The sequence below is a fragment of the Mesorhizobium sp. M0701 genome, from assembly GCF_040320365.1.
Taxonomy (GTDB): domain Bacteria; phylum Pseudomonadota; class Alphaproteobacteria; order Rhizobiales; family Rhizobiaceae; genus Mesorhizobium.
This window is the reverse complement of sequence record NZ_JAMYPO010000001.1, coordinates 227,955-283,288: the sequence shown is the minus strand read 5'-3', so window position 1 is coordinate 283,288 and position 55,334 is coordinate 227,955. Positions and strand designations below refer to the sequence as shown.

The following is a 55,334-nucleotide window of genomic DNA, read 5'->3' as shown; positions in this document are numbered from 1 at the left end:
ACCTCTCCGTCTTTTTAGCATTTTCGACGCGGCCGGTTTCGCCGCGCGGGTTGGGGAGATGCATCTCCTTTGGGATTCCGGCCGGAATTCCGGCCGTGGGCGCCGTCAACCAGCGGATACCCTTTCCCCGCACCCGAGCCGTCAAAGCAACAGGCGCGGGGCTCATCTAGTCGATCCGGTGCCGAATGCCAAGACATAACGGCAGTCTATTCGCTTTGCCGGATACGGATGCTCAGCCCATGTTATCGGAGCACCCGTTGGGAGCCTATCGAAAGGAGCGGCGGAGGTGTGCTTGCCGTCCCCGGCGCGCCGACGGTTTCGGCGAACCCGGCTGCCGTAGGTTCAACTTCGCGTGTCGCGATTGCGGATAAAGCACGCAGATCCTATTTAACAGTCCACACGACATTCTGATAAACTCCTGGGGAGGAAGGGTCCGGATGTTCCGCTTTATCTTCCGTCTTGCCGCAATGATTGCGCTTTCGGTTTCGGTCATCATGGCCGTGCTCGATGCGACCCGCTCGGTGGCGGCTTCGGCGCTGGTGATGACCCCGCTCAACACCAGCTGGCTCGCTGTCTCGCCGGATACGCGCAGCGCCTTCGAAAGCTTCGTCCGCGATAAGATCAACCCGCTGCTGTGGGACGGTGCCATCGCCTGGGTGCTCAGCCAGCCCGGCTTTGCCGTGTTCGCGGTGCTGGCGTTCATTCTTTATGCCATCGGTTACAGGCGGCAGCGCCCCAGCGGGCGGTTCGCCGCAACCTGACATTTCCAGCCTGACCCGGTGTTCCCGTACCAGGAAGGCTCAACCAAGAAGAAAAGGAAGCCACACATGTTTCTCAGCGACATGCTGAACAAGAAGCTCAACCTGCCGAAACCCTCCGAGGCGTTGCCCGGCCGCGACCGGCCGATCCCGACCGCATCGAAGCACTTTGTCTCGAACAGGCCGCTCAAGGGTCCTTATCCCGAAGGGATGGAAACGGCGATGTTCGGCCTGGGCTGCTTCTGGGGCGCCGAGCGCCTGTTCTGGCAAGTCGAGGGCGTCTGGGTCACGGCGGCCGGCTATGCCGGCGGCGTCACGCCCAACCCGACCTATCAGGAAACCTGCACGGGGCTCACCGGCCATGCCGAAGTCGTGCTCGTCGTCTACGACCCCAAGATCGTGTCTTATGCCGAGCTCTTGAAGCTGTTCTGGGAAAGCCACGACCCGACGCAAGGCATGCGCCAGGGCAATGATGTCGGCACCACTTACCGCTCGGCGATCTATACATTCAACGACGCTCAACACCAGGCTGCGATCGCCTCGCGCGACGCCTACGAGGCTTCGCTGCGCGGCGCCGGACGCGGCAAGATCACCACGGAGATCGCGCCGGCGCCGGAATTCTACTTCGCCGAGGAAGACCACCAGCAATATCTGGCGAAGAACCCCTACGGCTATTGCGGCCTGCAGGGAACCGGCGTCTCCTGCGCCATTCCGGCCGCCGTCTCCGCCTGATTTTATGCCCCTGACGCAAGGAATATGCTGTGGCGCCGCGATGCGGCGCCATGCTTTTCCAAAAGGTCAAAATTCCACGTGAATTTTGTTTCGGGCCGTGCCAGATTGACCCGAAGCGGGAGGAAGACACTCCTGCCCGACACCGCACGCCTGCCGGAGAACCGGGCCGGCATGCGATGCATAATGGACAAATAACCGACAGGGGTGTGGATCACATGAAACGTATCGTTCTCGGCCTCATGGCCGCAGCTGCAATGGTTCTTCCGGCCTTCGCCGCGGACATTCAACCCGCGATCCTCTATGATCTCGGCGGCAAGTTCGACAAGTCGTTCAACGAGGCGTCCTTCCACGGCGCTGAAAAGTTCAAGACCGAGACCGGCATCCCCTATGTGGAATTCGAGGTCAGCAACGCCACCCAGCGCGAGCAGGCGCTGCGCCGTTTCGCCGAGGACGGCCGCAACCCGATCGTCATGGCGGGCTTCTCGTGGGCTGACGCGCTTGACAAGATCGCCACCGAGTTCCCCGACACCAAATTCGCCATCATCGACATGGTCGTCGACAAGCCCAATGTCCGCTCGCTGGTCTATAAGGAGCAGGAAGGCTCCTACCTCGTCGGCGTGATGGCGGCGATGGCTTCCAAGACCAAGAAGGTCGGCTTCGTCGGCGGCATGGACATTCCGCTGATCCGCAGGTTTGGCTGCGGCTATGTCGGCGGCGCCAAGGCGGCCGGCGCCACCGACGTCATCCAGAACATGACCGGCGATACGCCAGCGGCCTGGAACGATCCGGCCAAGGGCGGCGAGATCGCCAAGACGCAGATCGACCAGGGCGCCGACGTGGTCTACGCGGCGGCAGGCGGCACCGGTGTCGGCGTGCTGCAGGCAGCGGCCGACGCCGGCAAGCTCGGCATCGGCGTCGATTCCAACCAGAACGGCCTGCAGCCCGGCAAAGTGCTGACCTCCATGGTCAAGCGCGTCGACGTTGCCGTCTACAACACCTTCATGGATGCCAAGGACGGCAAGTTCACGGCCGGCGTTAACGATCTCGGCCTCAAGGAAGGCGGCGTCGACTACGCAATGGACGACAACAACAAGGCGCTTGTCGACGATGCAATGAAGGCGGCGGTCGAAAAGGCCAAGGCCGACATCATAGCCGGCACCATCAAGGTGCACGACTACATGTCGGACAATGCCTGCCCGTATTGATCGATTGCTGTTATTGATCGACTGGCACTGCTGAACTGACGAGCCGCCGGGTGAAAGCCCGGCGGTTTTGTCTTGTCGGCCCGCTCACCAGTGCGGCGGCTTGGTCACCGGCACGTCGGGTGCGGCCTGTTCTTCCAGTGCCAGGAAGCGCTCGGCCAGCGCGTCGAGCTTGCGCTGCATGCGCTCGATCACCTTCCACTGCTCGGCGATCTGGCCGGACAGTTCCTCGATGGTCTTCTCCTGCTCGGCGGCGCGGATTTGCAGCGTCGTCAGCCGGTCGTCGGGCATGGTCATTTGAAATCCTCGATCAGGCGATTGTGCAGGCTGCGGCCACGTTGGAAATTGACAAGCATGGCGGGATTTGTCGAGAGTGAACCCTGCTCCAGCCAATTGGCACAGACCCAATTGGCACAGACTGGGCGTCATGCTAGGCGTTTGACCAAGCGGTAAAAAAATAACAGTGGGAACAGGCTGCATGGCGCAAGCCGCAATCGAGCTGATCGGCATCGACAAGAGCTTTGGCGCCGTGCGCGCCAACCGCGACATCAATCTGGAGATTATGCGCGGCACTATCCATGGCATCGTCGGCGAAAACGGCGCCGGCAAGTCGACGCTGATGTCGATCCTCTACGGTTTCTACCAGGCCGATTCCGGCGAAATCCGTGTCGGCGGCCAGCCGGCATCGATCAAGACACCGAATGATGCGATCGCGCTCGGCATCGGCATGGTGCATCAGCATTTCATGCTGGTCGACAATTTCTCGGTGCTGGAAAACGTCATTCTCGGCGCCGAAAGCGATGCGCTGCTGAAGAAGAGCATCGCCAAGGCGCGTTCCGAGCTGGAGCGGCTCGAGCGCGAATACGGGCTCGAAGTCGATCCCGACGCCATCATCGAGGAGTTGCCGGTCGGCCTGCAGCAACGCGTCGAAATCCTCAAGGCGCTCTATCGCGGCGCCGAGATCCTGATCCTCGATGAGCCGACAGGCGTGCTGACGCCGGCCGAGGCCGACCACCTGTTCCGCATCCTCAGGCAGCTGAAGGAGCAGGGCAAGACGATCGTGCTGATCACCCACAAGCTGCGCGAGATCATGGCGATCACCGACACGGTGTCGGTGATGCGCCAGGGCACGATGGTGGCGACACGCGAAACCAGGAAGACCACGGTCGAGGAGCTGGCCGAGCTGATGGTCGGCCGGCGCGTGCTGCTGCGCGTCGAAAAGGGCGAGGCGAAGGCCGGCGGCGTCAAGCTTGCGGTCAAGAACCTGACGGTCAAGGATTCCCGCGGCGTCACCATGGTCGACGACGTCTCCTTCGACGTCCATGCCGGCGAGATCGTCGGCATTGCCGGCGTCGCCGGCAACGGGCAGTCCGAATTGCTCGAGGCGATTTCCGGCATCAGGCATGCCGTTTCGGGCTCGGTCATGCTCGACGGCAAGCCGATCGACCTCACCGGCGCCGCCGACCCTGGCGAGTTGCGCGAGCGCGGCCTTGCCCATGTGCCGGAGAACCGCCATCATGTCGGGCTCGTGCTGGCCTTCGAGGAGAACGAGAATTCGATCCTCGGTTATCAGGACGACGCGCGCTATCTGAAGGGGCCGTTCCTCGACATCGATGCCATCCGTAACGATGCCAGGGACAAGATCGTCAAATATGACATCCGCCCGGCGGACTGCCGCCTCAAGACCGCCAATTTCTCCGGCGGCAACCAGCAGAAAATCGTGCTGGCGCGGGAAATGGAACAAGATCCCGGCGTGTTGATCGTCGGCCAGCCGACACGCGGCGTCGATGTCGGCGCCATCGAATTCATCCACAAGCGCCTCATAGCCATGCGCGACCAGGGCAAGGCGGTGCTGGTGGTTTCGGTCGAGCTCGACGAGATCCGCTCGCTGTCCGACCGCATCCTGGTGATGTTTGCCGGCCGCGTCGTCGGCGAACGCGGCCCCGACGCGACCGAGGGCGAGCTCGGCCTGCTGATGGCCGGCGTCGAGCACCGGGAGGCCGCCGAGTGAGCACCCCCTATGCCAAGCTGCCGGCCTGGGCCGATTACGTGCTGATCCCGCTGATCAATCTGTTCGTCGCATTCGTCGTCGCCGGCTTCGTCGTCATATTGGTCGGCGAGAACCCGCTGCGTGCAGCCGTCATCCTGGTCGAGGGTGCCTTCGGCCGCGGCCAAGGCATCGCGTTCACGCTTTTCTATGCCACCACCTTCATCTTCAGTGGGCTTTCGGTGGCGGTTGCGGCGCATTGCGGCCTGTTCAACATCGGTGGCGAGGGCCAGGGCTATATCGCCGGTCTCGGCATCGGCATTGTTTGCCTGGCCTTCGACAGCGTGCTGCCCTGGTGGCTGACCTTCCCGATCGCCATTATCGCCGCCGCGGCGATGGGCGCGCTGTGGGCGCTGATCCCGGCCTATCTGCAGGCCAAGCGCGGCTCGCACATCGTCATCACCACAATCATGTTTAATTTCATCGCCGCCAGCGTCATGGTCTATGCGCTGGTGGGGATGCTGAAGCCGCCCGGCTCGATGGCGCCGCAGACGCGCACCTTCCTCGAAGGCGCGCAATTGCCGAAGCTCAACTGGGTCATCGAATTGTTCGGCGCCAAAATCCGTTCGGCGCCATTCAACGTCAGTTCCCTGCTGGCGCTAGCCATGGCCTTTCTGGTGTGGGTGCTGATCTGGCGCACGAAGCTCGGCTACGAGATGCGCACCTATGGCCACAGCCCGAAAGCGGCGCGTTATGCCGGCATTTCGGAGATCCGCATCATCATCATTGCGATGATGATCTCGGGCGCGTTGGCCGGCATGATGGCGCTCAACCCGACGATGGGCGACCAGCACAATGTCGCGCTCGAATTCGTTTCGGGCGCCGGTTTCGTCGGCATCGCGGTGGCACTGATGGGACGCCTGCACCCGGTCGGCATCGTGCTGGCGGCGGTCCTGTTCGGCATGCTCTACCAGGGCGGCGCCGAGCTCGCCTTCGAGATGCCGGCGATCAGCCGCGACATGATCGTCATCATCCAGGGCCTTGTGATCCTGTTCGCCGGCGCGCTCGAGCATATGTTCCGGCCCTATGTCCAGGCGCTGTTCGCCTCGCTCAGCCCGAGATCAGTCGGCATGGAAGCGGTCAAGGGGAAGGGCGCCTGAGATGGATTTCTTCAACGCTATCGTGCAGGTCCTGGACTCGACCATCCGCCTTTCGGTCCCCTTGCTGCTCGCCTGCCTCGCCGGCCTCTATTCGGAGCGGGCCGGCGTCTTCGACATCGGGCTCGAGGGCAAGATGCTTGTCGGAGCCTTCGCTGGTGCGGCCGCCGCCTCGGTCTTCCACTCGGCCTATCTCGGCCTCGGCATGGCCATCCTCATCTCGGTCGCCTTCGCGCTGATCCACGGCTTTGCCTCGATCACCCATCGCGGCAACCAGATCGTCTCCGGCGTCGCGATCAATTTCATTGCCGCCGGATCGACGATCATGCTCGGCCAGGCCTGGTTCCAGCAAGGCGGGCGCACGCCGGCGCTGGCCGCCGGCGAGCGCTTCGAGGCAATCATCTGGCCGGGCGCAGAGGCGCTCAGGAGCGTTCCGATTCTCGGGCCGATCTATTCGGAACTTATCTCCGGCCATTCCGTGCTGGTCTATCTCGCCTTCCTGGCCGTGCCGTTCACCTGGTGGGTGCTGTTTCGCACCCGCTTCGGCTTGCGCCTGCGCGCCGTCGGCGAGAACCCGGCCGCGGTCGACACCGCCGGCATATCAGTCGCCTGGCTGCGCTATCGGGCGCTGATCTGCACCGGCGTGCTCACCGGCATTGCCGGAGCCTATCTGTCGATGGTGCAGAATGGCGGCTTCGTGAAGGACATGACCGCTGGCAAGGGCTACATCGCGCTGGCCGCGCTGATCTTCGCCAAATGGAAACCGGTCAACGCCATGTTCGCCTGCCTGCTGTTCGGCTTCCTCGACGCCGCGTCGATCCGCCTGCAAGGCACGCCGCTGCCGCTGATCGGCAAGGTGCCGGTGCAATTCATGCAGGCGCTGCCCTATGTGCTGACCGTCATCCTGCTTGCCGGCTTCATCGGCAAGGCAATCCCGCCGCGCGCCGGCGGCGTGCCTTATGTCAAGGAACGCTGATCTATCATGGCTCATGATCTGTTCGAAGCGGCGAAAGCCGCCATGGCCAAGGCCTATGCGCCCTATTCGAAATTTCCGGTCGGCGCGGCGTTGCGCACCGAGGACGGCCGTGTCTTCACCGGCGCCAATGTCGAGATCGCGTCCTATCCGGAGGGCTGGTGCGCCGAAACCACCGCGCTCGGCCACTACGTCATGGGCGGCGGCGGCAAGATCACGGAAATCGCCGTGATCGCCGAACGCGTGGCAAAATGCTCGCCCTGCGGCGGCTGCCGGCAGCGGCTGGCGGAATTCTGCCGGCCGGAGACGAAGTTCTATCTGTGCGATGATAGCGGCGTGGTCGAGACCGTGACCATGGGCGAGTTGCTGCCATACGGGTTTGAAGGCGATGTGCTGAAATGAAGGAAGCGCTCGATCACCTCGTCGAAAGGCTGGACGGGCTGGCGCCGACTACCGCCTTGGTGCTGGGGTCAGGGCTTGGCGGGCTTGTCGACCAGGTCGAGGATGCGGTGCGCATCTCCTACGCCGACTTGCCGGGGTTTCCCCGAAGCGGAGTCAGCGGCCATGCGGGCGAGGTGGTGGCGGGGCTCTTTGCCGGCACGCCGGTGCTGATGCTGTCCGGCCGGGCGCATTATTACGAGCACGGCAACGCGGCGGCGATGCGGCCGGCACTCGAGGTGCTCGCCGGCCTCGGCATCTCCAGGCTGATCCTCACCAACGCCGCCGGTTCGGTCGATCCCGGGATGGGCCCGGGCTCGGTGATGCTGATCACCGATCACATCAATTTCTCGGGCTCCAACCCGCTGATCGGCGAACCGAGCGACCGCCGTTTCGTCGGCCTGACCGAAGCCTACGACGCCGGTCTCCGCTCCGCCATCGAGCAGGCGGCGAAGGCCACCGGTACCACGCTGCACAAGGGCGTCTATATGTGGTTCTCCGGCCCATGCTTCGAGACGCCCGCCGAGATACGCATGGCGCGCGTCATGGGCGCCAACGCGGTCGGCATGTCGACGGTGCCGGAGGTCATTCTCGCCCGCTTCCTTGGGCTGCGCGTCGCCGCGTGTTCGGTCGTGACCAACCTTGCCGCCGGCATGACCGGAGCCGAGCTGTCGCACCAGGAGACCAAGGACATGGCGCCGGTCGGCGGTGCGCGGCTGGCGACCATCCTGCAGCGTGTTTTTCAGGACGGGCTTCCGGAGCACAGGGTCGACGCCTGATGCTTCCCCAGGAAATCATCCGCCGCAAGCGCGACGGCCAGAAGCTCTCGGCTGAGGAGACAGCGTTCTTTATCGGAGGTCTGACCGCCGGCACAGTCACCGACGCGCAGGTCGGCGCCTTTGCCATGGCGGTGTTCTTCAACGGCATGAGCCGCGACGAGGCGGTGGCGCTGACTATGGCGATGCGCGATTCCGGCGATGTGCTCGACTGGTCGGATCTGCCCGGCCCGGTCACCGACAAGCATTCGACGGGCGGCGTCGGCGACAATGTCTCCTTGATGCTGGCGCCGATCGTCGCTGCCTGTGGCGCCTATGTGCCGATGATTTCCGGCAGGGGTCTCGGCCATACCGGCGGCACGCTGGACAAGATGGATGCCATCCCCGGCTATATCAGCCAGCCGGATGTTGCGCGGTTCCGCAAGACCGTGCTCGAAACCGGCTGCGCCATCATCGGCCAGACCGCCGATCTCGCACCCGCCGACGCCAGGCTCTACGCGATCCGCGATGTGACAGGAACGGTGGAATCGGTGCCGCTGATCACCGCCTCGATCCTGTCGAAGAAGCTGGCGGCCGGCCTTGGTTCGCTGGTGCTCGATGTCAAGGTCGGCAACGGCGCCTTCATGGAGAAATCGCGCGACGCAACCGCACTGGCCAACAGCCTGGTCGACGTCGCCAATGGCGCCGGCCTTAAGGCCTCGGCGCTGGTCACCGGCATGAACGAGCCGCTGGCGTCCGCCGCCGGCAATGCGGTCGAGGTGCGCAACGCCGTCGATTTTCTCACCGGCCGCTTTCGCGACCGGCGGCTGGAGGACGTGACGCTGGCGCTGGCCGCCGAGATGCTACAATCGGCAGGCCTGGTATCGTCCAACCAGGACGGCCTGCGCCGCGCCGCCGAAACGCTGGCCGGCGGCCGCGCCGCTTCCATCTTCGCGCGCATGGTGGCGGCACTGGGTGGTCCCGTCGACTTTGTCGACAATCCGGAAAAATATCTGCCGAAAGCGGCAACGGAATTCGCGGTCAAGGCGAGCGCGAACGGCTTTGTCACCGGCATCGCGACCCGCGAGATCGGGCTTGCCGTGGTCGGGCTTGGCGGCGGGCGGACGCGGCCCGACGACAGGATCGATCACGTCGTCGGCATCACCAGGCTGTTGCCGGTCGGCGCTGAAGTGCGGGCCGGCGAAGCGCTGGCGCTGGTCCATGCCCGCAATAGCGAGGATGCCGAAGCGGCCGCGGCCGCCGTGCTTTCGGCCTATACCATCGGCACTTCCAAACCGGCCACGGAGAAAACCGTCATCCGGCGGATCCTGCCGCGCGGGTAGAGCCATTCCGATGGTATCGGATGGGCTCTATCTTTCTTTGGACCACGATCTTGTCCGAAAACCGGTCCCCACTTTTCGCTGGCGCGGACCTGCGGTTCGGGATCACGTTCTACTGAACCAGCAGCAGCTTGCCGTCTTCGACCTGATATTTTTCGAGCCGCTGCAGAAAGCTCATGCCGATCAGGTTGGTGTGCAGCGCCCTGTCGTCGAGCACGACGGCCTCGACGCCCTCGACGGTGATCCTGCCGATCTGCAGGCGGTCGATCATGACCAATGCTGCCTTGATCGCCCCGTTGGCGGTGTTGACCTGATGGCTGAAGTCCGTCGAATTGAGCGAGATGCCGATCCTGCGCGCAGTCGAGGTGTTGATGGCGACGAGCGTGGCACCGGTATCGATCATGCCGTCGATCTGCCGGCCGTTCAACTTGAAGACCGACATGAAATGCCCGCGCGAGTCCGCGGCGACGACGACCTTGCGGCCGAGCGGCTGCGGCGTTGTGGGCCTGTCCCGGACGGCGGCGAGATTCAGGTCGGTTTGTGTGTCCGCCGGCCTGGCTCCGATGGCGGATTTCAACAGCCGCTCGATTACCTGTGAATTGGACTGATACACGATCGGCAGCGATGCCGACGTTCCGGCAAACACGCCAAGGATGAGGAGCTTGCGCAGCATGGACCGGCCTTTGTGGTTGCCGATCCTTAGTCCGACATGGTGATTGCCGCTTTAACGAGTGCGGAAACCAGCCGTTTGCGTAAACAATCGGTAAACGGATCTATTTGGTGCCGTACATGCGGTCGCCGGCATCGCCGAGACCCGGCATGATGTAGCCCTTTTCGTTGAGCTGGCGGTCGATGGAAGCGGTGAAGACCGGAACATCGGGATGTGCCTGGGTAAACCGCTCGAGGCCCTCTGGTGCCGCCAACAGGCAGAGGAAGCGGATGTTGGTGGCACCGCGGCCTTTCAGCTTGTCGATCGCCGCGATCGCCGAATTGGCGGTCGCCAGCATCGGATCGACGACGATCACCAGCCGGTCGGCGAGGTCGCCCGGCGCCTTGAAGAAATACTCGACCGCTTCCAGCGTCTCATGGTCGCGATAGAGGCCGATATGGGCGACACGCGCCGCCGGCACGAGATCGAGCAGGCCTTCGAGCAAGCCGTTGCCGGCGCGCAGCACCGAGGCGAAGACCAGTTTTTTGCCCTCCAGCGTCGGCGCCTCCATCGTTTCGATCGGCGTCTCGATGGTCGTCGTCGTCAGTTCCAGGTTGCGGGTGACCTCGTAGCCGAGCAGCAGCGAGATCTCGCGCAGCAGCCGCCGGAAGCCGGCCGTCGAAGTCTCTTTCTTGCGCATGATGGTCAGCTTGTGTTGGACAAGCGGATGGTCGACGACGGTAACGCCCTTCATGGTGTTCTCCAACTGCGCAGGTGAATAGTGGATGGTGAATGGTGAATAGTGAATAGTGAACTGGTTTGCGAGTCCTTGGTTGCGCGGAAAAACTCGCGGTTGACGAACCGAAGCGCCGGTTTCACCATTCACCATTCACCTGCCCTTGGCGCCGAGCCTGCCCAGCAGCACCGCCCTGGTCTTCCTGTCGACGAAGGCTGCCTCGATGGCCGTCCTGGTGACGGCGGTGAGCGCCTTGTCGTCCATCGCAAAATGCTCGGCAGCGATGTCGTATTCGCGTTTCAGCGAGGTCCAGAAATAGGGCGGGTCATCGGAGTTGAGCGTCACCTTGCAGCCCGCTGCCCGCAAGGCGGGGAAGGGATGGTCGGCGAAGCTGTCGAAGATTTTCAGGGCGATGTTGGAGCCAGGGCAGCATTCGAGCACGACGCCTTCGTCGGCGATGCGCCGCATAAGCTCGGGGTTCTCGATGGCGCGCACGCCATGGCCGATGCGAGACGGGCGGATGTGGTCGAGTGCCGCCTCGACGCTCTCCCAGCCCATCAATTCGCCGGCATGGACGGTGATGCCGAGGCCGGCCTCGCGGGCGATCTCGAAGGCCCTGACATAATCTTCCAGGTCGCCTATCCGCTCGTCGCCGGCGACGCCGAAACCGGTGACCAGCGGATGCCCGCAGCGCGCGGCGAAACGCGCCGCCCGCTCGATCGATTCGACACCGAAATTGCGCACGCCGGTGACGATCATGCGGCCTTCGATGCCGGTCTTCGCCTTGGCGCGGGCCATGCCTTCGCCGAGCGCGTCGGTATAGGCCTTCGGCGACAGCCCGGCCTTGCTGGCATGGTCGGGCGAGGTGAAAACCTCGGAATAGATGGCGCCGTCGCGGGCGAGGCTGGTCAGGTAATGGTCGGCCAGCCGCGCATAGTCTTCTTCGGTGCGGAACAGATCCGACGAGAAGTCGTAGGCGGCGAGGAAAGAGGTGAAGTCGCGCCAGACGAAGGAGCCGTCCTGGATGTAGCGCGAGGCTTCCTTGCCGTATTTCTCAGCCTGGCGGAGGACGAGTTCAGGCGCCGCTGCCCCTTCGATGTGGCAGTGCAGTTCTGCTTTCAAAGGCATTCAATTATCCCGTCAGGCTTTTTCTTATGACACAAGTTCCTGTCGGAAAACCGTGTGACACTTTTCCGGAACCCGCTTCGAAGCGCGGCCGAACACCGCGCCTTAAACAATAGCGCCCGCACCATCGATCGGCTATGGTCCCGCCGATTTTATGGCGGATCAAAACGATGTCGGTTGAAAGAACCACTGCTGCGGGCGGCATGGAAACCTCCTATGGTTTCAAGCGGGTAGGGCCAGGCGACAAGCAGTCCCTGGTCAATGATGTTTTCCACAAGGTGGCGAACCGCTACGACCTGATGAACGACCTGATGTCGGCCGGCTTGCATCGATTGTGGAAGGACGCCATGGTCGCCTGGCTCAATCCACCGAAGCGGCCGGGCTGGAGCGTTCTCGACGTTGCCGGCGGCACCGGCGATGTCGCCTTCCGCATCGTCGAGGCGAGCGGCAGGCACGCTCATGCAACGGTTCTCGATATCAACGGCTCGATGCTCGCCGTCGGCCGCGACCGGGCCGAGAAAAAAGGCCTGTCGGCAAATACCGATTTCGTCGAAGCCAATGCCGAGGAACTGCCTTTTGCCGACGCTACTTTCGACGCCTACACCATCGCTTTCGGCATCCGCAACGTGCCGCGCATCGATGTGGCGCTTGCCGAAGCCTATCGCGTGCTGAAGCCTGGCGGGCGCTTTCTCTGCCTTGAATTCTCCGAGGTCGAGATGCCGCTGCTCGACAAGGTCTATGAAGCATGGTCGTTCAACGCCATTCCGCGGATCGGCAAGGTGGTGACCGGCGATGACGAGCCCTATTCCTATCTGGTCGAATCGATCCGCAAGTTTCCCAATCAGCAGAATTTCGCGGCGATGATTTCGCGCGCAGGCTTCGAGCGCGCCTCATTCCGCGATTATTCCGGCGGCATCGCCGCGCTTCATTCGGGCTGGAAGCTTTGAGGCTGGCCCGCATTTTCCGACGTGCCTTGCGCCAGTTCAGGAAACCGGCAGGGCAAAGCCAGCCATGAGCAGCATCGGCGCTGGTTTCAGGCTCGTGCGGGCCGGCTGGGTGCTTGTGCGCGAGGGTGTCATCGCGGCTTTGCCCGGTGACGAGCTCTTCGGCTTGCCGAAATTCGGCTGGCGTATGGCCCGGCTGTTCACCCGCCGTCGGGCGCTTGCCTATGAGCGCGGCGACAGGCTGGCCAAGGCGGTCGTGCGGCTCGGCCCGTCCTACGTCAAGCTCGGCCAGTTCCTGGCGACACGGCCGGATGTCGTCGGCAACGATATCGCGCTTGATCTTGCCATGCTGCAGGACAAGATGCAGACGTTTCCCAAGGCCGAGGCTGTCGCCGCGATAGAGGCCTCGCTCGGACGCAGGGTCGACGAGCTCTATGTCAGTTTTGGCGAGGCCGTCGCCGCCGCCTCGATCGCCCAGGTCCATACCGCCGAAACGCTGCAGGACGGCGTCGTTAGGCGAGTGGCGGTGAAGGTCATCCGGCCGGGCGTGCGCCGCCGCTTCTTTCGCGATCTCGAAAGCTATTTCCTCGCCGCCCGGCTGCAGGAAAAGTACATCCCGTCGTCGCGCCGGCTGCGGCCGGTCGAGGTGACGGAGACGCTGGCCCAGACTACCAAGATCGAAATGGATTTGAGGCTGGAGGCAGCGGCTTTTTCGGAGCTCGGCGAGAATACCAAGGACGATCCCGGCTTCCGTGTGCCGTCGGTCGACTGGGAGCGCACCGGTCGTGACGTGCTGACCATGGAATGGGTCGACGGCATCAAGATGAACGATATTGCCGGCCTGACCGCCGCCGGCCACGACCTGAAGGCGATTGCCGCCAACCTCGTTCAGTCGTTTCTGCGCCATACGCTGCGTGACGGTTTCTTCCACGCCGACATGCACCCGGGCAACCTGTTTATAGAAGCCGATGGCACCATCGTCGCCGTCGATCTCGGCATTGCCGGCCGGCTCGGCAAAAAGGAGCGCCGCTTCCTCGCCGAAATCCTCTACGGGTTCATCACGCGCGATTACCAGCGCGTCGCCGAGGTGCATTTCGAGGCCGGCTACGTGCCGCGCCAGCACAATGTCGCGGCCTTCGCCCAGGCGATCCGGGCGATCGGCGAACCGATCCACGGCCAGCCTGCCGAGACCATCTCGATGGCCAAGCTGCTGACGCTGCTGTTCGAAGTGACCGACCTCTTCGACATGGCGACGCGGTCCGAGCTGGTGCTGCTGCAGAAGACCATGGTCGTCGTCGAAGGCGTCGCCCGCACGCTCGACCCGGCCTTCAACATGTGGAAGACGTCGGAGCCGGTGGTGAGCGGCTGGATTGCCCGCAACCTCGGCCCGCGCGCCCTGCTGGCCGATGCGCGCGACGGTGCCAACGCGCTGCTGGCGCTGGCCCGCCAGGCACCGGACCTCGCCGCCCGTACCGAGCGGCTGTCGCGTGAGATCGACCTGATGGCCGAACACGGCCTGCGCTTCGACGAAAGGACCGCACGCGCGATCAGCAAGGCCGAGGCGCGCTACACCCGCTCCGGCCGGCTGGCGCTGTGGGTGATTGCATTGACGCTGGTGTATATCGCCTGGCGTATTTTCTAGCGCTTGTTGCAAAGTGATTGCATTGCTATCATTGCACTCAGCAATTCCCGGCAAGGTGCAATCAGATGGCCAGCATCACGATCCGCAACCTTGATGACGAGGTCAAGGACCTGCTGCGCCGACTGGCGGCGGAGAATGGCCGGTCGATGGAAGACCAGGCGCGGGTGATGATCCGCGCAGCGGTCGAAGGTCAGTTCGGTTCGGCCGGTCGCATCGACCAGATCGAGAAAACACTGCGCGAACTGACGAGTTCGCAGAGTCCAGCAGCGCCGGTGGTCGCCGTCTCCAGCCCGCGAGGCATCCTCTCCGGCAAGCGCATCCTGCTGATCATCGGCGGCGGCATCGCCGCCTACAAGGCGCTCGACCTGATCCGCCGGCTGCGCGAGCGCGGTGCGGCAGTGCGGGTGGTGATGACCGCGGCGGCGCAGGAGTTCGTCACTACGCTGTCGGCCGGGGCGCTGTCGGCCGACCATGTTTTCACCGAATTGTTCGACCGGCAGGACGAGCACGACATCGGCCATATCAGGCTGTCGCGCGAGGCCGACCTTTTGGTCGTGGCGCCGGCCACCGCCGACCTGATGGCAAAGCTCGCCAATGGCCATGCCAACGACCTTGCCTCGACCGTGCTCATCGCCACCGACAAGCGCGTCTTGGTGGCGCCGGCGATGAACCCGAAAATGTGGGCGCATCCGGCGGTCCGCCGCAACCGTGCGACGCTGAGCAAGGACGGCGTCGCATTCGTCGGCCCGGCGAAGGGCGAGATGGCCGAGAGCAACGAGGTGGGCGAGGGCCGCATGGCCGAGCCGCTGGAGATCGTCGCCGCGATCGAGGCGCTGCTCGACAGCCGGCCAAAGCCGCTGGCGGGCAGGAAGATCATCGTCACCTCCGGGCCGACGCATGAACCGATCGACCCGGTCCGCTACATCGCCAACCGGTCGTCGGGCAAACAGGGCCACGCCATCGCGGCGGCGCTGGCCAGGCTCGGCGCCGACGTGCGTCTCGTCTCCGGCCCGGTCGGCATTGCCGATCCGGCCGGCGTCGCCACGCTGCACGTCGAAACGGCCGTCGAGATGAAGGACGCCGTCGAGCAGCTGCTGCCGGCCGACGCGGCAGTGTTCGTCGCGGCTGTCGCCGACTGGCGCACTCAAAGTTCGGCCGGGGAAAAGATCAAGAAGATGGCGGGCGAGGGGCCGCCGGCGCTGCAGATGGTGGAAAATCCCGATATTCTTGCCGGCGTCGGGCACCACAAAAAGCGGCCGATGCTGGTGGTCGGTTTCGCCGCGGAGACGCAGGACCTGGTCAGGAATGCCCAGGCCAAGCTTGCAAAAAAGGGTGCCGATCTTATCGTCGCCAATGATGTCTCGCATGAAGATGGTTCCCCGGGCGTGATGGGCGGCGACCGCAACAAGGTGCGGATCGTCTCGAAGGCCGGCGTCGAGGACTGGCCGGAGATGAGCAAAGACGAGGTGGCGACGCGGCTCGCGGCACTGATCGCCGAGCGGCTGAAGACGGTATTCGTCTAGTCAATCTCCCCCACGAGGGGGGAGATTGGCAGCTTCGCTGGCGGCGCCCCCGAAATCCGCAAAGCGGCAAGGCATCCCAGGATTCCGAGCGGGATAAACGCCAGGAACAGCCAGGCGGCGACATTCGCCGCGGCCTCGCTGTTCAGGCCTTCGGAAAAGCCGCTGGCGTTGGCGACGATGCCGGTCAGTGCCGCACCCACGGCATAGCCGATGCGCTGCATGGTCGGCACGGCGGCCGAGGCGATCGTCTGCTCGCCTTCCTTGGCCGATGCCACGATGACACGCGTGACGAACGGCCAGGCTATGCCGAAGCCGCCGCCTTGCAACAAAGCACAAAACAGGATCAGCGGGATCGAGCCGGCCGGCACCGTATAGGCGAAACCGGCGACGCCCGTGGCGATCATCAGCGCCCCGCCGACGATGATCAGCCGCTCGCGCTCCGGTGGCGCATTGGCGACGAGGATCGACAGGATCGACCAGGCGATCGATTCGGCGGCGATGATGTAGCCGGTGGTCAGGATCGGAATGCCGTGCAGGCTGGTCAGAAGCAGTGGTCCGTAGACCGCGAACGAGCAGGTCGCTACCGAAAACGCCGCGACCATAGTCATGCCCGCGCCGACCGGCGAGCGCCATGAGAACAGCCGCGACGGGAACAGGCGCGAGCGCGGCTTCAGTGCGTCGATATAGATAAACAGCGCCAGGCCGATCAGGCCGAGGGTGAGCAGCAGCGACGAGCGCAACAGGGCGATGTCGACGCCGGCAGTGGCAATCAGCACGACGCTGCCGGCGAGGCAGCCAAGTGCCGCAAAGGGGAAGGGCGGCGCCGAGCCGCCCTTCGCCTGCGGCCTCGTTGCTTCAGGCGTATCGAGCACGAGGAAGCTTGCCAGCGCCATGGCCGTGCCGCCGAGGGTGAAGACGCCGAAGGCCCAGCGCCAGGACGAGAATTCGGTCATGACCGCGCCGAGCACCGGCCCGCTGAAGGCGGCGACACCCCAGATCGCCGACATGACGCCGAAAAGCTGCGGCCAGATCGCGCGGGCAAACAGCCGCTCGACCGAGACGAAGGCCAGCGACACCAGCGCGCCGCCACCGAGCCCTTCGATCAGGCGGCCGCAGAGGAACAGCGGCATCGAAGGCGCGGTGGCGCAGACCAGCGCGCCGGCGGCATAGAGCATTGCGGCGACCATCATGTTGGTACGCAGCGCGACATAGCTCACCAGCCGTCCGGCGGCCGCACCGGCAACGATGGCGCCGAGCTCGTAGATCGCCAGCGACCAGCCGACCAGTTGCACGCCGGCAAGTTCGCCGACCATGGCCGGCATGACCGTTGCTACCATGGTTTCGTTGGTGGCGTGCAGCAGAATGCCGAGGCTGATGAAGCAGAAGCGCGCCAGATCGCCGCACGCCCACAGCGCGCGCCAATCGACCCCGTTTGTGCTTGTTTTGGTCATTCAGTCCCCCGAGCTTCCCTAGACGCTGGTCTAAAATATTGGAGCGCTCTTCACGTCCAAATGAGTACATGCCGCAGTATGGGAGGACTTCTAGAACCTCAACCATAGTTGAGATCAAGCGGTTTTGATCGCCGTTGACGTGGCGGATTTCAAAATTGTGCGATGGGGGACGATCACGAGGCGTTGAGATTCTGGTCAGACCGAAGACAAGCAATATTGGATCGCCGCAATCTTCGGTCACGGTAACGGCATGAACACAGTTGCCATGCCGTGATCTTCGAGCGCCGCAACTTTGAACATCAGGGCGGCCCATCCTCTGCGGAGTGGGCCGGCCGGAATCTATGAGCCTTCGGCAGCTATTCGCAGGCCGACACCTACGCTCCCCGCCGCTCGGGAGCCAAGCTGCGCCGCTATTTGAACGAATGGATCAGGTCCAGCGACGTGACGGCGACCGCCAGGTTGACGCCGGTCTGTGCCTGGACACTGAGCGGCTGCAGCGAAAAGGCGCTGTCGAGGCCGCCGACCAGGAGATTGGCGCCGCCACCGGTGACCACGCTGGCCTCGGCGTTCACGCCATAATAGCTGCCGGCAAGGTCGCCTTCATCGTGGTTGCGGGTCGCCGCCAGAACCGCCCATACCAGCTGGCCCTGATGCGTCCGGCCGACATCGACGCCGAGCTTGGAAATCACCCCGGTATAGACTTCGGAGGGGCCGCCACGATGCGGACGAAAGACACAGGAAACACCCTTGTTGGAGGTGACGAGATAGGCCGTGCCGCCGTCGATGGTGCAGTCGAGCACGCCGAGCTGGAGCTTGCTGGCGCTGGCGGGAGCGGCAACGACGGTCGTGGCGAGAGCAGCGGCACAAGCGAGTTTCTTGATCATGGCGGGGTCCTTTCGAAATTGCCTTGTACAAACGGCTGAGCACGCCGAGCGTTCCGCCGAAAACTTGGCGCCAGCAAGGCGAAGCTAAACGCAGGGTTGTCGGAGTGCGGAAACGGAGGCCCGATTAACCGGCCGCTCAGCCGGCACTGGTGCGGGCCAGGCCGTCCTTGGCCGGCTGGTAGGTCGGATTGAGGTGCACGGCTTCGCGGTAGGATTTCGCGGCCCTGACCTTGTCGCCGCGCCGCTCGTAGATCAGCGCCTGGTTGGACCAGGCCTCGGCGTTCTTGCCGTCGAGCTTGATGGCCATGTTGAAGTCGGCGAAGGCATTGTCCTCGTCGTTCATGGCAAGGTAGGAGAGGCCGCGTCCATTGTAGGGCTCGGAGGCGTCCGGCGCCAGCGAAATGGCGGTCGAGAAATCCTCGATGGCAAAGGCGTGCTGGCCCTGACTCTGGTAGATCAGGCCGCGATTGTGATAGGCGCGCGCATCGGTCGTGTCGAGCTGGATGGCCTTCTGGAAATCGTTGAAGGCTTCCTGGACCCGGCCCGCCCTGCGGTAGAGATTGCCGCGGCCGATATAGGCGGCGTCATAGTTGGAATTGATCTGCATCGAGCGGTTGTAGTCGGCGAGCGCGCTCGCCTGATCGCCGAGGAAGCGCTGGATGAGCGCCCGGTTCGAATAGGCCTGGTAAAAATTCGGATTGAGCTGGATGGCGGTGTTGAAGTCCTTCAGCGCCGCCTGGTATTGGCCGCCGCGGCCATAGGCCGAGCCGCGCACATTGTAGGCTTCCGGATCCTGGGGGTTGCGCTGGATCACCGCCGACAGCGAGGAGATGTTCTCGCTCGAGGCTTGCGCCTTGTCGATGTTGTTGAACTCGCCGGTCGGAACGCTCTGGCAGCTGGCAAGCGCCATCCCGGAAAGCAGGGCTGCCGTCAGGGCGAGGCCACGCCACGCGGTTCTGCGCTCTACGGTAATTGCGTCCATGTCTGCCCTGTCCTTACTGCGCCGTCTGGTCCGTTCCCCCTCCGAACCGGCATCTCTCCCAACCGGTCCTCTCGGACCGGGTCGAACTCACAACAAAAAGGTGGCGGCGATTCCGCATCGCGCCACCTTGGGTATCCTTGGAAAAGGACGAAAAATTGACGTCAGAACCGCGGCGGACGCGGAGCACCGGCACCGGCAGCACCGGCCGCGACCGGACGCGGCGTCATCGGCAGCAGGCCTTCGCGCTGGGCGCGCTTGCGGGCCAGCTTGCGGGCGCGGCGCACGGCTTCCGCCTTTTCACGGGCGCGCTTCTCGGAGGGCTTCTCGTAATGTCCGCGCATCTTCATTTCGCGGAAGATGCCTTCGCGCTGCATCTTTTTCTTGAGCGCGCGAAGCGCCTGATCAACATTGTTGTCGCGGACGAGTACCTGCACGTGCAATCCTGTCTTTCGGGTTTGAAATCAACAGGCAAGCGGCCATAGCCGCAAGCCTCCGCGGCGCGTTACACCACGAATTGGGGCGGCTGATAGCAGAATCAAGGGGCTCTGTCCACAGCCGATTGAGAGGCGGTGCCGTCCGGGCGGGCACGACAGTCCCACATGGCGGCTTGATTTTTTCAATCTGTGAACTATAGTTTACGAGTGACCATCGTTGAACAAACCGCCGAGTTCCGGGACTGGCTCAAGGGTCTAAACGATATGCGGGCGGCCGAGCGGATTGCGATCCGCGTGGCACGTATCCAGTCCGGACTGATGGGAGACGTGAAGTTCTTCGATGGCATCGGCGAGCTTCGGATAGACTACGGTCCCGGTTACCGACTGTACTTCGTCAAGCGCGGCAGCGCGCTCGTTATCCTGCTCTGCGGCGGCGACAAGTCCTCGCAGAAGCGCGATATCAGGAAGGCCATTGAAATGGCCAAGGAGATCTGAAATGCCCCACGAGACCTTGCCTTTTGATCCTGCCGAACATCTCGGCCGCGCGGAGGCCCAGGCCGAACTTCTTGCCGACGCCTTTGCCACGGGCGATACCGGCTATATCGCGAATGCTCTCGGCATAGTTGCCCGCGCGCGCGGCATGTCCAAGGTGGCGAAAGATGCCGGCGTCACCCGGGAGGCCCTGTACAAGGCACTGAGCCCCGATGGCGACCCGCGCCTCTCGACATTGCTTGGCGTGGTGAAGGCCTTAGGGGTGAAACTCACCGCCGAAAAGACCGAAGCCTGAGGCCGCCGAATCCCGAAACGAAAAAACCCGCCTCGGCGGCGGGTCGCTGGTGTGAATTAGCACCATAGAGAAGTTAATAGCATAGCTGCCGGCACAAAGCAAGAACAAAATTCGCCTTGGGCCAGATAGGCGCCGCTACGCCGTGGCCAGGTGGAGCTGCTCGAAACCCTCGAAGAACTCGCCGTAGTCGCAGGTTATTTCCTCGCCGGCGGCGATGTCGCGGGTCGCGGTGGCCCCGCCATATTGCGAAAAGTCGGTGTTCGGCTTGTCGGCGTGGTTCATGAAGCGGCCATTGTCGACCTCATAGACCATGAAGCCCGGCCGGTCCGGACTGGGATAGGCATATCTGTCGAGCAATTCCTTGAGGTGCGGCGGCGCCGTCTCGTATCTTTCCATCGGGATCAGCCGGTCGAAGTCCGGATCGAGCCGCCAGATCTGCGCCCCTTTCCGGATCGGCTCGGCGGCGAACACGCCGACGCCTTCGATTGCGCTTGCAGCGATATAGGTCCTGATCAGCAGCATGTTTCCAACCCGTTTTCGAGGCGAAGACGGAATCGTCAAATCGCCGGAAAAAGCAAGACCGGTTTTTCCGGCATTGCGGCTGGCGGGCCGACGCCAACCGCGAAACGCTTCACGTGCGGGTGATCGAGACACCGCCGTCGGCGAACAGTGCCGTGCCGGTGGTGAAGCTCGATGCATCGGAAGCCAGGTAAAGCGCCGAGCGGGCGATCTCCTCTGGCTCGGCGACGCGCTTCAAGGCATGCAGGTTTTCGACGAACGCCCGCGATTCAGGTGTGTTGAATGTCGCCGAAGGCGTGTCGGTGCCGCCCGGCAGCAGCGCGTTGACTCGAATCCCCTTGGCGCCAAATTCGGCGGCCAGCACCTGCGTCAATCCGATCAGCCCGGCCTTGCTCGCGGCATAGCTGGTCATGCCGGGCATGCCGACCGTGTAGCCGACGAAGGTGGAGGTGAAGATCAACGACCCGCCGCCGCGTTCGACCATCGCCGGCACCTGGTATTTCGCGCCGAGAAAGGCGCTGGTCAGATTGGTATCGAGCGTCTCGCGCCAGCCCTCCAGCGACAGCTCAGAAACCGGCCCCATCCTACCGACCGAGCCGGCATTGTTGAAGGCGATGTCGAGCCCGCCGAATTTCTCGACCGCCAGGTCGACCAGGACTTTCGCGTAGGCTTCGTCACGGACATCGCCGGCAAGAGCGACGGCGGTGCCGTCGGCGTCTTCGATTTCGGCAACCAGCGCGTCGAGTTCCGCCTGGCGGCGGGCGGCGACGACGAGCCTGGCGCCTTGCTCGGCAAAGAGCTTTGCCGTGGCGCGGCCGATGCCGGAACTGGCGCCAGTGACGATGGCGACCTTGTTGGCGAGTGCGAACATTTCTGCATCCTTTTTTTGGCGCCGGCTCTTGCCGGCAATCGGATGCTTGGTCGCAAATCGGGGCGGTGCGAACCACCCGATACATGCGCTGCCCTCGACAGCGCTCCTTGACGTCCGCTGGCCACCAGGCTACGGCTCGTTATCCAAACTTGCGGGTGGACGCGCCACCCATTTGCAATGACCCCCCAAGACATGATGAGCAAGTTGCTGGAGCCCGGCTACGAGGGCGAGGGCAATTTGGCGAACGACCTTCTTTCGGAGTTCAAAAAAGGCTTTCCGATTGAAAATCTCCGGCCGCTGCTGGTTTCAAGCAATATCCATACGCAGTCCGTGGCTGCGTTCATAACGGTCGAAATAGGCTTCAGACGACGCTTCAAGTTGAACTGCGTTGTCGCAGAGATAGCCGATCTGCTCGACAGCAAAGCTTCGCGTACCCGCTTCGATGTAATCGAGGCGCTCGGGGACTGCACCACGCCAGCTGATGGGGCTATTCTAGGTCGCGTAATGCTGCGGCTGGACGACGAACATGCCGGCGTTCGATGGAAGGTTGTCCAGTTCATCTGCTTTGCGGAGCGGTGGCAGCTGCAGCTCGCGGTGGAAAATGCCGCCGCGCTTCGCCCGGACTCGGCTTTCACCACACTGGTCAATGCCTATGGTCACTATATCATGCCGAGTGCCAAGGACCTGCCACAGTTGCTCGAACATCCGGATGCGGTTTTGCGGCGCTTTGCGGCGGCAGTGGCGATCAGGCCACGCGAGGTGATCGTCGAGCGCTTCGTGGCCATGGCGGAGCAGTCGAACGACGCGGAAGTTCGCAAAATCGCGACCGATTGCCGTGAGGGTTATTTGCGATCGATCTATGCAATCGGGCCGTGCATCGTGAAGCGTGCTCCGGCTGACCCAACGAAAAGCGAAGCTCAGAACAGCGACCAGTGAAAGCACGGCGCAAACGGCAAGCGCCGTCGCAAACGGTGCAAGGCCACTATTGCCTAAGCAGCCAGCCGAGCCGATCGAGCGAAAATGCGTAGCTGACGGCGATCAGCAGGGCGACGGCTATGCCGGCTGTCGTGTAACCGGCCAGGTGGAATCCGGCAGCGCCGCCGAACAGGATGACGAGTTCGAGCACCAGCCGCAAACCGCCCGGCACCGGAACCGGCGCCCGCCCCGAGCGGCTCGGATCGTTCGGCACCGCGAAGACTCCCCAGAGCGCGGCGGCAACGAACGGCAATGCCACGGCAAGGATCAAGCGCCACATGCCCGCTGAGAGGCTCCAGCCCGCCATGCCGAGGCCGAGCAAAGCGGCGAGCTCCAGCAAGAAGCGCAATGTCAGGTTCCACCAGACGTTACCCACCGCCATAATCCTCCGATCGTCAGGCGACGGATAGCGGTGGAAGGCAATTGCATCAACCTGCCCGGATGCGGCTTTTTCACCACGGCGCAAAACGGCAAGCGCCGTCGCAAACAGTGCAAGGCTGGCAGCGCCGTTTCGCTAGTGATACAGCTCGCGCGCCGGCGTTCGAGTGAATGCCCGGCCGTCATTTGCGAGGCCTGCGACGTTGAAGAAATACTCGGTATTCGCCATCGCCCGCGAGGCCATGCGCGGTCACAAGGGCTGGGAGGAACAATGGTCCTCACCGGAGCCGAAGAAGGAGTACGACGTCATCATCGTCGGCGCCGGTGGCCACGGCCTGGCCACCGCCTATTATCTCGCCACCGTGCACGGCGTCACCAACGTCGCGGTATTGGAAAAAGGCTGGCTCGGCGGCGGCAATACCGGCCGCAACACCACCATCATCCGTTCCAATTATCTCTATGACGAAAGCGCCGGCATCTACGACCATGCGCTGAAGCTGTGGGACGGGCTCAGCCAGGAGCTCAACTACAACGTCATGTATTCGCCGCGCGGCGTCATGATGCTCGCCCATAACATCCATGACATCCAGGTCCTGAAGCGTCACGTCCATGCCAACCGGCTGAACGGCATCGACAATGAATGGCTGACGCCGGAGCAGGCCAAGGAATTCTGCCCGCCGCTCAACATTTCGCGCAATGCGCGCTATCCGGTGATGGGCGCCTCCCTGCAGCGCCGCGGCGGCACGGCGCGTCACGATGCGGTTGCCTGGGGCTATGCGCGCGGCGCCTCGGCGCGCGGCGTCCACATCATCCAGAATTGCGAGGTCACCGGCGTCAAGCGGGCGCCGAACGGCGCGGTAACCGGTGTCGAGACGACGCGCGGCTTCATCGGCGCCAGGAAGGTCGGCGTGGTTGCCGCCGGGCACTCATCGGTGATCATGAACATGGCCGGCGTGCGCATGCCGCTGGAAAGCTATCCGCTGCAGGCGCTGGTGTCGGAGCCGGTCAAGCCGGTGGTGCCTTGCGTGGTGATGTCGAACACCGTGCATGCCTATATCTCGCAATCCGACAAGGGCGAGCTGGTCATCGGCGCCGGCACCGACCAATATGTCTCCTATTCGCAGACCGGCGGGCTGCACATTTTGCAGCATACGCTGGACGCCATCTGCGAGATGTTCCCGATCTTCACGCGCATGAAGATGCTGCGCTCATGGGGCGGCATCGTCGATGTGACACCGGACCGTTCGCCGATCCTGGCCAAGACGCCGGTGCCCGGCCTCTATGTCAATTGCGGCTGGGGCACAGGCGGCTTCAAGGCGACGCCGGGCTCGGGCCATGTCTTTGCCCACACGATCGCCAGGGACGATCCGCACCCGATCAACGCGCCCTTCACCATAGAGCGCTTCCGCACCGGCCGCCTCATCGACGAGGCGGCGGCGGCAGCGGTGGCGCACTGATGATGACCGAGATGGCCGTCGCCATGCCGCTGATGCTCGCCGGCGAGCAAGGCCTGTTCCATATCCCCACGCCAGAGGAGGTGCGCCTGCAGCCCATCAGCCGCGTCGGCAATGAAGCGGATTGGCCGTTTTCCGTCGACGAGGGTGTACTCGCCTGCGCGTGGAGCGCCGGTCAGAGAGTGGTCACCTTTATGGAGAACCGGCCAGCCGATCTCGAGGAAGGCGAAAAATTCGAACGGCGCTACGTCATCGTGACGACCGAACCGATGACGCTTTCGGTCGGCAATATGGCGTATCGCGACCTTTTCCGCCCGGTAGCCAGCATTGAGGAGCGCATCCGGCTGGTCGCGCCCTTCGTGACGATGGGCCAGAGGCTTTGCGACCAACCTGCCGGCGCTCGCGTCGGCCACGGCGAACTGTAGGACCAACCATGCTTCTCATCCGCTGCCCCTATTGCGAGGAAGAGCGTCCGGAGCTCGAATTCCGCAACGCCGGCGAGGCGCATATCGCGCGTTCCCCAAACATCGCCGGCGAGAGCGACGACGATTTTGAAAAGTTCTTTTTCATCCGCTCCAATCCCAAGGGGATCATCTATGAGCGCTGGCGGCACATGCATGGCTGTGCGCGGTTCTTCAATGCCGTGCGCGACACCGTCAGCGACAGGTTCCTGATGACTTACAAGGCCGGCGAACCGAAGCCCACCAAGCTGCCGGGAGCCGCCAAATGAGCGCCACGTTCCGCATTGCCGGCGCCGGGCGGCTCAAACAGGCAAAGATAGCTGGCTTCAGCTTCGACGGCCGCCCCTATACCGGCATCGAGGGCGATACGTTGGCCTCGGCGCTGCTTGCAAACGGCGTCCATCTCGTCGGCCGCTCGTTCAAGTACCACCGGCCGCGCGGTTTTCTGTCGGCTGGCGCCGAAGAGCCGAACGCGCTGGTCGAGATCAAGCGCGACGCGGCACGCAAGACGCCGAACGTGCGTGCCACGGTGCAGGAACTCTATGACGGATTGACCGCACAGTCGCAGAACCGCTGGCCGTCGCTCGCTTTCGACATCGGTGCCGTCAGCAGTATTGCCTCACCGATGCTTTCGGCCGGCTTCTACTACAAGACCTTCATGTGGCCGAAGGCCGCGTGGAAAAACCTCTACGAGCCTAAGATCCGCGCCGCCGCCGGTCTCGGCGTCGCTCCTGACCAGCCGGATCCCGACCACTATTCGGCGCGCTTCGCCCATTGCGAGGTGCTGGTACTTGGCGGCGGTGCCGCGGGCATCGCCGCGGCATTGGCCGCGGCCGAGACCGGCGCGCGCGTCATCCTTGCCGACGAGCAGGCGGAATTCGGCGGCAGCCTTCATTTCGAGAGCGGCGCCAGGATCGACGGCCAGGACGGTTTTGCCTGGGCGCAGTCCGCTGTTGCCAAGCTCCGGACGATGGACAATGTCCGCGTGCTGCCGCGCACCACCGCCTTCGGCTATTACGCGCAGAATTTCGTCGGGCTGGTCGAGCGCGTCAGCGACCATCTGCAGAATCCCGGCCGCGACCTGCCGCGCGAGCGGCTGTGGCAGGTTCGCGCCAACCGCGTGGTGCTGGCGACCGGCGCCATCGAGCGCCACATGGTGTTTGCCGAAAACGACCGGCCCGGCATCATGCTGGCGTCGGCGGCGCGCACCTATCTCAACCATTACGGCGTCGCCGTCGGCAGGAATATCGGCGTCTATACGGCGAACGATTCCGCCTATGCGGCGGCGATCGACCTGAAAAAGGCCGGCATCAACGTGGCGGCGATTGTCGACCTGCGCGACAACCCGACCGGGCCGGCGATCGACGAGGCGAGGGCGCTCGGCATCGAGGTCAATTTCGGCCGCGCGGTGATCCGCGCCGGCGGCAAATTGCGGGTGTCGTCGATGACTGTGCAGCCGAAGAATGGCGGCGGCGAACGCACCATGCCGGTTGACGCAATCCTGATGTCGGCCGGCTGGACGCCGTCGGTGCATCTGTTCTCGCAATCGCGCGGCAAAGTTGCCTTCAATGACGAGAGCAAGCGCTTCGTGCCCGGAATTTATGCGCAGGACTGCGTCTCGGTCGGCGCCTGCAACGGCACCGACGGGCTGTCGGCGACGATCGACGAGGCCTACGCGGCCGGCGCCAAGGCGGCCAAGGACGCCGGCAGCAGGCCGGCCAAGGGCACCAAGCCGAAGGTCGACGCCGGCGAGAGCTGGTCGCGCGGCATGCTGGGTGCAGCACCCGGTGCCGGATCGGATACGACGGTCAAGGCCTTTGTCGACTTCCAGAACGACGTCACCGCCAAGGACATCCGCCAGGCAGTGCATGAGGGCATGCGCTCGATCGAGCACGTCAAGCGCTTCACCACCAATGGCATGGCGACCGACCAGGGCAAGACCTCCAACATGCACGGCCTGGCGATTGCCGCCGAGACGTTGGGCAAGCCGATCCCGCAGGTCGGGCTGACGACGTTCCGCGCGCCCTATACGCCGGTGACATTCGGCTCGATCGTCGGCCACGCGCGGGGTCCCCTGTTCGACCCGACCCGCAAGACGGCGATCCATCCTTGGGCCGAGCGCCAGGGCGCTGTATTCGAGGATGTCGGCCAATGGAAGCGCGCCTGGTATTTCCCGAAGCCGGGCGAGGACATACATGCCGCCGTCGACCGCGAATGCGTCACGGTGCGCAAGACAGCCGGTCTGTTTGACGCCTCGACGCTGGGCAAGATCGAGGTGGTCGGGCCGGATGCGGCCAAATTCATGGAACTGCTCTACACCAATCCATGGGAGAAGCTCGAGCCCGGCCGCTGCCGTTACGGCATCATGCTGCGCGAGGACGGCTTCATCTATGACGACGGTGTCGTCGGCAGGCTTGCACCCGACCGTTTCCATGTGACGACGACGACCGGCGGCGCGCCGCGCGTCATGAACCATATGGAAGACTATCTCCAGACCGAGTTCCCGCATCTCAACGTCTGGCTGACCTCGATCACCGAGCAATGGGCGGTGATTGCCGTGCAGGGACCGAAGTCTCGCGACATCATCGCGCCGCTGGTCGAGGGCATCGACATGTCGGATGAGGCGCTGCCGCATATGTCGGTGCGCGAAGGCCGGATCTGCGGCGTGCCGACCAGGCTGTTTCGCATGTCGTTCAGCGGTGAGCGCGGCTTCGAGGTCAACGTGCCGGCGGATTACGGCGAGGCAGTCTGGGAAGCGCTATGGGCCGAGGGCCAGAAGCATGGCGCCTGTGCTTACGGCACCGAGTCTATGCATGTGCTGCGCGCCGAAAAGGGCTACATCATCGTCGGCCAGGATACCGACGGCACGGTGACGCCGAACGACGCCGGGCTCGACTGGGCGGTCGGCAAGAAGAAGACCGACTTCGTCGGCATTCGCGGCATGGCGCGGCCGGATCTGGTCGCCAAGGGCCGCAAGCAGCTTGTCGGCCTGAAGACCAGGGATCCCAAGGTGGTGCTGGAGGAGGGCGCGCAGATCGTCGCGGACCCGAAGCAGGCAATCCCGATGAAGATGATTGGCCATGTCACCTCGAGCTATTGGTCGCAAAATTGCGGCCGCTCGATCGCGCTGGGGCTGGTCGCCGGCGGCCGCGATCGCACGGGCGAGACGCTCTATGTGCCGATGCCGAACGGGGTGATCGAGGTGGAGGTCACCGGGATGGTGTTCTTCGACGAGAAGGGGGAGCGCCTCAATGGCTAAGGCCGCTTTGAAAACCGACGCCGCCGGACCCTCAGTCGAACGCCGTCCGGCTCTCGCCGGCCAGTCGCTTTCCGCAGCCGGCGTTACACTTGCCGTGCTGCCGCCGGCCGAACGCATATCGCTGCGCGCGCGGGAAGCCTCGATCGCGGCACTATCGAAAGCGCTCGGCGTCGTCCTGCCGCAAAGGCCGAAAACCTCGGCGGCAAAGGCCGGACGCACGGCCTTGTGGCTCGGGCCGGACGAATGGCTGGTCATCGACGAGAGCGGAAAAGATCCGCTCGCCGACTGCGCCAGCATTTCCGTACTGCATTCGGCGGTCGGCATCTCGCACCGCAACGTCGCCATATCGGTTACCGGTCCGGCTGCCGCGGCGACGATCAATGCCGGCTGCCCGCAGGATCTGTCGCTCGACGCCTTTCCGGTCGGGGCGGCGTCGCGTACCATTCTCGGTAAGGTCGAAATCGTGCTGTTGCGCACGGCGGCCGACGCGTTCCGCGTCGAATGCTGGCGTTCCTTTTCCGATTATGTCTTTACTTTTCTGTCGGAGGCAGCGCGCGACGCGGCAGCATAGGCATGTTCGCCGCGCCCGACCGTTCTGCGACAGCGAGCCGAGGGAGAATGCAAATGCCGCCGAACTCCGCGCCGAAGTCGCCGGTCAAGACGCCGGCCGTGCGCTCTTTCGAAGACGAGCAGCGCACTGGGACTGACATCGAAGAGGAACTCGAGGAAGGCCTCGAGGATACATTCCCGGCCAGCGATCCGGTGTCGATCACCGGAACGGCCATTCCCGGCGCACCGGCAAGACCCGGCAAGCCCAAAAGCGTGGTGGGACAGAAGCGCAAGAAGTGATCTGCGCGGGGTGACAAAAAGCAGGGCTGAGGCCGGCACGATGGGCGGCCGGAAATTGCTGCCGCCCTTTCGTTTCCTCACCGCGTATTGTCGCCCGATCGGCTCAGAAGCTGCTTGGCACGATCCACGGGTCGATGCCGATGCCGAGCCTCGGGCCCTTGCTGCCGGCCTTGTGGGCCGCGGCGTCCGTCTTTTCAAGCGATCCGGTCGGCGCGCAATCAAGCTTCGCACCGGTCTTGGTATCGATGCAGGTCACTTCTTGCTTGCCTGACTGATTGCTGCCGGCAAATGCGGCGCCAGAGAGCGCCAGCAGGGCGGCGAGCGTAAGGATTGCCTTCTTCATCGTCGGTCTCCGGTTTCCAGTTATTGGATTCGTACATGTACGGCATTGCGTACAGATACGCCCAAGACTTATGGAGTTCAAGCAAAATCGTACATGTACGGAGAAATTGAGCGCAGGGATTGCAGAACGCTCGGCGCCGCAGCGCGGATCGTTCGGAGAAGATCCTGCAGATCGGGAGGAGCGCCGCTCTTCAGCAGTTGACCGGCGGCGTGAGCGGCGCAATCTCGTGCGCGGCGATGGCTTCGAGCATGATGTCGCCGATCCGTGTGATGAACGTCGTCTGGTCGCCGAACGGGTAGAACGGGAAGGTGATCAGCAGCGAGATGGCGCCGTGGCCGACCGCCCACAGTATGGTGGCGATGGCGCGTGGATCGCCTTTGAGCCTGCCGGCGGCAACGCAGGCTTCGACCCTCGCGATCAGCACTTTCATCGCCGGGTTGCCGCTCTCCATTTCGGCGAAGGTCTTTCCGGCTGGCGGCCTGACTTTTTCGGTCATGAAGACGGTGCGGTATTCGTTGGGATTTTCCAGCCCAAAGGCGGCGTATTCGACAAGCACCGCCCTGAGCGCCTCGATTGGGTCGTCGGCCGTGTGACGTTCGATGCGCCTGGCCAGGGTCTCGAAGGCGTCCTCGGCCAGCGCGAACAGGATGTCCTGCTTGTCGGCGAAATAGGAATAGACCGACATCGGCGCATAGCCGACGCGCTTGGCGAGCTTGCGGATGGTGAGGCCGTCATAGCCTTCTTCCTGAACAAGCTTGTGCGCGGCGTCGACAAGTTCGGAACGCAGTTCGGCCTTTTGTTTTTCGCGGCGCTCCTGGACGCTTAGCTGCAACTTTCTACTGCCTTACGACTGATGGCTGGATGCAGCATATATACGCTGTACGGCGTCGGGCAAGGGTGGCACGAAGCAGAAGCTTGACTGTCGCATGGCTGGCGATCGCGCTCGGCTTCGCCATGGAAGCTCTCATTCTGACCGTCAGATTTGCGGCAGGTGCCTACCCCGTTACGACGCAGGTTCTGATCGAACTGGCGCAAGGCGTGACCTGGTCGTTCTTCCTCTGCGCCGGCGTCAGCCTCGGCACGGCGCTCACCAAGGTGCGAGCCTCGCTCGGTGGCCTGATCGGTGCGATTTCGGCGCCACTGGCGATGGGCATCGCCAAAGGGACGCAAAAGGTTATGGTCAGCGCGCTGGACGCGGCGGCAAAGCCGGCCATCCTGTCGCTCACGACGCTCGGTGTGCTGCGGGCGATCGAATACGGGCTGCTCGGCTGGACACTGGCGTCGCTGGCATCGAAGGAAGAACCGCGTCCGCTCCATTTCGCGCTGGCAGGCGCCCTGATAGGCGCGGTATTCGGCGGCGGCATCACGGTGCTGACCATCGAGACGGCCGCGGCAAATGACGCTGCTCTCGCAATGCCACAGGCGATCGCAACCGGCCTCAACGAGATCGTGTTCCCAATCGGTTGTTCACTGGTCGTCTACATTGCGCTGCAGGTCAGCCGTCACATGAAGTACGTCGCGGCCGAAGCTAAATAGATTTGGCACAGATAGATTTGGGCTTCTCCGCCTGACGAGAGTCAGACCGCTTCCGGCTGGCGTTCGATCAGCGTCAGCGTCAGCCAGCGCGCGGTCAGCGCCGGTTTTTTCGAGCCCTCGATCTCGATCGTCACGTCGTGCGCCGTCTGCACCCACCCCGACGGCCTGACCTTGACGTCGGCCAGCACGAAACGGGTGCGGATGCGCGAGCCGGTCTTCACCGGCGCCAGAAAGCGCAGCGAATCGAAGCCGTGATTGACGCCCATCTTGCTGTTTTCCAGCGGCGGCATGGTTTCGAAGGTCATCGCCGACAACAGCGAAAGCGACAGGAAGCCATGCGCGATGGTGCCGCCGAACGGCGTTTCGCGGCTGGCGCGTTCCGGATCGCAATGGATGAACTGATGGTCGTCGGTGGCATCGGCGAACTGGTCGATCATGCGCTGGGTGACGACCCGCCATGGCGACACGCCGACTTCCTTGCCGACGTTGGCCAGAAGCACATCGAGACTGATCGGTTCCACGCTGATGTCCTCCATCTTCACCCCCGGCATTTCACTCGCCGGATGGCGTGCGTCTCATTCCTTGAACAATGTCAGCCCGTGTTGCACCGACTGCCCGCCATCGATCGGCAGGATGGCGCCGGTGACATAGCTGCCGGCCCGGCTGCACAAATAGAGCGTTGCGCCGGCAATGTCATCCGGTGCGCCGATGCGGCCGATCGGAACGTGGTTGCCGATATGTCTTGCCTGGTCCTCGGTGCCGGTGGCGAAGGCCGTCATCCGGCTCTGGAAAGGGCCAGGCGCAAAGACGTTGACGGTGATTCGGCGGGCGGCGAACTCGATTGCCAGGATGCGCGTCAGGTGGTGAACCGCGGCCTTCGAGGCCGAGTAGGAGTAGGCATCTTCGGCCAAAGGCTGCGTGCCCATCACCGATCCGAGGTTGATCACCCGGGCCGGGTCGGCATCGCTGGCGGCGGCCTCGAGCAGAGGCAGCAATTCGCGCGTCAGGTGGAAGACCGCGGTGACGTTGACGCCGAACACCTTGGCCCAGGCATGGTAGGGAAAGCTTTCCAGCGGCGCGCCCCAGGAGATGCCGGCATTGTTGACCAGGATATGCAGCCGCTCGGTCCGCGCCTGGACCTCGGCGATAAGTGCTGCAATGCCGGCCTCGCTGGAGACGTCGGCGGCGAAACCCTCGGCCCGGCCGGAGGCGCCAAGCCCGTTCAGTTCGCCGGCAACTCCGACGCAATCCTCGCCCTTGCGCGAGGCGATCATCACGGTGGCGCCGGCCTTGACCAGAGCGGTCGCCGCCATGCGGCCGATGCCGGTCGCGGCGCCGGTGACCAGCGCCGTCTTGCCGGCGACTGAGAACAGCTCGTCCAGATAGCTCATCGAATTCCTCCGCGCAGTTCACTGCGCTTTTGCCTGGTTATTCAAGCGAGCGGCGTCACGTCGACAAGGCTAGCCGAACTTCGATCATGCTTGCCATGGGTAAAGTAGCTGGGGTGGGGCACGCTTAGCGGCTGAATGGTTAAGCCCGAAATGCAAGGTGGTCATTCGGCCGTGACATGGGTCGGATGAATGATGCGGCCATTTCCGTTAACGAGCACCTTGTAAGCGGTTAATTTCGCACGTGAAGCAAGTCGTCATTACTCCTCCGCCCAAGCCGCAGGCGGGTCTTGAGGAGTTGGGAGATGGCCGAGCAGTGGGGCGGGACTGACATTCGTATTCGTGGACGGGGACTATGCTTTCGGGGGGAAAGCCATGGGTAAGAAACAACGCACCGTCCTGCTGGCAGCGATTTTTGCGACTGCCTTTGGCGTCTTTTTGCTGATCCTGATCCTGCAGATGATCAGTTTTTTAGTGGACTAGACCGAAGCGAAACGCGTCCCTTTCCGGAGGGGCTCTACCGCAGGCTTTCCAGTTCGCGGATGCGTTTGGCGCCGTCGGCTTCGAGCTGCCTTGTGACCGCGCCGATCAGCGCTTCGGCAACGACGAAAAGTGCGGCGGATGAGTCCCAGGCCGAAGGCACTGCGGTGCGCCCGGCGATGACGTGGCGGGCGAAGCGGGCGATCGGCGACAGCCACTGGTCGGTAAACAGCACGATCTGCACGCCGCGCTGGTTGGCGGTCTCGGCGAAACGGACGAGGCTGTCCTGATAGCGCCTGATGTCGAAGATCACCAGCACGTCGCGCTTACCCATGTCGATCAGTCGGTCGCGCCAGACGCTTTCCTGCCCGCCGAGGTGAAAAACGTTGGGCTGGATGATGGCGAGGTGGGCGGCCATGTAGCGCGCCAGCGGGTCGGTGAAGCGGCCGCCGATCAAGAATGTCTTGCCGCGCCGGTCGGCCAGCTTGGCGACGATGTCGGCAAGCTGCTTGTCCGAGAGATGCCGGAATGTCTCGCGCATATTGTCGAGCGTCGCCTCCAGCATCGGCGAGACGGCGCTGGCGCCCTGCGATGGCGGATTGAGCGTGCGCGAGGCCGGCGACTGCAATTGCGCCGCCAGTTCGTCTTGCAGCGTCGACTGGAATTCCGGATAGTTCTGGAAGCCGAGCCGGGCGACGAAACGCAGGATCGTCGGCGACGACACGCCGGCGGCAGCCGAGAATTCGGCGACCGTCTTCAGCCCGATCAGCGGATAGCTGGCGATCAGCGTTTGTGCTGCGCGCCGCTCGCCTGCCGGCATGGTGCCCATGCGGTCGGAGATCAGTTCGGCAATGCTGGAAACCATGTTTTTCCCCACCCTGGCCGTGCCGTTACCGCATTATCGAAATCGCGTTTGACAAAGCCGGCCAAACTGTATGAAATCATCCGCAGGGACGCAATGAGGCAAAATACGTAACATACGATACAGCGCTCCCCGGGGACAGCAGACAATGGAGACAGCACGGCCCGCCAGCCTTGCATCGCCTGAAACCGTAAGGGGACGAACCCCGGCGGATCGAGCCCCTTCGTGCTGACCTGCGACCACGCCTCCAATTTCCTGCCACCGGAATTCGGAACGCTCGGCCTTGCCGCCGAGGATCTTTCCCGCCACATCGCCTGGGATCCCGGCGCCTTGCCGGTGGCGCGCCGCATGGCCGAGGCGCTCGATGCGACGCTGGTCGAGACCTGCATCTCGCGGCTCATCATCGACTGCAACCGCCCGCTCGACGCGCCGGACCTGATAGTGACGGTCAGCGCCAGCGAAAAAACCGTGGTCCCGGCCAACCAGGGACTTTCGGCCGACCAGCGGGAGGCGCGCATCGCGCTGGCGTGGCGACCGTTTCACGAGCGGATCGCAACGGTCATCGACGAGCGCCTGGCGGCCGGGCGGGAGACCAGGCTGGTCTCGATCCATTCCTTCACGCCGCTCTACAAAGGCAAAAGCCGGCCCTGGCACATCGGCATCATCCACGACGAGGATCGCCGGCTGGCGGCGCCGCTGATCGCGACACTGAAGCGGCTTGCCGGCGTCAGCGTCGGCGTCAACGAACCCTATTCGCCGGCCGACCGGGTCTATTTCACGCTGGAACGCCATGCGCGCTCGCGCGGGCTGCCCTGCGCAATGATTGAAATCCGCAACGACGAGATCGCCGGCGCGGCCGGGCAGCGGAAATGGGCGGATCTGCTCACCGGTATTTTTCTCAATCTGGAGCCCGAAGCGGCCAAGGCCTCCAGACCAAGCGCAGTCGGAAAGTCAGTTCAATCGGCCAGCTAAGAAACCAAAAGGGGACTTTAAAATGGTAGCACCGGGTTACAGCGAAGTTGACAAGAAGGAGGACCTGAAAGTTCTCCACGGAATGGGCTATGCTCAGGAACTGTCGCGAAGCATGAGCCGCTTCTCGAATTTCGCGATCTCGTTCTCAATCATCTGCATCCTCTCAGGCGGCATCAATTCCTTCGCGCAAGCGACGTCGTCCATCGGTGGCGCCGGCGCTGGCATCGGCTGGATCGTCGGGTGCATGGTTTCGGGATTTTTCGCGCTCGCCATGGCCCAGATCGCCTCTGCATTTCCGACCGCCGGCGGCCTCTATCACTGGGCATCCATCCTAGGGAACCGTTTCACTGGCTGGCTCACCGCATGGCTCAATCTGCTCGGCCTGATCACCGTGCTCGGCGCCATCAACATCGGTACTGCTTTCTTCTTCGTCGGCACTTTCGGCGGAGCCTTCGGCATGACTGGCACGCCTGGTGAGATCGTCGGGTTTGTCGCCTTCATCACCGTGTTGCAGGCGCTGCTCAATCATTTCGGCATCAAATTGACGGCTATGTTGACGGACGCCTCCGGCTTCCTGATCCTGGCAACGACAGCCGTGCTGATCGTCGCCTGCCTGATGTTTGCTCCAGCGATCGACATCACGCGGCTGTGGACGTTCACGAACTATTCGGGCGACGCGGGCGGCGGTGTTTTCCCGCAGTCCGATTCCATGACGTATCTCTTCCTGCTCTGCCTGCTGCTGCCGGTTTACACCATCACTGGCTATGACGCGTCGGCGCATACTTCGGAAGAAACGTTGAGGGCGGCGCACTCGGTTCCGCGGGCAATCGTTTCGTCCGTAGTCTGGTCGTCGCTGATCGGCTGGGTGATGCTGTGCGCGATCGTACTGGCGATTCCGGATCTGGCGGCCGGCGCCAAGCAGGGCTGGAGCGTGTTCTTCGCCACGATGGACGCGATCTTGCCGGCGTGGCTGAAGACACTGCTCTATCTGGGCATCCTGATCGCGCAGTTCCTCTGCGGTCTGGCAACGGTCACCTCTGCCTCGCGCATGCTTTTCGCCTTCTCGCGTGACGGCGGCATGCCGGTCGGCTCGGCCTCGCTAGCCAAGGTCAGCCCGACCTGGCGCACGCCGGTCAATGCGATTTGGACGGCTGCTGTGCTCGAAGTAATCTATGTCTTTCTTGCCCAGTTCATCTCGGTCGGCGGCACGAACATCTATACCATCGTCGTCAATTCGACATTGGTGTTCCTGTTTCTGTCCTTCATCATTCCGATCGTGCTCGGCATGATGGCTTTCGGAACGGAAAAATGGCCGAACCCCGGCCCATGGAACCTCGGCGCCGGCCTGTTCAAGCTGTTTTGCATCCTGTCGGTCATCGGCATGGCGATCATCTTCTACATCGCCATCCAGCCGCCGAACGACAAAGTGCTCTATATCACCCTGGGCTTCATTGTGCTGACCGCGGTGCTTTGGTTCGGTTTCGAGAACCGCCGCTTCCAGGGTCCGCCCATCGGCGACCAGATCGCAAAGCGTCAGGCGGCGATCAAGGCAGCCGAGCTAGCCATAGGCGAAGCCGGCGCCTGACCCCCTCTCATGACCATGGCCGGCATTCGCGCCGGCCGTGGTTTTCGTTTCCTTTTCAAAGTGACAAGCCCGAAACGACAAGCGCTGGAGTGCCAAAGGAATGGCCGGAAATTTCTCGTTCGATCAGTTGAAGCAAGCGGTCTCCAGCGGCGAGGTCGACACGGTGCTGGCCTGCATCGTCGATATGCAGGGGCGGCTCGCGGGAAAGCGGTTCCTGGCCCGTTATTTCGTCGATTCCGCGCATGACGAGACGCATGGCTGTAACTATCTCTTGGCGGCAGACATCGATATGGAACCGGTGCCCGGCTACAAGGCGGCGAGCTGGTCGAAGGGTTATGGCGATTTCGTCATGAAGCCGGACCTTGCGACGCTGCGGCTCGTTCCGTGGCTGGAGAAGACGGCGCTGGTGATCTGCGACGTGCTCGACCACCATACCCATGACGACCTGGCGCATTCGCCGCGCGCCATGCTGAAGAAGCAGGTCAAGCGGCTGCAGGATCGCGGCTATATCGGCTATTTCGCTTCCGAGCTCGAATTCTATCTGTTCAGCGAAACCTACGATTCCGCCCGCAAGAAGCACTGGCAGGGCCTCGAGACGGCATCGCCCTACATCGGCGACTACCAGATCGGCATCACCACCAAGGAAGAAGGCGTCATGCGCCGGCTGCGCAACGAGATGGAGGCGGCCGGCATCCCGATCGAGAATTCGAAGGGCGAGTGGGGGCCAGGCCAGGAAGAGATCAATGTCCGCTACGCCGAGGCGCTCGACATGGCCGACCGCCACGTCATCCTGAAGAACGGCGCCAAGGAAATCGCCGAGTCCGAAGGCAAGGCGATCTCGTTCATGGCCAAGTACAATTACGGGCTCGCCGGCAATTCCAGCCACATCCATAATTCGCTGTGGAGCGCCGACGGCAAGACGCCGTTGTTCTACGACAAAAATGCCGAGTGGACGCTGTCGACACTCGGCCAGCAATGGGCGGCCGGCCAGCTCAAATATGCCAAGGAATTCACCTGGTTCCTGGCGCCCTACATCAATTCCTACAAGCGCTTCCAGGCCGGCACGTTTGCGCCGACCAAGATCATGTGGAGCGAAGACAACCGCACCGCCGGCTTCCGTCTTTGCGGCGAGGGCACCAAAGGCATCCGCATGGAATGCCGCATCGGCGGCGCCGATTTGAACCCCTATCTGGCTTTCGCCGCGCTGATCGCGGCCGGGCTTGCCGGCATCGATGAAAAGCTTGACCTGCAGAAGCCCTTCGTCGGCGATGCCTACCAGGCCTCGCAGCTGCCCGAAATTCCAAAGACATTGCGCGACGCCACCGCGACACTGGCGGAATCGAAAATGCTGAGGCAGGCGCTCGGCGACGATGTGCTGGAACATTACGTCCACACGGCACACTGGGAACAGTTCGAGTACGACCGCCGGATTACGGACTGGGAACTGCACAGGGGGTTCGAGCGGTATTGAATAATCTGGCAACGTTGGCGCCGCTCCTCACCCTCAGCCTCTCCCGTGAAGAACGGGGGAGAGGGGGCCCGGCGCTGAGCTTGTCCCTTCTCCCCGTCAGTATACGGGAGAAGGTGCCGGCAGGCGGATGAGGGCGGCGCTAACCAACGACATTATTGTAGAATGCGAGGACCCAAGGCATGACCGAAACGGTCAAGATAAAATCCCCCGTCGACGGTTCGATCTATGCCGAACGGCCTCTTGCCACCGACCAGGCGATCGGTGCCGCGGTCGAACGTGCCAAGGCGGCGCAGGAGAAGTGGGCTGAGACGCCGGTCGTCGAGCGCGGCAAGTACATGCTTGCCATGCTGGAAGCGCTGGTCGCCATGACCGACGAGATCGTGCCGGAGATCGCCTGGCAGATGGGCCGGCCGGTGCGCTATGGCGGCGAGTTCGGCGGCGTCAGGGAACGCGTCAGCTACATGGTCGAGATCGCCGAGGCGGCCTTGAAGCCGGTCATGGCCTCCAACCCGAAGGACGGCTTTCGGCGCTATGTGAAGAAGATGCCGCTCGGCGTCGTCATGGTGATCGCGCCGTGGAACTATCCCTATCTCACCGCCGTCAACACCATCGTCCCGGCGCTGATGGCGGGCAGCGCCGTCATCCTCAAGCATGCGGCACAGACATTGTTGGTCGGCGAACGGTTTCAGCAGGCGTTTGATAAGGCCGGCCTGCCCAAGGGCCTGTTCCAGAACCTCGTCCTGAACCACGCGCAGACTGAAAGGCTGCTCGGCTGCGGCAAGATCGACCATGTCAACTTCACCGGCTCGGTCGCCGGCGGCCGCGCCATCGAGAAGGCGGCGGCGGGCACCTTCATGACGCTCGGCCTCGAACTCGGCGGCAAGGATCCGGCCTATGTGCTGCCGGACGCAAAGATGGACCATGCCGTTGCCAATCTGGTCGACGGCGCCTTCTACAATTCCGGCCAGTGCTGCTGCGGCATCGAACGCGTCTATGTCCACGAGAAGGTCTACGATGAATTCGTCGAGGGCTTCATTGCCGAGACCAGGAACTACGTCGTCGGCAATCCGCTCGACCAGGCGACCACCATGGGGCCGATGGCGCAGGCGCGCTTCGCCGACCTGATCCGCGAGCAGAAGGCCGAGGCGTTGCGCAAGGGCGCCAGGGCGCACATCAATATGAAGGTTGCCAACGACAGGCAGGGTTCGCCTTATCTGGCGCCGGAAGTGCTGACCCAGGTCGACCACCAGATGAGCGTCATGCGAGAGGAAAGCTTTGGCCCGATCGTCGGCATCATGAAGGTGCGCAACGACGAGGAAGCGATCGCGCTGATGAACGACAGCCCCTATGGGCTGACGGCCTCGATCTGGACGCGCGACACCGACCACGCGGCGGCGATCGGCGATCGTGTCGAGACCGGCACGGTGTTCATGAACCGCTGCGACTATCTCGATCCGGCGCTGGTCTGGACCGGCGTCAAGGACACCGGCAAGGGCGCGGCACTGTCGGCCATCGGCTACGATAATCTGACCAGGCCGAGATCATACCATCTGCGCGAGGTGATCTAAGGTGGCGATCGACAAGCATGCGATCGCTGTTGAGGGGGAGTAATGGCGGATACACAACAATCGGCTTTGCCAGATCGTGAGGGTCCCGAGGGTATCGGCGGATGGCTTGTCCTGCCGATGCTCGGGTTGATGCTCACGCCGATACTGGGGTTGGTACAACTGCACAATACCGACTATCTCGGCATGCTACAGAACTGGCAGGCCTTCAGTTTGTCCCAAGGTGTGCTGATTCTTGCCGAATTGTTGATATTCGGCATACTAAACCTATCGGCCCCGGCCCTATTATTGTTCTTCATGTTCAAGCGCTGGCAGATATTCCCCGGCTGGTACATGATTTGGGCATTCGCGATGCCGGTATATGCCGTTCTCGATCCATGGGCTGTGCATCTGGCTTTTTCCACCGCCGTTCCAGAATTGGCCGACGCGTACGACGCAGACACCGTGGGCGGAATTTCGCGCTCGATATGGGCCGCAGTCATCTGGGTTCCGTACATGATGCGGTCGGAACGTGTGGCCAACACCTTTGTGAACGAATGACATCCAAGAGCACGAAAGCAGTCAAGAAGGTCGAAATGACAAAACTCGTTTCCAAATGGAATTACCCGACGACCGTCCGCTTCGGCGCCGGACGCATCAAGGAGCTGCCGGAGGTGCTGGCGGCGACCGGCATCAAGCGGCCGCTGTTCGTCACCGATCCGGGACTGGCCAGGCTGCCGGTGGTGGCCTCGACGCTGAAGATCCTCGACGACGCCAAGGTGCCGTATGGCGTGTTTTCCGAGGTCAAGCCGAACCCGGTGGATTCCAACCTGACCGCCGGCATTGCCGTGTTCAAGAAGGGCAAGCATGACGGCGTTATTGCCTTTGGCGGCGGCTCGGCGCTCGACCTCGGCAAGCTGATCGCCTTCCAGGCCGGGCAGACACGGCCGGTCTGGGATTTCGAGGATGTCGGCGACTGGTGGACACGCGCCGATGCCGATGCGATCGCGCCGATCATCGCCGTGCCGACCACGGCCGGCACCGGCTCGGAAGTCGGCCGCGCCGGCGTCATCACCAATGAAGCGACCCATACCAAGAAGGTCATCTTCCATCCAAAGCTTTTGCCGGCGATCGTCATTGCCGATCCGGAGCTGTCGGTCGGCATGCCGGGCTTCATCACCGCCGGCACCGGCATGGATGCGCTGGCCCATTGCCTCGAAGCCTATTGCGCGCCGGGCTATCACCCGATGGCCGACGGCATCGCCGTGGAAGGCATAAGGCTGGTCTTCGAAAACCTGCCGAAAGCCTATGCCAACGGCAAGGATCTGGTCGCCCGCGCCAACATGATGAGCGCCGCTGCCATGGGAGCGGCCGCCTTCCAGAAAGGGCTTGGAGCGATTCATTCGCTGTCGCATCCGATCGGCGCGCTCTACGACACCCACCATGGCATGACCAACGCCGTGTTCATGCCCTACGTGCTGGCCTTCAACCGAGAGGCGATCGAGCCGCGCATCGCCCGGCTTGCCGCCTATTGCGGCATCAAGGGCGGCTTCGACGGTTTTGCGAAGGCGATCATCAAGCTGCGCAAGGAGCTCAAGGTGCCGCATGCGCTGCCCAGCCTGATCAAGGGGCTCGACATGGACAAGAAACGCAAGGGCCTGATCGCCGACATGGCGGTGGTCGATCCGACCGCCGGCGGCAACCCGGTCAAGCTGACCAAAAAGGCGGCGCTGACGCTGCTCGAAAACGCCATCGCCGGCACCGTCTGAGACAATTTTCGCATCGGAAATCGACTTGGGAAAAGAGGCAAAGGAAAGGGGGAAAGATGAAAGGCAAGATCGAAACTAGTTAGCCGGAAAAAGAATCGCGAAGCGATTGCTCCAGCCGGTTAAAAAGAGTTTACTTTTTCGTACTGCGGGGCATCGCGTTCACAAAGCTTTCATCTGGCTGTCACACGAAAACGATACCGCATCGCAGGCGTCCAACGGCGTCAGTTCAACGGAGAGAACACATGTTCAAATTCACGGGAAAACTGCTTTCCCTTTCGGCCGTCGCCCTGATGGCGACCTCTGCCATCTCGTCGGCCCAGTCCATGGATGAACTGGTCGCCGCAGCCAAGGCTGAAGGCCAGCTCACGGTCATCGCGCTGCCGCATGACTGGTGCGGCTACGGCGCAGTCATCGACGGCTTCAAGGCGAAATATCCGGAACTCACCATCAACGAGCTCAACCCCGATGCCGGCTCCGGCGACGAGGTCGAGGCGATCAAGGCCAACAAGGACAACAAGGGCCCGCAGGCGCCCGACGTCATCGACGTCGGCCTGAGCTTCGGCCCGACCGCAAAGAAGGATGGCCTGATCCAGGCTTATAAAGTATCAACCTGGGACTCGATCCCGGACAGCGCCAAGGATGCCGAAGGCTTTTGGACCGGCGACTATTACGGCGTGCTTTCGTTTCTGGTGAACAAGGACCTGGTCAAGGAAGCGCCGGCCGACTGGGCCGACTTGCTGAAGCCGGAATTCGCCAATACCGTGGCGCTCGCCGGTGACCCGCGTGCTTCGAACCAGGCCATCCAGGCAGTCTATGCCGCCGGCCTTTCCGGCGGTGCGGCTGCCGGCGAAGCCGCCGGCACGGCTGGTCTCGACTTCTTCAAGAAGCTCAACGCCGCCGGCAATTTCGTGCCGGTCATCGGCAAGCCCGCGACGCTTGCCCAAGGCCAGACGCCAATCCTGGTGACCTGGGATTATAACGCGCTTGCCGGCCGTGATACGCTGAAGGGCAATCCGCCGGTCGACGTCGTCGTGCCGAAGACCGGTGTCGTCGCCGGCGTCTATGTTCAGGCGATCAGCGCCTATGCGCCGCACCCGAATGCTGCCAAGCTGTGGCTGGAATATCTCTATTCCGACGAAGGCCAGATCGGCTGGCTGAAGGGCTATTGTCACCCGATCCGCTTCAACGACCTCGCCAAGAATGGCAAGCTCCCGGCTGACGTGATGGCCAAGCTGCCGCCGGCCGAGTCCTATGCAGCCGCGGTGTTCCCGACGCTCGACGAGCAGGGCAAGGCCAAGGAAGCCATCACCAAGAACTGGGATGCCGTCGTCGGCGCCAACGTCAAGTAAGACTTGAGATCAGCCGGGCGGCTTAGATGGCCGCCCGGCATACCTCCAGGACGGTAGCCGGCGCATGACCGATATCTCGTTGTCCGATCACGCTGTTGCCGGGAAGACCGCGCCTCCTGCCGACGCCCGCAGCATGAGGCTGCCGACGCAATGGCTTGGCGTTGCGCCTTTCTTCATCTTCGCCATCATGTTCCTGATCCTGCCGACGCTCTATCTGATGCTGGGCGCATTCCGGAACGATGCCGGCGAATTCACTTTCGAAAACATAGCGGCCTTGGCGCAGCCGTCGATCGTTGCCGCCTACTGGATCTCAATCAAGGTCAGCCTCGCCTCGTCGCTGATCGGTGCTTTCGCGGGACTTGCCATTGCCATCGCCATCGTGCGCGGCGGGCTGCCGGAGTGGATACGCTCGGCGACACTGACCTTTTCCGGTGTGGCCTCCAATTTTGCCGGCGTGCCGCTGGCCTTTGCCTTTCTCGCGACGCTCGGCCGGCTCGGGCTCGCCACGGTGCTGCTCAACGTCTTGGTCGGCTTCAACATTTATGCCCATGGTTTCAACATCCTGTCGTTCTGGGGCCTGACGCTGACCTATGTCTATTTCCAGATCCCGCTGATGGTGGTGATCATCGTGCCGGCGATCGATGGGCTGAAGAAGGAATGGGGCGAAGCGGCGGCAACGCTTGGCGCGACCCAGGCGCAGTTCTGGCGCATGGTCGTCATTCCGGTGATCTGGCCAAGTTTCCTCGGCACCGTCATCCTCTTGTTCGCCAACGCCTTCGGTGCCATCGCCACCGCTTACGCTCTGACCGGCTCCTCGCTTAACATCGTCCCTATCCTGCTCTACGCGCAGATCCGCGGTGACGTGCTGCACAATGCCCATCTCGGCTACGCCATCGCCTTCGGCATGATCGTCATCACTGGGCTGGCCAATGTCTTCTACATCTGGTTCCGGACGCGCTCTGAGAGGTGGCTCAAATGAAGTCCGGCAGATTCTGGGCCTGGATCGTCTTCGCGCTGGGCGCGGCCTATTTCTTCATTCCGCTGATCGCGACCGTGGAATTCTCCATGCGCATGCGGCGCGGCGCGTATTCCTTCGATGCCTATCAGGTCGTGCTCGGCGATCCCCGCTTCCAGGCGACCTTCATCTATTCGGTGGTCGCCGCCATTTTCACCATCGTCCTTGGCGTGCTGGTGGTGGTGCCGGCGGCGTACTGGATTCGTCTGCGGCTCCCGCAGCTAAGGCCCGTCGTCGAGTTCATCACGCTGTTGCCGCTGGTCATCCCGGCCATCGTTATCGTCTTCGGCTACATCAGAATGTACGGGTCGAATTCACCGCTGCCGTTCCTGGCCAGCGACACAGGAGCCAATGCCTTGCTGGTCATCGGTTATGCGACACTGGCGCTGCCCTATATGTATCGCGCCGTCGACACCGGGCTTCGCACCATCGACGTGCGGACACTGACTGAGGCGGCGCAGATCCTCGGCGCCGGCTGGGGCACGATCATCACTCGGGTCATCCTGCCCAACGTGCTGATCGCGGTGCTGTCGGGCGCCTTCCTGACCTTCGCCATCGTCATCGGTGAATTTACCATGGCCAGCCTGCTCAACCGGCCTGCTTTCGGACCCTATCTGCAGAACGTCGGCGCCAACCGCGCTTACGAGCCGGCGGCGCTTGCCATCATCGCCTTTGCCATTACCTGGGGCTGCATGTCGCTGATCCAGATCCTGTCGCGCTTCGCTCCGCGATCGGCGAACAGCCCGAACTGATCGAAAAGCCGAAAGAAAAAGCCATGGCCGAGCCATTCCTCTCAATCCAGCAGGTGCGAAAATCCTTCGGCGCCGCCATTGTGGTGCAGGATTTCAACCTCGACGTCGAGCCGGGCGAATTCGTCTCCTTCCTTGGCCCGTCGGGCTGCGGCAAGACGACGGTGCTGCGCATGGTCGCCGGTTTCGAGGAGCCATCCGCCGGCAAGATTGTCGTGGCCGGCAAGGACGTCACCCGGCTCAAGCCCAACCAGCGCAACATCGGCATGGTGTTCCAGGCCTATGCGCTGTTTCCGAACCTCACCGTGGCGCAGAATATCGGCTTCGGGCTGAAGGTCGCCGGTATGCCGAAGGCCGATGCCGACAGGCGCGTTGCCGAGATGCTCGACATCATCAAGCTGCCGCAGATGGGCGACCGCTATCCCTACCAACTGTCCGGCGGCCAGCAGCAGCGCATCGCGCTGGCGCGGGCGATTGCGCCCAAACCGAAACTGCTGCTGCTCGACGAGCCGCTGTCGGCGCTCGACGCCAAGGTGCGCGTGTCGCTGCGCGAGGAAATCCGCTCGATCCAGAAGAAGCTCGGCATCACCACCATCTTCGTCACCCACGACCAGGAAGAGGCGCTGTCAATCTCCGACCGCATCGCCGTCATGTATGGCGGCAAGGCCGAGCAGGTCGGCACGCCGTTCGAGATCTACAACCGGCCGGCAACCAAATTCGTCGCCAATTTCGTCGGCACGCTGAACGTGCTCGAAGGCACGGTCACCGACGCCGCTTCGGGCAAGGTGCGCGTCAACTCGCAAGAGGTCTCGCTCAAGGGCAAGCTCAACGGCTCGAAATCCGGCGACACGCTGTCGCTGGCGTTGCGGCCCGAGGCGATCTCGCTCGGCCGACACCCCGGCCGCGATTCCAGCCTTTGGGGCGAAATCGCCGAGGTGCATTTCCTCGGCTCGGTCATCCGGGTTCGCGTCGGCATCGGCGGCAGCACGGTCTCGCTCGACACGTTCAACAGCCCGGCCACACCGCCGCCGGCCGTCGGCGAAAAGGCCGAGATTTCGTTCTCGTCGGGCGACATGCTGGTGCTGCATTGATCTCGCCCGAGTGGGCGGGTTCAATACCGTGAATTTTAACGGCAGCGCCGTCAGGAAATAGCGATGTCTGTCTAGCCAGTCAGGATTTCGGTGGCCACGGACCCGACACAAAGCTGAACGCCTTCATTGCAAGGCAGCACCGCCCTCAAGCCCGGTGCGGACTGCGCTGCTGTCTGGAGAGTACGTCGGGAGATCGCGACCGCTAGTCCGTAGGGCAGCGCCCCCAAAGGAAAGGTAGCCCGGTCGCGAAATCGGTCTCAAGCATGGTGTTAGGCGTCATCATTAACAACGCACTTGTCCCATTCGCGTTTTGCAGAACTTTCGGGCCGTTTGGCTCGGAATCGCCAAATAATTTCATTTGCTGATCAATATCCCATCTGAAATTGTATGATATTCCAGCTTTAAAGATGTACTCGCGGCTTATTTCACCCTCTCTGCGCCCAGACTTCCATCTCGAAATGGTGTCAAATTTGTATTCATTATACTTTTTGAACGCAACTCCGTAGTCATGGCACGCTTTCCTGAAGGAATCCTCAGTCGCCAAGTCGGAGTACCCAAGATCGACCCATGTACCTTCTATGATTGACATTAATCTTTCATTTGTCTGCTTTGCCCATAGACCCAACCCTGGTCCGGGTCTTGGAGTTCCGAAGAGCTGTGTCTTCGCGGTGAGCAACTGATTGTATAGCTCGGAAGCCGTTGCCCCCGTTAACGACCATGCCAAGATGCACAATGTACTGAAAAATCTTTTCATTAGATCAATCCCATGGCGCTGCGAGTTGGCGACTACATACGTTACGCCATGCGAGTCGCCAACAATTTGCTTTGCTCCGATCTCTGTGAGATCCGGCTATTAACGAGTCACCAAATTATGAGCATATCGAAGCGCTCATTATTCCTCTGCCCACGCAGCCCTTCCACGGTTAAATAAGGCATGGCGCTTTTTGAACTCACCCTTGTCCTGCTTCTCATCGCGGTCGCCCTGACCGCGTTGTCGCGCCGTCTGCAGATTCCCTATCCGTCATTGCTGGCGCTGGCCGGCGCCGGCATCGCCTTCCTGCCGTTTGCCCCGACCATCGAGATCGACCCGGAACTGGCGCTCGCTCTGTTCATCGCGCCGGTTCTGCTCGACGCGGCCTATGACACGTCGCTGCGCGATCTCAACCGCTACAAGGTTTCGCTCATCCTGCTGGCGCTTGGCGCCGTCATCTTCACCACCGTAACGGTCGCGCTGGTCGGCTGGACGATGGCAGGCCTGCCCATTGCCGCGGCCATAGCGCTCGGCGCGATCGTAGCGCCGCCCGATGCGGTGGCGGCGGCGGCCGTGCTCGGACAGTTCAAGGTGCCGCACCGCATCACCGCCATCCTGGAAGGCGAGAGCCTTCTCAACGACGCCACGGCGCTGCTGATCTACAGGATGTCGGTTTCCGCAGCCGCCGGCACCATCCTGTTGAGCAGTGCCGTTCCAATGATCCTGCTGTCGACGGTCGGCAGCCTTGCCGCAGGCTATGTGCTCGGCCGGTTGTCTCTCGCCATACTTGGCCGCATCGACGACCCGGCGAGCGGCACCGTGGTGCAATTCGCCTCAACCTTCGGCGTCTGGATCCTGGCCGACAGGATAGGGCTTTCCGCCATCATCACGATCGTCGTCTATGCCATGACGATCGCACGTACATCGCCGCGCCGCATGCCGGCAAGGAATCGTGTCAGTTCCTACTCGGTCTGGGAGACGGCGGTGTTCGTGCTCAACGTGCTGGCCTTCGTTCTGATGGGCCTGCAAGCGCGGTCCATCGTCGGCCGACTTGCCGAGCAAGGACAAAGCGAGGCGTTCGTCTTTGCCCTGGCTGTGCTGGCCGTCGTCATCGTATCGCGGCTCGTCTGGGTTCTGGGCTGCGGCGCGATCCTCAGAGCGCTGGCACGTCTGGGCGACGAAGACAGGCGGAAGGATGCACCGACATTCCGCGGCGGCGTGCTCATCGGCTGGTGCGGCATGCGCGGCCTGGTGACGCTTGCGGCAGCCTTCGCCTTGCCGGCCGACTTTCCGGGCCGTGATCCGATCGTGCTCGCCGCTTTCACGGTCGTGCTCGGCACATTGGTGCTGCAAGGCGTCAGCCTGAAACCGTTGCTGCTTCTGCTCAATCTCGACCTCGACCGGACGGTCGACCGGGAGGTGGCGCAGGCGCGCGTCGCCATCATGCAGGCGGCGCTGGACGTGCTCAGCGGCAAGACATCGAGCGCGGCCGGGGCGGTGCGAGAGCAATATGCCGCCCAGCGCGCCATCGCCGAAAACCCCGAGGATGCCCAGGCGGCGACCGAGTATGACAGATTGCGTCTCTACGCCATCAAGAGCCAGCGCGATGCGCTGGAGCGTTTGCGCATCGACGGAACGATCGGCGACGAAGCCTACCACCGCCTTGAGGAAGAAATCGACTGGTCGGAACTGGCAGCATCCCCGCCCGGTCGGTTCCAGCCGCTGACCACTTAGCATCTGGCCCAAGCTCCCTCCGCCCGGCTGCACATTGCAAGGCTGTCAGCGAACGGCTACTGCAGCAGGAAACTGAGCCGGATAAGCAATGAAGCTGGTCAGCTATAACATCCAGTACGGCTTCGGCAGCGATGGCCGCTACGACCTGGCGCGTTGTGCCAAGGTCGTGGCCGGCGCCGACATCATCGCCTTGCAGGAGGTGGAACGGCACTGGTTGCGCAGCAACGAGGACGACCAGCCGGAACTTCTTTCGCAATTTCTGCCCGACTACCATTGGGTCTACGGGCCGGCCTTCGACATGGATGCCAGCCACCGGCGTGAAGGCCGCATCGTCAACCGGCGGCGGCAATTCGGCACGATGGTTCTGTCGAAGCTTCCGATCGTCTGGTCGCGGCTGCATACGCTGCCGCTCAGGCGCACGCTGCGGCCGCTCAACACCCGCAATGCCGCACTCGAATGCATGATCCGCACCCCTGCCGGTCCGGTGCGGGTGCTGTCGTTGCATCTGGCGCATATCGCGGCCGAGGAGCGGCTGGAGCAGATCGACCATTTGCTCGCCGAGCATCGCCGTGCGCCGTCCGAGGGCGGCCCATGGAGCGGCGCCGACGACGAGCCGGCGCGCAACTGGAGCAATGGCGAACAGGAGCCAGAAAACCCCGTAGCGGCGATCTGGTTGGGCGACTTCAACATGGAGCCGGATAGCGCCGAGTACCGGCGCATTGTCGGCAGCGCGCCCTATCATCGCGGTGCCGCCTATCTCGACGGTTTTGTCGATGCCGCCGCCGTCGCAATGGAACCGACAGCGGATTTCCACACCCATGTGAAGACTATCGATGGCAGGCTGGCAAAGCGCCGGCTCGACCATTGCTTCGTCGGCGGCATGTTTGCCGGGCGCGTGCGCTCGGTCAGCGCCGATATCGGCCAAATCGCTTCCGACCATTTTCCGCTCTGGGTCGATATCGACCTGGAGACGCCGATCGTCATCGGGACGGGCGGCGGATGAACCGCCGATGAGCCTGTTTGTCTTTTTCGCGGTGCTCGCCGCCGCTTCCATGCATGCGATCTGGAACGCGCTGGTCAAGGTCCATCTCGACCGTTTCCTGTCGATCACACTGATGACGCTCGGCATGGGTGCCGCTGCGCTGGTGACGTTGCCTTTCGTCGAGGTGCCGAAGCCGGAAGTGTGGCCATACATCCTCGCCTCCGTTGTCTTCCACATGGGCTACAGGACGTTCCTGATCGGCGCCTACAAGGCCGGCGATTTCGCCCAGACCTATCCGCTGGCGCGCGGCACCGCGCCATTGCTGGCCGCTTTGGGGGGCGTTGTGGTGGTTGCCGAGATGCCGGCGCCGCTCGCCATTCTCGGCATCCTCTTGTTGTCGGCGGGCACGCTAGTGCTGTCGTTTCGCGGCGGCGCCCATCTGGAGAAATTGAACCTGCGCGCCGTCGGCTTCGCGCTGGGCACATCGACCTTCATCGCCAGCTACACGCTGTCGGACGGCAGCGGCGCGCGGCTGGCCGCCACCGCGTCGAGCTATGCCGCCTGGCTGTTCGTCTGCGATGCGCTGTGGGCGCTGGTGCTATGCGTCGTCTTTCGCGGACCACAGGCGCTGCCGGTGCTGGCGCGCGACTGGAAGGCCGGAATCTATACCGGCGTGCTCAGCGGCGGCGCCTACTGGATCGTGATGTGGGCGATGACCAAGGCGCCGATCGCCTCGGTGGCGTCGCTGCGCGAAACATCGATCCTGTTCGCCATGATGATCTCGGTCTTCGCGCTCGGCGAGAAGATGACGGCATGGCGAGGTGCCGCGGTGCTTAGCATCGTTGCCGGCGTCGTTGCGCTGAGAATGGGATAGTCACGCGATCTGCAGATCAAACACCATCAGCCCGTCGGTGCCGCCTTCGAGCGCCGCGACCAGTTTTGCGCCGGCTCGCTGATGCGCTTCATGCTCCAGATAGGCATCGCGTGCCGCAGCGTCGCGAAAGTCGATGGTGAAGCCGTGCGTGAAGCCGCGGGCGAAGGGTTCCGGGCTGGTATTGGCGCTGAATTCGACCTTGCCCATGCCGTCGATCACCGCCCGCAACGCTTCGAGATCGGCATGGATTGCCGCGCGCTCGGCGTCGGCGACATCGTTGCGAAATCTGACGAAGACACAGTGCCTGATCATTCTTTGTCCCTCATGCCGCTCGGTTGGTGGAAAACACCGCCGGCGGCAGCGGCTCGCGGCCAAGGATCAGATCGGCGCCTTTTTCGCCAATCATGATCGTCGGGGCATTGGTGTTGGAGGAGGGGATGCGCGGCATCACCGAGGCGTCGCAGACGCGCAGGCCCTCGATCCCGCGCAGCCTGAGATCTGGCGTTACCACGCTCATCGCATCGTGGCCCATGCGGCAGGTGCCGACCGGGTGATGGTCGGTCTTGGAACTGCGGCAAGCGTAGTCGAACAACTCGTCGCCGCTCTGCAGGTCGGGTCCCGGCAGTACCTCGCGCAGTACATAGGGCTGCAGCGCCTTCTGCCGCATGATCTCGCGCGCCAGCCTCAGCCCCTTGATCGACATGTCGCGGTCATAGGGATCGGACCAATAGTTCGGATCAATCAGCGGGCGGTCGGCCGGGTCGGCACTGTTCAGCCGCACGGTGCCGCGCGAGCGCGGGCGCAGGAAGGCCGAGTTCAATGTCACGCCCGGATTGTTCAGCTTCTCGACGCCGGCCTCGATGCCGGAGCCGAGGCCGAGATGCAGCTGGATGTCGGGAGAGGCGGCGGTCGGATCGGCGTACCAGAAGCCGCCGGTCTCGAACAGGCTGGAGGCTACCGGGCCTTTCTTCAGGAGCAGATACTGCAGGCCGGCCCAAGCCGTCCAGTGCAGCTTGGCGTAGTTGTCGTAGGTGTGATCGCCGGTGCATTCGGCGATGACGAACAGGTCGAGATGATCCTGCAGGTTGGAGCCGACGCCGGGCAGATCGTGCACCGGTGTCACGCCGACCGCCTTCAGATGGTCGGCCGGGCCGATGCCCGACTGCATCAGAAGCTTCGGCGAGCCGATAGCGCCGGACGAGACGATCACCTCGCGCTCGGCGCGCAGGATCGTTGGCTGGCCGCCCGGCCTGTCGACGATCTCGACGCCGACGGCGCGGCCCTTGTCGACGACGATGCGTGTCACCAGAACGCCGGTCCTGACGGTGAGATTCTTTCGCTCGCGGATCGGCCGGAGATAGGCGACCGAGGCGGAGGAGCGCTTCGCGTCCTTCTGCGTCAGCTGATAGTAACCGACGCCCTCCTGGGCTACCCCGTTGAAGTCGGGATTGAAGGGGATGCCCATCTCCTGTCCGGCACGGAAATAGGCCTCGCAGATCGGCAGCGGCGCGATCGGGTTCGATACGCCGAGCGGGCCTTGGTCGCCGTGGAAATCGTTGGCATAACGCTGGTTGTTCTCCGCGCGCTTGAAATAGGGCAGCACGTCGCGATAGCCCCAGCCGGCAAGGCCTTCTTCCTTCTCCCAGGCGTCGTAGTCGCGGGCGTTGCCGCGCGTGTAGATCTGGGCGTTGATCGAAGAGCCGCCACCGATCACCTTGGCCTGCGTGTATCGGAAGACGCGGTCCTGCATGTGCTTTTGCGGCACCGTCGACCAGCCCCAGGCGGCGATGCCCTTGGTCATCTTGGCGAAACCGGCCGGCATGTGGATCAGCGGATGCCAGTCCTTGCCGCCGGCTTCGAGCAGCAGCACCTGATGCGACGGATCTTCGCTCAGCCGGTTGGCGAGTACGCAGCCGGCCGGGCCAGCGCCGACGATGATGTAGTCGGTCATGGCGTCACCTGTTCATAGCCTCGGCACCGACAGCGCGCCGTCGACATTGATGACCGAGCCGGTCGAAAAGCCGAACTTGCCACCGGCGAGTGCTGCCACGGCGGCACCGATATCTTCGCTCTCGCCCCAGCGCATCGCCGGCACCAGCCCGCCGTCGATCAGCCCGTCATATTTGGCGGTCACACCCGCGGTCATGTCGGTGCGGATGATGCCCGGGCGCACCTCGAACACGGCGATGTTTTCGGTGGCAAGTCGCAGCGCCAGGTTCTTCACCCACATCGAAAGCCCAGCCTTGGAGATGCAGTAATCGGAACGTTCCGGCGAGGCCATGGCGGCGCTGACCGAGGTGATGGTGATGATCGATCTCGCACCATCGCTTGGCAGGCCGAGCATCGCTTTGGCGACGGCCTGGCTGAGGAATACGGTGCCGCGCAGATTGATGCCGAGCACCCGGTCGAAATTTTCGGGCTTGAGCTCGAGCAGATCGCCGCGCAGGACGGCGCCGATGCCGGCATTGTTGACCAGGCAGTCGATGCGGCCGAAGGCGCTTGTGGCGGCATCAATCAGCGCTGCGTGGCCGTCGAGGTCGGCGATGTCGCAACTGACATAGGCGAATTTCGCGCCGCGCCCGGTGATGTCGGCGGCGAGCCCGTCGGCGGCTTCGTCGGCAAGGTCTGAGAGGAGGATGTCGAAGCCTGCGTCGGCCAGCGCCTCGGCGCAGGCAAGGCCGATGCCGCGCGCGCCGCCGGTGACGATCGCTGCCGGGCGGGTCATGTTGCAAGCTCCGTCTTGCGGATATGATCGGCGACGCGCAGCGCCTGTGCGGCGATCGACAGCGCCGGATTGACGGCGGCCGAATTCGGCAGGAAGCCGGCATCGACGACGAACAAATTGCTGTGGTCGAAGGAGCGGCAGAACGGATCCAGCGGCGAGGTCGCTGGATCGTTGCCGATCTTCACCGTGCCGCACTGATGTGAGGGCGTGCGCTTGTCAAACGGACGCGACAGGACGATCGGATAGCCGCAGGCGCGGAAATTCTCGCGCATCACCTTGGTCAGTCCGTCGAGCGACTGCATGTTGGAGCGCCGCCACTGCATGACGATGTCCTTGCCGTCGACCATGATGCGGCTCTCGGGATCGGGCAGGTCCTCGCACATCAGATACCAGTCGACGGCGTGGCCGGCCATGAAATCGAGCGCGAATTTGGGCGCGCGCCTGACATTGGCCTTGAGGATGTTGCCGTCGATCTTGCCGAGGAGCTGGACATTGCCGAGCGGCTTGCCGCCCTTGCCGTCGGACAGATAATAATCGTTCAGCATCAGCGTCTTCTGGTAGACGGATTGGTTCCGGCGGCGTGGATCGATCGCCAGCATGGCGCTTGAATTGTGGTTCATGAAGTTGCGGCCGACCTGGTCGGAGCGGTTGGCCAGGCCTTTGCCACCGCCTCTGCCCTGAGGGGTGGGCGAGCGCAGCAGGATGGCGGCGGAATTGACTGCGCCGGCCGATAGGATGACCAGCTTCGGCGCGACTTTCTTCAGCGTACCGTTCTGTCGATAATGGACGGCGATGATCGTCCTCGCATCCGGCGATGCCTCGAGATATTCGACATGGGCGCCGGTCTCGAGCTTGATGTTCTGGTCGGCAAGGGCGGCGGTCAGCGGCCCCGTTTGGGCGTCGACCTTGCCGACGCCGGTGTTGGGAAAAGCGTCCCACGGCGTGCTGCCGTCTTTCAGCCAGGCTTCGATGTCGACGCCGAGCGGCAGCGATGCCGGGTGCAGGCCGAGGCTCTTCAACTCGGCGCGGGCACGCGCGATTGGCGGCTCGTCGGGCACCGGCCCGAAAGGGTAGGGCATCGAGTGGAACGGCTCGGTCGGGTCTTCGCCGAGTGCACCGCGCACGCGGAACAGCTGCTCGGCCCTGGAATACCAGGGTTCGAATTCCTCATAGGAAAACGGCCAGGCCGGCGAGACGCCGCCATAGTGCTCCATCTCCGAAAAGTCTTGCCTGCGGTATCGGATCAGCACCGCGCCGTAGAATTTCGAATTGCCGCCGACAAAGTAGTAATTGCCCGGGTTGAACGGCGCTCCGCCGGCCTCAAGCCACATCTCCTTCGGCCGATAATGGCCGTCGACGAAGATCGCGCGGGTGTCGCGTGTGTGCGGTGTTGCTGGCAGTGGTTCGCCGCGCTCCAGCATCAGGATCGAGGCGCCACCGCCGGCAAGGCCGGAGGCGATCGTGGCGCCGCCTATGCCGGAGCCGATGATGACGATGTCGGGATTTGTCATGGCCGTTAGACGATGCGTTTCTCGGTCGCCGGATCGAAGAACACCGCCTTGGTCAGGTTGAAGGCGAGCGGCGTGACCGTGCCGGGCTGGATTTTGGCATCGGCGCGCAGCCGCGCCACCACCGCCTTGCCGCCGAGATTGGTGACCGCGAACGTATCCGAGCCGGCCGGCTCGATGACCTCGATGTGACAGTCGGCGCGGGCGATGTTCGAGGCGTTGCGTTCGGCACCCTCGGGATCGGTCAGTGCTTCCGGGCGGACGCCGAAGATGATCGGTTTTCCCTGGAATGCCGACAGGCCGGCCGGCGCATTGCCCAGCGGCAGCGAGATCGGCTGGCGCGCCTCGCGCTCCATGACGACGGAGAAGCCGCTGCCGTTGCTGCCGATCGTCGCCGGGATCAGGTTCATCGCCGGCGAGCCCATGAAGTCGGCAACAAACAGGTTGACCGGATTGTTATAGATTTCGGCTGGCGTGCCGAACTGCTGCACCTCGCCGTCGCGCATCACCGCGATCTTGGTGGCCAGCGTCATCGCCTCGATCTGGTCGTGGGTGACGTAGACGATGGTAGTGCCGGTGGTGGCGTGCAGGCGCTTGATCTCGATGCGCATGTCGACACGCAGCTTGGCATCGAGATTGGACAAAGGCTCGTCGAACAGGAACAGCTTTGGATCGCGCACCAGCGCCCGGCCCATGGCGACGCGCTGGCGCTGGCCGCCGGAGAGCTGGCTTGGCTTGCGCTTCAGCAAATGGCCGATCTGCAGGACCTTCGCCACCTTGTCGATCGCCTTCTGGCGCTCGCCGGCCGGCACGCCGCGCATCTCCATGCCGAAGGCGATATTGCCGGCAACCGTCATGTTCGGATAGAGCGCGTAGCTCTGGAAGACCATGGCGATGTCGCGCTTGGAGGGGTGGAGATCGTTGATCGTGCGTCCGTCGACGCGGATTTCCCCTTCGGTGATGGTTTCCAGGCCGGCAATAGTGTTGAGCAGCGTGGACTTGCCGCAACCGGAAGGCCCGACCAGCACGAGGAAGCCGCCCTTTTCCAGGTCGAGGTCGATGCCTTTCAGGATCTCGACCGCTCCGAAACGCTTCTTCAGCCCGTCAATTTCCAGAAAAGCCATGCGATTATCCTTTGACGGCGCCGGCCATCAGGCCGCGCACGAAATAGCGGCCGGCGAGCACGTAGACGAGGAGCGTCGGCAGCGCGGCGATCATCGCCGCCGCCATGTTGACGTTGTATTCGACGACGCCGGTCGAGGTGTTGACGACATTGTTCAGCGCCACCGTCATCGGCATCACGTCGCCTGAGCCGGCATAGGCGGAAGCGAAGAGGAAGTC

Annotated in this window: 57 protein-coding genes and 1 tRNA gene (2 of these 58 cut by a window edge); 35 read left to right on the top strand and 23 right to left on the bottom strand. The window is 63.3% G+C overall.

Features of this window, described 5'->3' with window-relative positions; translation table 11 throughout:
• Positions 1–8 (bottom strand) — tRNA-Ser (locus tag NKI24_RS01370) (it extends 82 nt beyond the left edge of the window).
• Positions 9–437: 429 nt separating this feature from the next.
• Between NKI24_RS01370 and NKI24_RS01365 the strand changes: the two genes are divergently transcribed.
• The 3 genes from NKI24_RS01365 (at position 438) to NKI24_RS01355 (ending at position 2,695) form a co-directional block, all read left to right on the top strand.
• The gene (locus NKI24_RS01365; RefSeq protein ID WP_352448284.1) at positions 438–761 is read left to right on the top strand and encodes a hypothetical protein; all 324 of its coding nucleotides are present in this window, start codon (positions 438–440) and stop codon (positions 759–761) included.
• A gap of 66 nt (positions 762–827) precedes the next feature.
• Complete coding sequence (msrA, locus tag NKI24_RS01360; RefSeq protein ID WP_352448283.1) at positions 828–1,490, top strand: peptide-methionine (S)-S-oxide reductase MsrA; 663 nt, start codon at positions 828–830, stop codon at positions 1,488–1,490.
• 215 nt (positions 1,491–1,705) lie between these two features.
• Positions 1,706–2,695 carry a BMP family lipoprotein gene (locus NKI24_RS01355; RefSeq protein WP_292657345.1) on the top strand — a complete coding sequence of 330 codons (990 nt, stop codon included), beginning with the start codon at positions 1,706–1,708 and terminating at the stop codon, positions 2,693–2,695.
• A gap of 84 nt (positions 2,696–2,779) precedes the next feature.
• Here NKI24_RS01355 and NKI24_RS01350 read toward each other — a convergent pair whose 3' ends face one another.
• The gene (locus NKI24_RS01350) at positions 2,780–2,989 is read right to left on the bottom strand and encodes a SlyX family protein (RefSeq protein WP_352448282.1); all 210 of its coding nucleotides are present in this window, start codon (positions 2,987–2,989) and stop codon (positions 2,780–2,782) included.
• Between the two features lie 181 nt (positions 2,990–3,170).
• Between NKI24_RS01350 and NKI24_RS01345 the strand changes: the two genes are divergently transcribed.
• Genes NKI24_RS01345 through deoA form a run of 6 tightly spaced genes read left to right on the top strand, consistent with a single transcriptional unit; the run spans position 3,171 to position 9,345 of the window.
• The gene (locus NKI24_RS01345; protein WP_352742926.1) at positions 3,171–4,703 is read left to right on the top strand and encodes an ABC transporter ATP-binding protein; all 1,533 of its coding nucleotides are present in this window, start codon (positions 3,171–3,173) and stop codon (positions 4,701–4,703) included.
• Positions 4,700–5,839, top strand: coding sequence for an ABC transporter permease (locus tag NKI24_RS01340; RefSeq protein ID WP_352612977.1), 1,140 nt, complete (start codon positions 4,700–4,702; stop codon positions 5,837–5,839). Before NKI24_RS01345 ends, NKI24_RS01340 begins: the two co-directional genes overlap by 4 nt.
• A 1-nt stretch (position 5,840) precedes the next feature.
• Positions 5,841–6,812: an ABC transporter permease gene (locus NKI24_RS01335; protein WP_352469471.1), complete on the top strand. Its 972-nt coding sequence runs from the start codon at positions 5,841–5,843 to the stop codon at positions 6,810–6,812.
• Positions 6,813–6,818: 6 nt separating this feature from the next.
• Positions 6,819–7,211 (top strand): cytidine deaminase, encoded by a 393-nt coding sequence (gene cdd / locus NKI24_RS01330; RefSeq protein WP_023675315.1) that lies wholly within the window; start codon positions 6,819–6,821, stop codon positions 7,209–7,211.
• On the top strand, positions 7,208–8,026 hold the full coding sequence (locus NKI24_RS01325; RefSeq protein ID WP_352448279.1) for a purine-nucleoside phosphorylase: 819 nt from the start codon (positions 7,208–7,210) through the stop codon (positions 8,024–8,026). The genes cdd and NKI24_RS01325 overlap by 4 nt, the downstream gene beginning before the upstream one ends.
• Positions 8,026–9,345: a thymidine phosphorylase gene (gene deoA / locus NKI24_RS01320; RefSeq protein WP_352448278.1), complete on the top strand. Its 1,320-nt coding sequence runs from the start codon at positions 8,026–8,028 to the stop codon at positions 9,343–9,345. Before NKI24_RS01325 ends, deoA begins: the two co-directional genes overlap by 1 nt.
• Positions 9,346–9,454: 109 nt before the next feature.
• On the opposite strand, the gene NKI24_RS01315 is transcribed toward deoA, so the two are convergent.
• The 3 genes from NKI24_RS01315 to NKI24_RS01305 all read right to left on the bottom strand — a co-directional run bounded on the left by NKI24_RS01315 (position 9,455) and on the right by NKI24_RS01305 (position 11,855).
• Positions 9,455–10,015 carry a TIGR02281 family clan AA aspartic protease gene (locus NKI24_RS01315; protein WP_352448277.1) on the bottom strand — a complete coding sequence of 187 codons (561 nt, stop codon included), beginning with the start codon at positions 10,013–10,015 and terminating at the stop codon, positions 9,455–9,457.
• Between the two features lie 100 nt (positions 10,016–10,115).
• Positions 10,116–10,745 (bottom strand): uracil phosphoribosyltransferase, encoded by a 630-nt coding sequence (gene upp, locus NKI24_RS01310; protein ID WP_023675320.1) that lies wholly within the window; start codon positions 10,743–10,745, stop codon positions 10,116–10,118.
• A gap of 135 nt (positions 10,746–10,880) precedes the next feature.
• Positions 10,881–11,855 carry an adenosine deaminase gene (locus NKI24_RS01305; RefSeq protein ID WP_352448276.1) on the bottom strand — a complete coding sequence of 325 codons (975 nt, stop codon included), beginning with the start codon at positions 11,853–11,855 and terminating at the stop codon, positions 10,881–10,883.
• Positions 11,856–12,022: 167 nt separating this feature from the next.
• Here NKI24_RS01305 and ubiE point away from each other — a divergent pair, with 167 nt between their 5' ends.
• The 3 genes from ubiE (at position 12,023) to coaBC (ending at position 15,961) form a co-directional block, all read left to right on the top strand.
• The gene (gene ubiE / locus NKI24_RS01300) at positions 12,023–12,799 is read left to right on the top strand and encodes a bifunctional demethylmenaquinone methyltransferase/2-methoxy-6-polyprenyl-1,4-benzoquinol methylase UbiE (protein ID WP_352448275.1); all 777 of its coding nucleotides are present in this window, start codon (positions 12,023–12,025) and stop codon (positions 12,797–12,799) included.
• Between the two features lie 64 nt (positions 12,800–12,863).
• Entirely contained in the window at positions 12,864–14,438 is a 1,575-nt protein-coding gene (gene ubiB, locus NKI24_RS01295) for a 2-polyprenylphenol 6-hydroxylase (protein WP_352448274.1), read from the top strand.
• 65 nt (positions 14,439–14,503) lie between these two features.
• Positions 14,504–15,961: a bifunctional phosphopantothenoylcysteine decarboxylase/phosphopantothenate--cysteine ligase CoaBC gene (gene coaBC / locus NKI24_RS01290; protein WP_352742922.1), complete on the top strand. Its 1,458-nt coding sequence runs from the start codon at positions 14,504–14,506 to the stop codon at positions 15,959–15,961.
• Here coaBC and NKI24_RS01285 read toward each other — a convergent pair.
• The 4 genes from NKI24_RS01285 to rpsU all read right to left on the bottom strand — a co-directional run bounded on the left by NKI24_RS01285 (position 15,958) and on the right by rpsU (position 19,712).
• Positions 15,958–17,412 (bottom strand): MFS transporter, encoded by a 1,455-nt coding sequence (locus tag NKI24_RS01285; protein WP_352742920.1) that lies wholly within the window; start codon positions 17,410–17,412, stop codon positions 15,958–15,960. The two genes, coaBC and NKI24_RS01285, sit on opposite strands and share 4 nt — an antisense overlap.
• Positions 17,413–17,822: 410 nt before the next feature.
• Complete coding sequence (locus tag NKI24_RS01280) at positions 17,823–18,296, bottom strand: DUF992 domain-containing protein (protein ID WP_023675329.1); 474 nt, start codon at positions 18,294–18,296, stop codon at positions 17,823–17,825.
• Between the two features lie 136 nt (positions 18,297–18,432).
• Complete coding sequence (locus NKI24_RS01275; protein WP_352742918.1) at positions 18,433–19,278, bottom strand: tetratricopeptide repeat protein; 846 nt, start codon at positions 19,276–19,278, stop codon at positions 18,433–18,435.
• Between the two features lie 161 nt (positions 19,279–19,439).
• Positions 19,440–19,712 (bottom strand): 30S ribosomal protein S21, encoded by a 273-nt coding sequence (rpsU, locus tag NKI24_RS01270; RefSeq protein ID WP_023675331.1) that lies wholly within the window; start codon positions 19,710–19,712, stop codon positions 19,440–19,442.
• 207 nt (positions 19,713–19,919) lie between these two features.
• Here rpsU and NKI24_RS01265 point away from each other — a divergent pair, with 207 nt between their 5' ends.
• Both NKI24_RS01265 and NKI24_RS01260 read left to right on the top strand, forming a co-directional pair.
• A complete protein-coding gene (locus NKI24_RS01265) occupies positions 19,920–20,207 on the top strand; it encodes a type II toxin-antitoxin system RelE/ParE family toxin (RefSeq protein WP_352448269.1) in 288 nt (95 codons plus the stop codon).
• A gap of 1 nt (position 20,208) precedes the next feature.
• Positions 20,209–20,499 carry an addiction module antidote protein gene (locus NKI24_RS01260; protein WP_352448268.1) on the top strand — a complete coding sequence of 97 codons (291 nt, stop codon included), beginning with the start codon at positions 20,209–20,211 and terminating at the stop codon, positions 20,497–20,499.
• 135 nt (positions 20,500–20,634) lie between these two features.
• On the opposite strand, the gene NKI24_RS01255 is transcribed toward NKI24_RS01260, so the two are convergent.
• Together NKI24_RS01255 and NKI24_RS01250 are read right to left on the bottom strand one after the other, a co-directional pair.
• Positions 20,635–21,021, bottom strand: a complete 387-nt coding sequence (locus NKI24_RS01255; protein ID WP_352454023.1) for an SET domain-containing protein — start codon at positions 21,019–21,021, stop codon at positions 20,635–20,637.
• 109 nt (positions 21,022–21,130) lie between these two features.
• Complete coding sequence (locus NKI24_RS01250; RefSeq protein ID WP_352742915.1) at positions 21,131–21,889, bottom strand: SDR family oxidoreductase; 759 nt, start codon at positions 21,887–21,889, stop codon at positions 21,131–21,133.
• A gap of 192 nt (positions 21,890–22,081) precedes the next feature.
• On the opposite strand from NKI24_RS01250, the gene NKI24_RS01245 reads away from it, so the two are divergent.
• Entirely contained in the window at positions 22,082–22,825 is a 744-nt protein-coding gene (locus NKI24_RS01245) for a hypothetical protein (RefSeq protein ID WP_352742913.1), read from the top strand.
• Positions 22,826–22,871: 46 nt separating this feature from the next.
• Here NKI24_RS01245 and NKI24_RS01240 read toward each other — a convergent pair whose 3' ends face one another.
• Positions 22,872–23,246, bottom strand: coding sequence for a YrdB family protein (locus NKI24_RS01240; RefSeq protein WP_352742911.1), 375 nt, complete (start codon positions 23,244–23,246; stop codon positions 22,872–22,874).
• Positions 23,247–23,445: 199 nt separating this feature from the next.
• On the opposite strand from NKI24_RS01240, the gene NKI24_RS01235 reads away from it, so the two are divergent.
• From NKI24_RS01235 to NKI24_RS01210, 6 genes are read left to right on the top strand one after another with little or no spacing between them, the layout of a single operon-like run.
• The gene (locus NKI24_RS01235) at positions 23,446–24,699 is read left to right on the top strand and encodes a sarcosine oxidase subunit beta (RefSeq protein WP_352448264.1); all 1,254 of its coding nucleotides are present in this window, start codon (positions 23,446–23,448) and stop codon (positions 24,697–24,699) included.
• Positions 24,699–25,121, top strand: a complete 423-nt coding sequence (locus NKI24_RS01230) for a hypothetical protein (RefSeq protein WP_352448263.1) — start codon at positions 24,699–24,701, stop codon at positions 25,119–25,121. The genes NKI24_RS01235 and NKI24_RS01230 overlap by 1 nt, the downstream gene beginning before the upstream one ends.
• 8 nt (positions 25,122–25,129) lie before the next feature.
• A complete protein-coding gene (locus NKI24_RS01225; RefSeq protein WP_292519105.1) occupies positions 25,130–25,426 on the top strand; it encodes a sarcosine oxidase subunit delta in 297 nt (98 codons plus the stop codon).
• Positions 25,423–28,416, top strand: coding sequence for a sarcosine oxidase subunit alpha (locus tag NKI24_RS01220; RefSeq protein ID WP_352742908.1), 2,994 nt, complete (start codon positions 25,423–25,425; stop codon positions 28,414–28,416). Before NKI24_RS01225 ends, NKI24_RS01220 begins: the two co-directional genes overlap by 4 nt.
• Complete coding sequence (locus NKI24_RS01215) at positions 28,409–28,987, top strand: sarcosine oxidase subunit gamma (protein WP_352742906.1); 579 nt, start codon at positions 28,409–28,411, stop codon at positions 28,985–28,987. The genes NKI24_RS01220 and NKI24_RS01215 overlap by 8 nt, the downstream gene beginning before the upstream one ends.
• Before the next feature lie 53 nt (positions 28,988–29,040).
• A complete protein-coding gene (locus tag NKI24_RS01210) occupies positions 29,041–29,265 on the top strand; it encodes a hypothetical protein (protein WP_023675341.1) in 225 nt (74 codons plus the stop codon).
• A 103-nt stretch (positions 29,266–29,368) separates the two neighbouring features.
• Here the strand turns inward: NKI24_RS01210 and NKI24_RS01205 are convergent, their stop codons facing one another.
• Both NKI24_RS01205 and NKI24_RS01200 read right to left on the bottom strand, forming a co-directional pair.
• Positions 29,369–29,608: a DUF680 domain-containing protein gene (locus NKI24_RS01205; RefSeq protein WP_352682468.1), complete on the bottom strand. Its 240-nt coding sequence runs from the start codon at positions 29,606–29,608 to the stop codon at positions 29,369–29,371.
• Positions 29,609–29,798: 190 nt separating this feature from the next.
• A complete protein-coding gene (locus tag NKI24_RS01200; protein ID WP_352742904.1) occupies positions 29,799–30,440 on the bottom strand; it encodes a TetR/AcrR family transcriptional regulator in 642 nt (213 codons plus the stop codon).
• Positions 30,441–30,523: 83 nt separating this feature from the next.
• On the opposite strand from NKI24_RS01200, the gene NKI24_RS01195 reads away from it, so the two are divergent.
• Positions 30,524–31,144 (top strand): hypothetical protein, encoded by a 621-nt coding sequence (locus tag NKI24_RS01195; RefSeq protein WP_352742902.1) that lies wholly within the window; start codon positions 30,524–30,526, stop codon positions 31,142–31,144.
• Positions 31,145–31,185: 41 nt separating this feature from the next.
• On the opposite strand, the gene NKI24_RS01190 is transcribed toward NKI24_RS01195, so the two are convergent.
• The 3 genes from NKI24_RS01190 to NKI24_RS01180 all read right to left on the bottom strand — a co-directional run bounded on the left by NKI24_RS01190 (position 31,186) and on the right by NKI24_RS01180 (position 33,877).
• Complete coding sequence (locus NKI24_RS01190; RefSeq protein ID WP_031211357.1) at positions 31,186–31,680, bottom strand: MaoC family dehydratase; 495 nt, start codon at positions 31,678–31,680, stop codon at positions 31,186–31,188.
• A 39-nt stretch (positions 31,681–31,719) separates the two neighbouring features.
• The gene (locus NKI24_RS01185) at positions 31,720–32,535 is read right to left on the bottom strand and encodes an SDR family oxidoreductase (RefSeq protein ID WP_352742900.1); all 816 of its coding nucleotides are present in this window, start codon (positions 32,533–32,535) and stop codon (positions 31,720–31,722) included.
• Positions 32,536–33,049: 514 nt separating this feature from the next.
• Entirely contained in the window at positions 33,050–33,877 is an 828-nt protein-coding gene (locus NKI24_RS01180; protein ID WP_352448257.1) for a MurR/RpiR family transcriptional regulator, read from the bottom strand.
• Positions 33,878–34,099: 222 nt separating this feature from the next.
• On the opposite strand from NKI24_RS01180, the gene NKI24_RS01175 reads away from it, so the two are divergent.
• The 13 genes from NKI24_RS01175 to NKI24_RS01115 all read left to right on the top strand — a co-directional run bounded on the left by NKI24_RS01175 (position 34,100) and on the right by NKI24_RS01115 (position 49,760).
• On the top strand, positions 34,100–34,846 hold the full coding sequence (locus tag NKI24_RS01175) for an N-formylglutamate amidohydrolase (RefSeq protein WP_352742898.1): 747 nt from the start codon (positions 34,100–34,102) through the stop codon (positions 34,844–34,846).
• A 22-nt stretch (positions 34,847–34,868) separates the two neighbouring features.
• On the top strand, positions 34,869–36,431 hold the full coding sequence (locus tag NKI24_RS01170; protein WP_352448255.1) for an amino acid permease: 1,563 nt from the start codon (positions 34,869–34,871) through the stop codon (positions 36,429–36,431).
• A gap of 100 nt (positions 36,432–36,531) precedes the next feature.
• The gene (locus tag NKI24_RS01165; protein WP_352742111.1) at positions 36,532–37,902 is read left to right on the top strand and encodes a glutamine synthetase family protein; all 1,371 of its coding nucleotides are present in this window, start codon (positions 36,532–36,534) and stop codon (positions 37,900–37,902) included.
• Between the two features lie 179 nt (positions 37,903–38,081).
• The gene (locus tag NKI24_RS01160) at positions 38,082–39,470 is read left to right on the top strand and encodes an aldehyde dehydrogenase family protein (RefSeq protein WP_352742895.1); all 1,389 of its coding nucleotides are present in this window, start codon (positions 38,082–38,084) and stop codon (positions 39,468–39,470) included.
• Between the two features lie 42 nt (positions 39,471–39,512).
• On the top strand, positions 39,513–40,007 hold the full coding sequence (locus tag NKI24_RS01155) for a DUF2569 domain-containing protein (RefSeq protein WP_352454039.1): 495 nt from the start codon (positions 39,513–39,515) through the stop codon (positions 40,005–40,007).
• Between the two features lie 35 nt (positions 40,008–40,042).
• On the top strand, positions 40,043–41,215 hold the full coding sequence (locus NKI24_RS01150; RefSeq protein WP_352454040.1) for an iron-containing alcohol dehydrogenase: 1,173 nt from the start codon (positions 40,043–40,045) through the stop codon (positions 41,213–41,215).
• A 242-nt stretch (positions 41,216–41,457) separates the two neighbouring features.
• Entirely contained in the window at positions 41,458–42,564 is a 1,107-nt protein-coding gene (locus NKI24_RS01145; protein WP_352454041.1) for an ABC transporter substrate-binding protein, read from the top strand.
• Positions 42,565–42,628: 64 nt separating this feature from the next.
• Positions 42,629–43,543, top strand: a complete 915-nt coding sequence (locus NKI24_RS01140) for an ABC transporter permease (protein WP_023675356.1) — start codon at positions 42,629–42,631, stop codon at positions 43,541–43,543.
• Positions 43,540–44,331, top strand: a complete 792-nt coding sequence (locus tag NKI24_RS01135) for an ABC transporter permease (protein ID WP_352742893.1) — start codon at positions 43,540–43,542, stop codon at positions 44,329–44,331. Before NKI24_RS01140 ends, NKI24_RS01135 begins: the two co-directional genes overlap by 4 nt.
• Positions 44,332–44,354: 23 nt before the next feature.
• On the top strand, positions 44,355–45,419 hold the full coding sequence (locus tag NKI24_RS01130) for an ABC transporter ATP-binding protein (protein ID WP_352612935.1): 1,065 nt from the start codon (positions 44,355–44,357) through the stop codon (positions 45,417–45,419).
• A gap of 934 nt (positions 45,420–46,353) precedes the next feature.
• Complete coding sequence (locus NKI24_RS01125) at positions 46,354–47,904, top strand: cation:proton antiporter (RefSeq protein ID WP_352469504.1); 1,551 nt, start codon at positions 46,354–46,356, stop codon at positions 47,902–47,904.
• A gap of 88 nt (positions 47,905–47,992) precedes the next feature.
• Positions 47,993–48,907, top strand: a complete 915-nt coding sequence (locus NKI24_RS01120) for an endonuclease/exonuclease/phosphatase family protein (protein ID WP_352742890.1) — start codon at positions 47,993–47,995, stop codon at positions 48,905–48,907.
• A gap of 7 nt (positions 48,908–48,914) precedes the next feature.
• A complete protein-coding gene (locus NKI24_RS01115) occupies positions 48,915–49,760 on the top strand; it encodes an EamA family transporter (RefSeq protein ID WP_352742888.1) in 846 nt (281 codons plus the stop codon).
• On the opposite strand, the gene NKI24_RS01110 is transcribed toward NKI24_RS01115, so the two are convergent.
• The 6 genes in view from NKI24_RS01110 to NKI24_RS01085 are tightly spaced (at most 12 nt apart) and all read right to left on the bottom strand, a layout consistent with a single transcriptional unit that may run on beyond the window.
• Positions 49,761–50,072, bottom strand: coding sequence for a Dabb family protein (locus NKI24_RS01110; RefSeq protein ID WP_352742094.1), 312 nt, complete (start codon positions 50,070–50,072; stop codon positions 49,761–49,763). It abuts the gene before it with no gap.
• Between the two features lie 10 nt (positions 50,073–50,082).
• On the bottom strand, positions 50,083–51,711 hold the full coding sequence (locus NKI24_RS01105; RefSeq protein ID WP_352742887.1) for a GMC family oxidoreductase: 1,629 nt from the start codon (positions 51,709–51,711) through the stop codon (positions 50,083–50,085).
• A gap of 12 nt (positions 51,712–51,723) precedes the next feature.
• A complete protein-coding gene (locus NKI24_RS01100; RefSeq protein ID WP_352702921.1) occupies positions 51,724–52,485 on the bottom strand; it encodes a 3-ketoacyl-ACP reductase in 762 nt (253 codons plus the stop codon).
• Positions 52,482–53,996, bottom strand: a complete 1,515-nt coding sequence (locus tag NKI24_RS01095; RefSeq protein ID WP_352742884.1) for a GMC oxidoreductase — start codon at positions 53,994–53,996, stop codon at positions 52,482–52,484. The genes NKI24_RS01100 and NKI24_RS01095 overlap by 4 nt, the downstream gene beginning before the upstream one ends.
• Before the next feature lie 5 nt (positions 53,997–54,001).
• The gene (locus tag NKI24_RS01090; protein WP_023675366.1) at positions 54,002–55,117 is read right to left on the bottom strand and encodes an ABC transporter ATP-binding protein; all 1,116 of its coding nucleotides are present in this window, start codon (positions 55,115–55,117) and stop codon (positions 54,002–54,004) included.
• A gap of 4 nt (positions 55,118–55,121) precedes the next feature.
• Positions 55,122–55,334, bottom strand: the final stretch of a protein-coding gene (locus NKI24_RS01085; protein WP_352742882.1) for a carbohydrate ABC transporter permease. It continues 732 nt past the right edge of the window; 213 of the gene's 945 nt are visible here — the last part of the coding sequence; its start codon lies beyond the right edge, outside the window; its stop codon occupies positions 55,122–55,124.

Bases quoted from the DNA above. Each gene is read 5' to 3' on its own strand.
- NKI24_RS01365 (WP_352448284.1), top strand. From the start codon at position 438: ATGTTCCGCTTTATCTTCCGTCTTGCCGCAATGATTGCGCTTTCGGTT.
- msrA (WP_352448283.1), top strand. From the start codon at position 828: ATGTTTCTCAGCGACATGCTGAACAAGAAGCTCAACCTGCCGAAACCC.
- NKI24_RS01355 (WP_292657345.1), top strand. From the start codon at position 1,706: ATGAAACGTATCGTTCTCGGCCTCATGGCCGCAGCTGCAATGGTTCTT.
- NKI24_RS01350 (WP_352448282.1), bottom strand. From the start codon at position 2,989: ATGACCATGCCCGACGACCGGCTGACGACGCTGCAAATCCGCGCCGCC.
- NKI24_RS01345 (WP_352742926.1), top strand. From the start codon at position 3,171: ATGGCGCAAGCCGCAATCGAGCTGATCGGCATCGACAAGAGCTTTGGC.
- NKI24_RS01335 (WP_352469471.1), top strand. From the start codon at position 5,841: ATGGATTTCTTCAACGCTATCGTGCAGGTCCTGGACTCGACCATCCGC.
- cdd (WP_023675315.1), top strand. From the start codon at position 6,819: ATGGCTCATGATCTGTTCGAAGCGGCGAAAGCCGCCATGGCCAAGGCC.
- NKI24_RS01325 (WP_352448279.1), top strand. From the start codon at position 7,208: ATGAAGGAAGCGCTCGATCACCTCGTCGAAAGGCTGGACGGGCTGGCG.
- deoA (WP_352448278.1), top strand. From the start codon at position 8,026: ATGCTTCCCCAGGAAATCATCCGCCGCAAGCGCGACGGCCAGAAGCTC.
- NKI24_RS01315 (WP_352448277.1), bottom strand. From the start codon at position 10,015: ATGCTGCGCAAGCTCCTCATCCTTGGCGTGTTTGCCGGAACGTCGGCA.
- upp (WP_023675320.1), bottom strand. From the start codon at position 10,745: ATGAAGGGCGTTACCGTCGTCGACCATCCGCTTGTCCAACACAAGCTG.
- NKI24_RS01305 (WP_352448276.1), bottom strand. From the start codon at position 11,855: ATGCCTTTGAAAGCAGAACTGCACTGCCACATCGAAGGGGCAGCGGCG.
- ubiE (WP_352448275.1), top strand. From the start codon at position 12,023: ATGTCGGTTGAAAGAACCACTGCTGCGGGCGGCATGGAAACCTCCTAT.
- ubiB (WP_352448274.1), top strand. From the start codon at position 12,864: ATGAGCAGCATCGGCGCTGGTTTCAGGCTCGTGCGGGCCGGCTGGGTG.
- coaBC (WP_352742922.1), top strand. From the start codon at position 14,504: ATGGCCAGCATCACGATCCGCAACCTTGATGACGAGGTCAAGGACCTG.
- NKI24_RS01285 (WP_352742920.1), bottom strand. From the start codon at position 17,412: ATGACCAAAACAAGCACAAACGGGGTCGATTGGCGCGCGCTGTGGGCG.
- NKI24_RS01280 (WP_023675329.1), bottom strand. From the start codon at position 18,296: ATGATCAAGAAACTCGCTTGTGCCGCTGCTCTCGCCACGACCGTCGTT.
- NKI24_RS01275 (WP_352742918.1), bottom strand. From the start codon at position 19,278: ATGGACGCAATTACCGTAGAGCGCAGAACCGCGTGGCGTGGCCTCGCC.
- NKI24_RS01260 (WP_352448268.1), top strand. From the start codon at position 20,209: ATGCCCCACGAGACCTTGCCTTTTGATCCTGCCGAACATCTCGGCCGC.
- NKI24_RS01255 (WP_352454023.1), bottom strand. From the start codon at position 21,021: ATGCTGCTGATCAGGACCTATATCGCTGCAAGCGCAATCGAAGGCGTC.
- NKI24_RS01250 (WP_352742915.1), bottom strand. From the start codon at position 21,889: ATGTTCGCACTCGCCAACAAGGTCGCCATCGTCACTGGCGCCAGTTCC.
- NKI24_RS01245 (WP_352742913.1), top strand. From the start codon at position 22,082: ATGATGAGCAAGTTGCTGGAGCCCGGCTACGAGGGCGAGGGCAATTTG.
- NKI24_RS01240 (WP_352742911.1), bottom strand. From the start codon at position 23,246: ATGGCGGTGGGTAACGTCTGGTGGAACCTGACATTGCGCTTCTTGCTG.
- NKI24_RS01230 (WP_352448263.1), top strand. From the start codon at position 24,699: ATGATGACCGAGATGGCCGTCGCCATGCCGCTGATGCTCGCCGGCGAG.
- NKI24_RS01225 (WP_292519105.1), top strand. From the start codon at position 25,130: ATGCTTCTCATCCGCTGCCCCTATTGCGAGGAAGAGCGTCCGGAGCTC.
- NKI24_RS01220 (WP_352742908.1), top strand. From the start codon at position 25,423: ATGAGCGCCACGTTCCGCATTGCCGGCGCCGGGCGGCTCAAACAGGCA.
- NKI24_RS01215 (WP_352742906.1), top strand. From the start codon at position 28,409: ATGGCTAAGGCCGCTTTGAAAACCGACGCCGCCGGACCCTCAGTCGAA.
- NKI24_RS01210 (WP_023675341.1), top strand. From the start codon at position 29,041: ATGCCGCCGAACTCCGCGCCGAAGTCGCCGGTCAAGACGCCGGCCGTG.
- NKI24_RS01205 (WP_352682468.1), bottom strand. From the start codon at position 29,608: ATGAAGAAGGCAATCCTTACGCTCGCCGCCCTGCTGGCGCTCTCTGGC.
- NKI24_RS01190 (WP_031211357.1), bottom strand. From the start codon at position 31,680: ATGGAGGACATCAGCGTGGAACCGATCAGTCTCGATGTGCTTCTGGCC.
- NKI24_RS01185 (WP_352742900.1), bottom strand. From the start codon at position 32,535: ATGAGCTATCTGGACGAGCTGTTCTCAGTCGCCGGCAAGACGGCGCTG.
- NKI24_RS01180 (WP_352448257.1), bottom strand. From the start codon at position 33,877: ATGGTTTCCAGCATTGCCGAACTGATCTCCGACCGCATGGGCACCATG.
- NKI24_RS01170 (WP_352448255.1), top strand. From the start codon at position 34,869: ATGGTAGCACCGGGTTACAGCGAAGTTGACAAGAAGGAGGACCTGAAA.
- NKI24_RS01165 (WP_352742111.1), top strand. From the start codon at position 36,532: ATGGCCGGAAATTTCTCGTTCGATCAGTTGAAGCAAGCGGTCTCCAGC.
- NKI24_RS01160 (WP_352742895.1), top strand. From the start codon at position 38,082: ATGACCGAAACGGTCAAGATAAAATCCCCCGTCGACGGTTCGATCTAT.
- NKI24_RS01155 (WP_352454039.1), top strand. From the start codon at position 39,513: ATGGCGGATACACAACAATCGGCTTTGCCAGATCGTGAGGGTCCCGAG.
- NKI24_RS01150 (WP_352454040.1), top strand. From the start codon at position 40,043: ATGACAAAACTCGTTTCCAAATGGAATTACCCGACGACCGTCCGCTTC.
- NKI24_RS01145 (WP_352454041.1), top strand. From the start codon at position 41,458: ATGTTCAAATTCACGGGAAAACTGCTTTCCCTTTCGGCCGTCGCCCTG.
- NKI24_RS01140 (WP_023675356.1), top strand. From the start codon at position 42,629: ATGACCGATATCTCGTTGTCCGATCACGCTGTTGCCGGGAAGACCGCG.
- NKI24_RS01135 (WP_352742893.1), top strand. From the start codon at position 43,540: ATGAAGTCCGGCAGATTCTGGGCCTGGATCGTCTTCGCGCTGGGCGCG.
- NKI24_RS01130 (WP_352612935.1), top strand. From the start codon at position 44,355: ATGGCCGAGCCATTCCTCTCAATCCAGCAGGTGCGAAAATCCTTCGGC.
- NKI24_RS01125 (WP_352469504.1), top strand. From the start codon at position 46,354: ATGGCGCTTTTTGAACTCACCCTTGTCCTGCTTCTCATCGCGGTCGCC.
- NKI24_RS01120 (WP_352742890.1), top strand. From the start codon at position 47,993: ATGAAGCTGGTCAGCTATAACATCCAGTACGGCTTCGGCAGCGATGGC.
- NKI24_RS01115 (WP_352742888.1), top strand. From the start codon at position 48,915: ATGAGCCTGTTTGTCTTTTTCGCGGTGCTCGCCGCCGCTTCCATGCAT.
- NKI24_RS01110 (WP_352742094.1), bottom strand. From the start codon at position 50,072: ATGATCAGGCACTGTGTCTTCGTCAGATTTCGCAACGATGTCGCCGAC.
- NKI24_RS01105 (WP_352742887.1), bottom strand. From the start codon at position 51,711: ATGACCGACTACATCATCGTCGGCGCTGGCCCGGCCGGCTGCGTACTC.
- NKI24_RS01100 (WP_352702921.1), bottom strand. From the start codon at position 52,485: ATGACCCGCCCGGCAGCGATCGTCACCGGCGGCGCGCGCGGCATCGGC.
- NKI24_RS01095 (WP_352742884.1), bottom strand. From the start codon at position 53,996: ATGACAAATCCCGACATCGTCATCATCGGCTCCGGCATAGGCGGCGCC.
- NKI24_RS01090 (WP_023675366.1), bottom strand. From the start codon at position 55,117: ATGGCTTTTCTGGAAATTGACGGGCTGAAGAAGCGTTTCGGAGCGGTC.